The sequence below is a fragment of the Candidatus Sulfotelmatobacter sp. genome (genome assembly GCA_035504415.1).
Taxonomy (GTDB): domain Bacteria; phylum Vulcanimicrobiota; class Vulcanimicrobiia; order Vulcanimicrobiales; family Vulcanimicrobiaceae; genus Vulcanimicrobium.
This window is the reverse complement of record DATJRY010000016.1, coordinates 1-56500: the sequence shown is the minus strand read 5'-3', so window position 1 is coordinate 56500 and position 56500 is coordinate 1. Positions and strand designations below refer to the sequence as shown.

56 protein-coding genes (1 of these 56 cut by a window edge) are annotated in these 56500 nt (G+C 69.0%); 37 read left to right on the top strand and 19 right to left on the bottom strand.

The window, feature by feature from the left end; all coding sequences use genetic code 11:
• The 3 genes in view from VMD91_13570 to VMD91_13560 are tightly spaced (each overlapping or abutting the next) and all read left to right on the top strand, a layout consistent with a single transcriptional unit that may run on beyond the window.
• Positions 1 to 573: the 3' portion of a branched-chain amino acid ABC transporter permease gene (locus VMD91_13570; GenBank protein ID HTW85092.1), read on the top strand. Its footprint begins 666 nt before the window's first position; the window shows 573 of its 1239 coding nt (coding positions 667-1239); the start codon falls outside the window, past its left edge; the stop codon is at positions 571 to 573.
• Positions 570 to 1334, top strand: a complete 765-nt coding sequence (locus VMD91_13565) for an ABC transporter ATP-binding protein (protein ID HTW85091.1) — start codon at positions 570 to 572, stop codon at positions 1332 to 1334. Before VMD91_13570 ends, VMD91_13565 begins: the two co-directional genes overlap by 4 nt.
• Positions 1334 to 2029, top strand: a complete 696-nt coding sequence (locus VMD91_13560) for an ABC transporter ATP-binding protein (protein ID HTW85090.1) — start codon at positions 1334 to 1336, stop codon at positions 2027 to 2029. The genes VMD91_13565 and VMD91_13560 overlap by 1 nt, the downstream gene beginning before the upstream one ends.
• A 19-nt stretch (positions 2030 to 2048) precedes the next feature.
• Here VMD91_13560 and VMD91_13555 read toward each other — a convergent pair whose 3' ends face one another.
• Complete coding sequence (locus tag VMD91_13555) at positions 2049 to 3677, bottom strand: NHL repeat-containing protein (GenBank protein HTW85089.1); 1629 nt, start codon at positions 3675 to 3677, stop codon at positions 2049 to 2051.
• 445 nt (positions 3678 to 4122) lie between these two features.
• On the opposite strand from VMD91_13555, the gene VMD91_13550 reads away from it, so the two are divergent.
• Complete coding sequence (locus VMD91_13550) at positions 4123 to 4668, top strand: hypothetical protein (GenBank protein HTW85088.1); 546 nt, start codon at positions 4123 to 4125, stop codon at positions 4666 to 4668.
• 27 nt (positions 4669 to 4695) lie between these two features.
• On the opposite strand, the gene VMD91_13545 is transcribed toward VMD91_13550, so the two are convergent.
• Positions 4696 to 5178 carry a GNAT family N-acetyltransferase gene (locus VMD91_13545; GenBank protein ID HTW85087.1) on the bottom strand — a complete coding sequence of 161 codons (483 nt, stop codon included), beginning with the start codon at positions 5176 to 5178 and terminating at the stop codon, positions 4696 to 4698.
• 537 nt (positions 5179 to 5715) lie between these two features.
• Between VMD91_13545 and VMD91_13540 the strand changes: the two genes are divergently transcribed.
• Both VMD91_13540 and VMD91_13535 read left to right on the top strand, forming a co-directional pair.
• Positions 5716 to 8055, top strand: coding sequence for a phosphoketolase family protein (locus VMD91_13540; protein HTW85086.1), 2340 nt, complete (start codon positions 5716 to 5718; stop codon positions 8053 to 8055).
• Positions 8052 to 9167 carry a propionate/acetate kinase gene (locus VMD91_13535; protein HTW85085.1) on the top strand — a complete coding sequence of 372 codons (1116 nt, stop codon included), beginning with the start codon at positions 8052 to 8054 and terminating at the stop codon, positions 9165 to 9167. Before VMD91_13540 ends, VMD91_13535 begins: the two co-directional genes overlap by 4 nt.
• Before the next feature lie 13 nt (positions 9168 to 9180).
• Here the strand turns inward: VMD91_13535 and VMD91_13530 are convergent, their stop codons facing one another.
• From VMD91_13530 to katG, 4 genes are all read right to left on the bottom strand, one after another.
• Positions 9181 to 13476, bottom strand: coding sequence for a SpoIIE family protein phosphatase (locus VMD91_13530; GenBank protein ID HTW85084.1), 4296 nt, complete (start codon positions 13474 to 13476; stop codon positions 9181 to 9183).
• Positions 13477 to 13628: 152 nt separating this feature from the next.
• Positions 13629 to 14075: an ATP-binding protein gene (locus tag VMD91_13525; GenBank protein ID HTW85083.1), complete on the bottom strand. Its 447-nt coding sequence runs from the start codon at positions 14073 to 14075 to the stop codon at positions 13629 to 13631.
• 137 nt (positions 14076 to 14212) lie between these two features.
• A complete protein-coding gene (locus VMD91_13520; protein HTW85082.1) occupies positions 14213 to 14950 on the bottom strand; it encodes a Crp/Fnr family transcriptional regulator in 738 nt (245 codons plus the stop codon).
• A gap of 147 nt (positions 14951 to 15097) precedes the next feature.
• Complete coding sequence (katG, locus tag VMD91_13515; protein HTW85081.1) at positions 15098 to 17299, bottom strand: catalase/peroxidase HPI; 2202 nt, start codon at positions 17297 to 17299, stop codon at positions 15098 to 15100.
• Between the two features lie 109 nt (positions 17300 to 17408).
• Between katG and VMD91_13510 the strand changes: the two genes are divergently transcribed.
• The 4 genes from VMD91_13510 to VMD91_13495 all read left to right on the top strand — a co-directional run bounded on the left by VMD91_13510 (position 17409) and on the right by VMD91_13495 (position 22685).
• On the top strand, positions 17409 to 18365 hold the full coding sequence (locus VMD91_13510; protein ID HTW85080.1) for a LysR substrate-binding domain-containing protein: 957 nt from the start codon (positions 17409 to 17411) through the stop codon (positions 18363 to 18365).
• Between the two features lie 6 nt (positions 18366 to 18371).
• Positions 18372 to 18812 (top strand): VOC family protein, encoded by a 441-nt coding sequence (locus tag VMD91_13505; protein ID HTW85079.1) that lies wholly within the window; start codon positions 18372 to 18374, stop codon positions 18810 to 18812.
• Positions 18809 to 19099, top strand: a complete 291-nt coding sequence (locus VMD91_13500) for a hypothetical protein (protein HTW85078.1) — start codon at positions 18809 to 18811, stop codon at positions 19097 to 19099. The genes VMD91_13505 and VMD91_13500 overlap by 4 nt, the downstream gene beginning before the upstream one ends.
• A 94-nt stretch (positions 19100 to 19193) precedes the next feature.
• Positions 19194 to 22685, top strand: a complete 3492-nt coding sequence (locus VMD91_13495; GenBank protein ID HTW85077.1) for a DUF3856 domain-containing protein — start codon at positions 19194 to 19196, stop codon at positions 22683 to 22685.
• Positions 22686 to 22721: 36 nt separating this feature from the next.
• On the opposite strand, the gene VMD91_13490 is transcribed toward VMD91_13495, so the two are convergent.
• Positions 22722 to 23066 (bottom strand): VOC family protein, encoded by a 345-nt coding sequence (locus VMD91_13490; GenBank protein HTW85076.1) that lies wholly within the window; start codon positions 23064 to 23066, stop codon positions 22722 to 22724.
• Positions 23067 to 23125: 59 nt separating this feature from the next.
• On the opposite strand from VMD91_13490, the gene VMD91_13485 reads away from it, so the two are divergent.
• The 6 genes from VMD91_13485 (at position 23126) to VMD91_13460 (ending at position 28064) form a co-directional block, all read left to right on the top strand.
• Positions 23126 to 24034: a sigma-70 family RNA polymerase sigma factor gene (locus tag VMD91_13485; GenBank protein HTW85075.1), complete on the top strand. Its 909-nt coding sequence runs from the start codon at positions 23126 to 23128 to the stop codon at positions 24032 to 24034.
• A 218-nt stretch (positions 24035 to 24252) separates the two neighbouring features.
• Entirely contained in the window at positions 24253 to 25296 is a 1044-nt protein-coding gene (locus VMD91_13480; GenBank protein ID HTW85074.1) for an HD domain-containing phosphohydrolase, read from the top strand.
• Complete coding sequence (locus VMD91_13475; GenBank protein ID HTW85073.1) at positions 25293 to 25634, top strand: Hpt domain-containing protein; 342 nt, start codon at positions 25293 to 25295, stop codon at positions 25632 to 25634. The genes VMD91_13480 and VMD91_13475 overlap by 4 nt, the downstream gene beginning before the upstream one ends.
• Positions 25635 to 25702: 68 nt before the next feature.
• The gene (locus VMD91_13470) at positions 25703 to 26452 is read left to right on the top strand and encodes an alpha/beta hydrolase (protein HTW85072.1); all 750 of its coding nucleotides are present in this window, start codon (positions 25703 to 25705) and stop codon (positions 26450 to 26452) included.
• Positions 26449 to 27489 carry an aldehyde reductase gene (locus VMD91_13465; GenBank protein HTW85071.1) on the top strand — a complete coding sequence of 347 codons (1041 nt, stop codon included), beginning with the start codon at positions 26449 to 26451 and terminating at the stop codon, positions 27487 to 27489. Before VMD91_13470 ends, VMD91_13465 begins: the two co-directional genes overlap by 4 nt.
• A gap of 260 nt (positions 27490 to 27749) precedes the next feature.
• A complete protein-coding gene (locus tag VMD91_13460) occupies positions 27750 to 28064 on the top strand; it encodes a hypothetical protein (GenBank protein ID HTW85070.1) in 315 nt (104 codons plus the stop codon).
• A gap of 158 nt (positions 28065 to 28222) precedes the next feature.
• On the opposite strand, the gene VMD91_13455 is transcribed toward VMD91_13460, so the two are convergent.
• Entirely contained in the window at positions 28223 to 28390 is a 168-nt protein-coding gene (locus VMD91_13455) for a hypothetical protein (protein ID HTW85069.1), read from the bottom strand.
• 281 nt (positions 28391 to 28671) lie between these two features.
• Here VMD91_13455 and VMD91_13450 point away from each other — a divergent pair, with 281 nt between their 5' ends.
• Complete coding sequence (locus tag VMD91_13450) at positions 28672 to 29814, top strand: hypothetical protein (protein ID HTW85068.1); 1143 nt, start codon at positions 28672 to 28674, stop codon at positions 29812 to 29814.
• Between the two features lie 4 nt (positions 29815 to 29818).
• On the opposite strand, the gene VMD91_13445 is transcribed toward VMD91_13450, so the two are convergent.
• A complete protein-coding gene (locus tag VMD91_13445; protein ID HTW85067.1) occupies positions 29819 to 30229 on the bottom strand; it encodes a hypothetical protein in 411 nt (136 codons plus the stop codon).
• Between the two features lie 72 nt (positions 30230 to 30301).
• Here VMD91_13445 and VMD91_13440 point away from each other — a divergent pair, with 72 nt between their 5' ends.
• Positions 30302 to 30925, top strand: a complete 624-nt coding sequence (locus VMD91_13440) for a TetR/AcrR family transcriptional regulator (protein ID HTW85066.1) — start codon at positions 30302 to 30304, stop codon at positions 30923 to 30925.
• A gap of 3 nt (positions 30926 to 30928) precedes the next feature.
• On the opposite strand, the gene VMD91_13435 is transcribed toward VMD91_13440, so the two are convergent.
• From VMD91_13435 to VMD91_13425, 3 genes are read right to left on the bottom strand one after another with little or no spacing between them, the layout of a single operon-like run.
• Entirely contained in the window at positions 30929 to 31462 is a 534-nt protein-coding gene (locus VMD91_13435; GenBank protein HTW85065.1) for a hypothetical protein, read from the bottom strand.
• Between the two features lie 9 nt (positions 31463 to 31471).
• Complete coding sequence (zwf, locus tag VMD91_13430; protein HTW85064.1) at positions 31472 to 32935, bottom strand: glucose-6-phosphate dehydrogenase; 1464 nt, start codon at positions 32933 to 32935, stop codon at positions 31472 to 31474.
• Between the two features lie 28 nt (positions 32936 to 32963).
• Positions 32964 to 33254, bottom strand: coding sequence for a hypothetical protein (locus VMD91_13425; protein HTW85063.1), 291 nt, complete (start codon positions 33252 to 33254; stop codon positions 32964 to 32966).
• A 125-nt stretch (positions 33255 to 33379) separates the two neighbouring features.
• Between VMD91_13425 and VMD91_13420 the strand changes: the two genes are divergently transcribed.
• The 3 genes from VMD91_13420 to VMD91_13410 all read left to right on the top strand — a co-directional run bounded on the left by VMD91_13420 (position 33380) and on the right by VMD91_13410 (position 35989).
• Positions 33380 to 33694, top strand: a complete 315-nt coding sequence (locus VMD91_13420; protein HTW85062.1) for a hypothetical protein — start codon at positions 33380 to 33382, stop codon at positions 33692 to 33694.
• A gap of 63 nt (positions 33695 to 33757) precedes the next feature.
• The gene (locus VMD91_13415) at positions 33758 to 35431 is read left to right on the top strand and encodes an FAD-dependent oxidoreductase (protein HTW85061.1); all 1674 of its coding nucleotides are present in this window, start codon (positions 33758 to 33760) and stop codon (positions 35429 to 35431) included.
• Positions 35432 to 35578: 147 nt separating this feature from the next.
• Entirely contained in the window at positions 35579 to 35989 is a 411-nt protein-coding gene (locus VMD91_13410) for a hemerythrin domain-containing protein (GenBank protein ID HTW85060.1), read from the top strand.
• Here VMD91_13410 and VMD91_13405 read toward each other — a convergent pair.
• Together VMD91_13405 and VMD91_13400 are read right to left on the bottom strand one after the other, a co-directional pair.
• Positions 35976 to 36854, bottom strand: a complete 879-nt coding sequence (locus tag VMD91_13405; GenBank protein ID HTW85059.1) for a sigma factor-like helix-turn-helix DNA-binding protein — start codon at positions 36852 to 36854, stop codon at positions 35976 to 35978. The genes VMD91_13410 and VMD91_13405 overlap by 14 nt on opposite strands.
• Positions 36855 to 36933: 79 nt before the next feature.
• Positions 36934 to 38514, bottom strand: coding sequence for a fatty acyl-CoA synthetase (locus tag VMD91_13400; GenBank protein HTW85058.1), 1581 nt, complete (start codon positions 38512 to 38514; stop codon positions 36934 to 36936).
• 109 nt (positions 38515 to 38623) lie between these two features.
• Between VMD91_13400 and VMD91_13395 the strand changes: the two genes are divergently transcribed.
• Both VMD91_13395 and VMD91_13390 read left to right on the top strand, forming a co-directional pair.
• Positions 38624 to 39382 (top strand): substrate-binding domain-containing protein, encoded by a 759-nt coding sequence (locus tag VMD91_13395; protein HTW85057.1) that lies wholly within the window; start codon positions 38624 to 38626, stop codon positions 39380 to 39382.
• A 79-nt stretch (positions 39383 to 39461) separates the two neighbouring features.
• The gene (locus VMD91_13390) at positions 39462 to 40361 is read left to right on the top strand and encodes a hypothetical protein (GenBank protein HTW85056.1); all 900 of its coding nucleotides are present in this window, start codon (positions 39462 to 39464) and stop codon (positions 40359 to 40361) included.
• Between the two features lie 93 nt (positions 40362 to 40454).
• Here the strand turns inward: VMD91_13390 and VMD91_13385 are convergent, their stop codons facing one another.
• Positions 40455 to 41027, bottom strand: coding sequence for a fasciclin domain-containing protein (locus tag VMD91_13385; protein HTW85055.1), 573 nt, complete (start codon positions 41025 to 41027; stop codon positions 40455 to 40457).
• Between the two features lie 93 nt (positions 41028 to 41120).
• Between VMD91_13385 and VMD91_13380 the strand changes: the two genes are divergently transcribed.
• Positions 41121 to 41732, top strand: a complete 612-nt coding sequence (locus VMD91_13380; protein ID HTW85054.1) for a pyridoxamine 5'-phosphate oxidase family protein — start codon at positions 41121 to 41123, stop codon at positions 41730 to 41732.
• Between the two features lie 71 nt (positions 41733 to 41803).
• Positions 41804 to 43840: a M13 family metallopeptidase gene (locus tag VMD91_13375; protein ID HTW85053.1), complete on the top strand. Its 2037-nt coding sequence runs from the start codon at positions 41804 to 41806 to the stop codon at positions 43838 to 43840.
• 21 nt (positions 43841 to 43861) lie between these two features.
• Here the strand turns inward: VMD91_13375 and VMD91_13370 are convergent, their stop codons facing one another.
• Both VMD91_13370 and VMD91_13365 read right to left on the bottom strand, forming a co-directional pair.
• A complete protein-coding gene (locus VMD91_13370; GenBank protein ID HTW85052.1) occupies positions 43862 to 44080 on the bottom strand; it encodes a hypothetical protein in 219 nt (72 codons plus the stop codon).
• A 55-nt stretch (positions 44081 to 44135) separates the two neighbouring features.
• Positions 44136 to 44684 carry a hypothetical protein gene (locus VMD91_13365; GenBank protein HTW85051.1) on the bottom strand — a complete coding sequence of 183 codons (549 nt, stop codon included), beginning with the start codon at positions 44682 to 44684 and terminating at the stop codon, positions 44136 to 44138.
• A 56-nt stretch (positions 44685 to 44740) separates the two neighbouring features.
• Between VMD91_13365 and VMD91_13360 the strand changes: the two genes are divergently transcribed.
• The 3 genes from VMD91_13360 to VMD91_13350 all read left to right on the top strand — a co-directional run bounded on the left by VMD91_13360 (position 44741) and on the right by VMD91_13350 (position 46911).
• A complete protein-coding gene (locus tag VMD91_13360) occupies positions 44741 to 45544 on the top strand; it encodes an SDR family oxidoreductase (protein ID HTW85050.1) in 804 nt (267 codons plus the stop codon).
• Positions 45541 to 46380, top strand: coding sequence for an SDR family NAD(P)-dependent oxidoreductase (locus VMD91_13355; protein ID HTW85049.1), 840 nt, complete (start codon positions 45541 to 45543; stop codon positions 46378 to 46380). Before VMD91_13360 ends, VMD91_13355 begins: the two co-directional genes overlap by 4 nt.
• A gap of 117 nt (positions 46381 to 46497) precedes the next feature.
• The gene (locus tag VMD91_13350; GenBank protein ID HTW85048.1) at positions 46498 to 46911 is read left to right on the top strand and encodes a hemerythrin domain-containing protein; all 414 of its coding nucleotides are present in this window, start codon (positions 46498 to 46500) and stop codon (positions 46909 to 46911) included.
• On the opposite strand, the gene VMD91_13345 is transcribed toward VMD91_13350, so the two are convergent.
• Positions 46908 to 47744 (bottom strand): polyphosphate kinase 2 family protein, encoded by an 837-nt coding sequence (locus tag VMD91_13345; protein ID HTW85047.1) that lies wholly within the window; start codon positions 47742 to 47744, stop codon positions 46908 to 46910. The two genes, VMD91_13350 and VMD91_13345, sit on opposite strands and share 4 nt — an antisense overlap.
• Positions 47745 to 47986: 242 nt before the next feature.
• Here VMD91_13345 and rpsR point away from each other — a divergent pair, with 242 nt between their 5' ends.
• The 7 genes from rpsR to VMD91_13310 are packed head-to-tail and all read left to right on the top strand — an operon-like array spanning position 47987 to position 54091.
• On the top strand, positions 47987 to 48241 hold the full coding sequence (gene rpsR, locus VMD91_13340) for a 30S ribosomal protein S18 (protein ID HTW85046.1): 255 nt from the start codon (positions 47987 to 47989) through the stop codon (positions 48239 to 48241).
• 12 nt (positions 48242 to 48253) lie between these two features.
• Positions 48254 to 48703 (top strand): 50S ribosomal protein L9, encoded by a 450-nt coding sequence (gene rplI, locus VMD91_13335; protein ID HTW85045.1) that lies wholly within the window; start codon positions 48254 to 48256, stop codon positions 48701 to 48703.
• A 1-nt stretch (position 48704) separates the two neighbouring features.
• The gene (lonC, locus tag VMD91_13330; protein HTW85044.1) at positions 48705 to 50621 is read left to right on the top strand and encodes a Lon family ATP-dependent protease; all 1917 of its coding nucleotides are present in this window, start codon (positions 48705 to 48707) and stop codon (positions 50619 to 50621) included.
• Positions 50618 to 52498 carry a replicative DNA helicase gene (gene dnaB / locus VMD91_13325; GenBank protein ID HTW85043.1) on the top strand — a complete coding sequence of 627 codons (1881 nt, stop codon included), beginning with the start codon at positions 50618 to 50620 and terminating at the stop codon, positions 52496 to 52498. Before lonC ends, dnaB begins: the two co-directional genes overlap by 4 nt.
• 14 nt (positions 52499 to 52512) lie before the next feature.
• Positions 52513 to 52848: a VOC family protein gene (locus VMD91_13320; GenBank protein ID HTW85042.1), complete on the top strand. Its 336-nt coding sequence runs from the start codon at positions 52513 to 52515 to the stop codon at positions 52846 to 52848.
• A gap of 8 nt (positions 52849 to 52856) precedes the next feature.
• Positions 52857 to 53579 (top strand): gamma-glutamyl-gamma-aminobutyrate hydrolase family protein, encoded by a 723-nt coding sequence (locus VMD91_13315; protein HTW85041.1) that lies wholly within the window; start codon positions 52857 to 52859, stop codon positions 53577 to 53579.
• A 26-nt stretch (positions 53580 to 53605) separates the two neighbouring features.
• Positions 53606 to 54091 carry a hypothetical protein gene (locus VMD91_13310; GenBank protein HTW85040.1) on the top strand — a complete coding sequence of 162 codons (486 nt, stop codon included), beginning with the start codon at positions 53606 to 53608 and terminating at the stop codon, positions 54089 to 54091.
• Positions 54092 to 54109: 18 nt separating this feature from the next.
• Here the strand turns inward: VMD91_13310 and VMD91_13305 are convergent, their stop codons facing one another.
• Entirely contained in the window at positions 54110 to 54667 is a 558-nt protein-coding gene (locus VMD91_13305) for a gamma carbonic anhydrase family protein (GenBank protein ID HTW85039.1), read from the bottom strand.
• 36 nt (positions 54668 to 54703) lie between these two features.
• Between VMD91_13305 and VMD91_13300 the strand changes: the two genes are divergently transcribed.
• Together VMD91_13300 and VMD91_13295 are read left to right on the top strand one after the other, a co-directional pair.
• Positions 54704 to 54982: a hypothetical protein gene (locus tag VMD91_13300; protein HTW85038.1), complete on the top strand. Its 279-nt coding sequence runs from the start codon at positions 54704 to 54706 to the stop codon at positions 54980 to 54982.
• 206 nt (positions 54983 to 55188) lie between these two features.
• Entirely contained in the window at positions 55189 to 56496 is a 1308-nt protein-coding gene (locus VMD91_13295; protein ID HTW85037.1) for a homocysteine synthase, read from the top strand.
• The last annotated feature ends 4 nt before the right edge of the window (positions 56497 to 56500 follow it).

Here is a 56500-nt window from a genome sequence, read left to right as displayed (position 1 = left end):
GGCGCTCTCAGCGCCATCAACTTCGAGCTGATGACCTCCTCGCAGCTCGGGGTCACGCAGTCGGGCACGGTCATCTTGATGACGTACATCGGCGGCGTGGGGGAGTTCATCGGCCCGGTCCTCGGTGCCATCCTGTTCACGTATCTGCAGACGATGCTCAGCGGCATCACGGACGTCTGGCAGCTCTACGTCGGGTTGCTCTTCATCGGGATCGTGATCTTCGTGCCCGGCGGCCTCGCCGGGCTGCTGGCGCGCCAGCGACCGCTGCTGCGCGCGGGGCAGCTGCACCGCGTTCTGCCGTACTACCTGTTGGCGCTGTTGCCGGGCATCGTCGCGGTCGTCGGACTCAGCATGGTGATCGAGATGACCAACCACCTCACCGTCCATGCGGCGGACGGCCAGACGATGACGCTGGGCGGGGCCACCATCAACGCCGCCTCGCCGATCCCGTGGGTGCTCGCCGTGGTCTTGCTGGTTGGCGGCACGGTCGCGTTCTTGCGCGCGGCCCGGGCGAGCGGACGCGCGTACGGCGACGCGCTGGCAGCGGTGCCGGCGTCCACGGGCGTCGCGTGACGGCGCTTCTCGCACCGCCGGTACTGGAGCTGCGCGGGCTCACCAAGCGATTCGGTCGAACGGAGATCATTCGCGGCGTCGATCTCGCCGTGCCGGCGGGAGAGCGTCACGCGGTCATCGGCCCGAACGGCGCCGGCAAGTCGACGCTCTTCCATCTGATCAGCGGCCGCCTGCGGCCGAACGAGGGGGCCATCGAGCTGCGCGGTCAGGACATCTCCGGCATGGCGCCGCAGCTGATCAATCGCCGCGGCCTCGCGCGCAGCTTTCAGGTCACCAACATCTTCCCACACCTGACCGTGTGGGAGAACATACGCTGCGCGACGCTGTGGTCGATGGGCTACCGCTACCCGTTTTGGCGCAATATCGACCGGCTGGCGGACGTGCGTGCGCGGACCGAGCAGATCCTCACCGACATCAATCTACTCGATCGCGCCCAGGTGACCGCCGGCGTCCTCACCTACGGCGAGCAGCGTTCGCTCGACATCGGCCTGGCTATCGCGGGGAACGCCGACGTGTTGCTGCTCGACGAGCCGACGGCCGGCATGAGCCGCGCCGAGACCGATCACGTGGTCGCGCTGATCCGCCGCGTCAGCGAGGGGCGCACGCTGTTGATGATCGAGCACGATATGGGCATCGTCTTCGACCTCGCCGACCGCATTTCGGTACTGGTCTACGGCAAGATCATCGCGAGCGACACGCCGGAGCGCGTGAAAGCCAACCGCGAGGTGCAACAGGCCTATCTCGGGACGGAGATCGCGTGATGCTCGAGGTGCGCGACGTCCACGCCTATTACGGGAAGAGCCACATCCTGCAAGGCGTCGACTTCACCGTCGGCGAGCACGAGATCGTCAGCATCCTGGGGCGCAACGGCGTCGGCCGTTCGACGACCCTCAAGACCATCATGGGCGACCCGGTCCCGAGCGGTTCGATCGTCTTCAAGGGCCGCTCGATCGCCGGTCTGCGGTCCCATGAGATCGCACGCTTGGGGATCGGCTACGTCCCCGAAGAGCGCGCCATCTTCCCGGCGCTGACCGTGGCGCAGAACCTGCTGCTCGGCGTCAAGCCGGGCCAGAAGACGCGGCGCTGGGGCATCGAGGAGACGTGGCGGCTCTTCCCGCAACTGCGCGAACGCGCCGACGCGCCGGGTGGCGCGTTGTCCGGCGGCGAGCAGCAGATGCTGACGATCTGCCGCACGCTCATGGGTGATCCCGAGCTGATCATGATCGACGAGCCGACCGAGGGTCTCGCGCCGCAGATGGTCGAGCGGATCGCCGACCTGCTGCGCGAGGTCGCGCGGCGCGGGATCTCGATCGTCCTGGTCGAGCAGCGTCTGCTCATCGCGCTCGGCATCTCGCACCGCATCTACGTGATGGGCCACGGGCGCATGGTGTTCCACGGCACGCCGGCCGAGCTGACCGCGGCGGACGACGTCCGCCGCGAGTGGCTCGAGGTCTGAGGTTCCGCTCCCGCCTCGGCTACGGCAGGACGGCGACTCCTTGCGGCGGGCTCGACGTTTCGAACGATGCTCCGAGCTTCGTCGATGCCGTCCCGGTGTCGGTGAATGCCGCGACCGTCCCGTTACTTGAGCTCGCGACATATAGGACGCCGTTCGCGAGGTCGTACGTGATCGCGTCGGGATGGTTGAGGCCGCTGAAGCTGCCTGCGACGGTTTGGCGGTTCCCGTTCTGATCGTAGACCGTCACCGTGCCGTTGCTGAAGTTTGTGACGTACAGCCAGCCGGTCACCGTGTCGTACGCGATTCCGTCCGGCGAATCCAATCCGCTGAACGTTCCGCTCAGTGTCTGTTGGTTACCGTTCATGTCATAGGCCGTGACCGTGTTGCCCAAGACGTTCGTGACGTAGATGAAGCCGTTCGCCGGATCGTAGAGAAGACCGTGGGGCTCGTTCAGGCCGGCGAAGGTACCGCTGGGCGTCTGCTGATTGCCGTTGGCGTCGTAGACCGTGATCGTGCTGTTCCCTTCGTTCGCCACGTAGAGATAGCCGTTGGTCGGGTCGTAGACGATGCCTTCCGGCGTGCTCAGGTTCGGGAAGCTTCCGCTCAGCGTCTGCTTCGTGCCGTTCGCGGTGTAGACGGTGATGGTGCTGTTGGCGGCATTCGTCACGTAGATGAAGCCGTTGGCCGGGTCGAATACCGCCGCGCTCGGACCGCCCGTTCCGGTGAAGCCGCTGCTGACCTCCAGGGTGCCGAACGGGCTGAATCCTAGGACGGCGTCCACCTCCACCTCTTCCACGTAGATGACCGACGGCTGGCTGAAGACATGGGCTTGCATCGTGAGCGTCGAGGCTCCGCTTTGCGCACTCGGCGTAACGGTCGCGGTCAGCAGGGCGGCGCCGGCGTACGGTGCGGCGTTCGTCAGCAGAAAGCGATTCGGCGCGCTCGAGCCTGACGCGGTGACGGTGTACGACGTCGTGTCGCTGCTCGAGAGCGCGACGGTCGGCGCGCCGACGCCGAGCACGTAGTTGCCGTCGGCGTCGACGCCGAGCACGGTGACGTAGCCGTTGTCTCCCGTGGGCAGGGTAAAGCCGTTCACCGGATCGCCGGCGATCGTCGTCGGCGAGTCGGCGATGATGCGGACCGAGGTAGGGATCCCGCCGATCGTCAGCGTGATCGTGTTCGTCGTGCCGGCGACGATCGAGAACGGCACGTTCTGCGCGGCGGAGAGTTGGTTGCCCGCGCCGTTCGGCTGGTCGTAGGTGGTGAACGTCGCGTCGTAATCGCCGGGCCCGAGCGTGAGAGTGAGCGTGCACTGCGTGCTCGCGAGCGTGGAGCTGCAACCGCTCGACGTCGGCGTGAGGTTCGCCGTCTGCGGATAGCCGCTCACCGACGTCGACGAGCCTTGGTCGGTCACGTTGATCGTGATGCTCTGCGTCGCGGGAGAGATGTAACGCGGCCTGCGCGAGCTTCCTTGCGTGACGCCGGCCACCGCGCCGTCGATGACGAAGCGCGCCGTACCCGTCTTTTCCGTCGGCGTCGCAGCGTGCGTGGCGGGGCTGACCGCTCCGGAACCCCCGCAGCCGGCGGCACCGAACGCGAAGACCGCGACGAGGGGCGCGGTGGAAAGCGCGCGCCGGAAATGGGACATTGGTGTCAACGGCTCCGGGGGTGCGTCCGCGCAGGCAAGGAACCCCCGCTTCCTCAAAATACCCTGCAAGACGACGAGTGCGTCGTACCAGGTACTCCGGAGAAGCCGTTGGCTCCGCCTGCGGCGCCGACGCGCGGCGCGCCAAATGTGCGGCACGGGCCGTTCGAGGCGCCGCAGGCTGCGTACGGGTCGGCTCGAACGTCGAGGAGGTGTTGAGCAGGCGCCACCTCCTCACGAGCGACGCGCGCCTCGCAACCCGGCGGCGCGGCCGAGACCGTTACGGGAGGTAGCGATCGTGGTTCGTTTTCGATTGTGTCGAGCGCTGGTACCGATCCTTGCCGCCGTTGCGTTTCCGTGCGTCGCGCAAGCCGCCACCAGCGAAGGATTGCCGGCGAGAGGGCCCATCGCTCCGTACCTCATGCCCGATCGACGCGCTGAAATCGCTTTGGCGCGCAGCGCCGCTCCGCCGTCGATCGCCGCGAAGCCCGAGGTGCTGGTGCTCACCCCTCACGGCTTCGAGACGGCGGTGCGGGGAACGAACGGCTTCGTGTGCGTCGTCGAGCGTTCATGGACCGCGCCGTTCGACGATACGGAGTTCTGGAATCCCAAAGAGCGCGGGCCCGACTGCTACAATCCGCCCGCGGCGCGCACCGAAATACCGCAGCTCCGGGCGCAGGCGCGCTGGGCGTTGGCCGGCCTGAGTACGCGACAGATGCTCGAGCGAACGAGAGCGGCCCTGGCCGATCATCGCTTTGCACCGCCGGAGCCCGGTGCGTTCGGCTTCATGCTCTCGAAGCATGGATATCTCAACCACGCGCACGGGCCGTGGCATCCCCACGTGATGTTTTTCATTCCACGCGGTCAAGTCGCGAGCTGGGGGGCCGACGTGCCGAATTCGCCGGCCCTGTCCGTCGATCGCGGTCCATATCTCTCGACGCTGGTGATGGTACCGGTGCTCACGTGGTCCGACGGATCGCCCGCGCCGCGCTGACGCAGAGCGGCGCGAGGGCCTCGCGCGTCACTCCTTGATCATGCGCACGACGGCAAGCGTCTCACCGTTCGCGAGCGGCACCGCGACGCGGTCGACCGCCGTGTAGCCGCGGCGCTCGTAGAGACGGACGCCGGTCAACGTCGCCCCCATCTCGAACCGCCGAAAGCCCGCGGCGCGCGCCGCATCCTCGCAGCTTTCGAGCAGGAGGGTGCCCAGGCCGCGGCGCGCCCACTCCGGGTGGACGAAGAACGCCCGGATCTTCGCCGCATCGACGGCGGGGTCGAGCTGGTCGTCCTCGCGGCGCGTCCATCGGTCGCCCCCGAAGAGGGTCTTCCGTTTGCTCCAGCCGCCACAGGCCACGATCTCGCTCTTGCTCTCGGTTTCGACCACGAGATACGTCCCGTCGTCGATCAAGGTGGTGTCGACGCCGAAGACGGTCTCCAGCGCGCCCTCGATCTGCAGATCGGTATAGTCGTGGCTCTGCAGCTCGCGCACGGAGCGCTCGATCACGCCTGACAGCTGGGGGACGTCGGCGTACGTCGCCCGTCGGACGCGAACCGCGCACTCGGCGGAGCCCACGGACCGACGCGCCCGTTCGGAGTCCACCGCGCTATCGTAGCGGAAATTCCCGACGTTGACAAATGGTGAAAGCGTACCGTAGGTTCTCTCGTATGTCGAAGGTCGTCTACATCACCAACGCGTCGGTGGACGGTTACATCGAGGATGAAACCGGCGCCTTCGATTGGGTCAATCCCGACCAAATACATGCGTTCATCACGGACTTGGTGCGACCGATGGGAACCTATCTCACACTATCGCTTGCGCCTCGGCTGAACCGGTCGGGGCGTTCCGGCTGGTACTGCCCGAAGCCCCGCGCCGTCTGCCCACATCGAACATTTCGCTCCGGACCGAGGGAGGCGCGCTCTCCCTGCACCGGCGAGGACTCCGTGTCGGTGGCGAAAGCCGAGTTTCACGGCATGCGGTCCGGGCAAAATGAGCTCGGGCCGCCATAACGGCAAGATAAGGTTCGTCGAGAAGGATGGGAACGTGTCGACCGCCGCCGTTCGCGATTTCTCCCTCGTCGACGTAGACCGCTGGTTCCGCGCCACCCTCTACCTCGGCGCCGCCCAGCTCTACCTGCGCGACAACGCGCTCTTGCGCACGCCGTTGCGTCCGGAGCACGTCAAGCCGCGGCTCCTGGGCCATTGGGGGACGCAGCCGGGACTGGCGCTCGTTTCCGCGCAGGTCAACCGGCTCATCCGGGATCGCGGCGCGAAGATCTTGCTCGTCGTGGGACCCGCGCACGGCGCGCCGGCGATTCTCGCCAACACGTTCCTGGACGGCTCACTCGGCGAGACCGATGCACGCTACGCGCGCGACGGCGACGGTCTCGCGCATCTCGTGCGCGATTTCTCGTGGCCGCGCGGACTGGCCAGCCATCTCACGCCCAAGGTTCCGGGGATGATGCACGAGGGCGGCGAGCTCGGGTACGCCCTCATCCACGCGTTCGGTGCGGTGTTCGACGTCCCCGACCGCGTCGCGGTCTGCATCGTCGGCGACGGCGAAGCCGAGACGGGGCCGCTCGCCGCCGCGTGGCAATCGCCGAAATTCTTGCACCCGGCCGAATCGGGAGCGGTGCTCCCGGTGCTGCACCTCAACGGCTACAAGCTGGGCGGTCCGACGCTGTATGCGCGCGCGAGCGACGACGAGCTACGCGAACATTTCGCAGGCCTCGGTTGGCACGTAACGGTCGTCACGGTCGAGGACGAGTCTTCCGCGCACGAACGGCTCGCGCGCGCGTTCGACCAGGCCATGGACGAGATCGCGGCCATTCAGCGGCGGGCACGCGGCGGCGAGGATGCGTTGCCGGTGTGGCCGCTCATCGCGCTGCGCTCGCCCAAGGGGTGGACCGGTCCCGACCGCGTCGAGGGCGTGCAGATCGAGGGCACCGAGCATTCGCACCAGATACCGCTCGAGCATCCCGTCGACGATCCGGTTCAGCTCGCGGCGTTGGAAGCGTGGCTGCGGTCCTACAAACCCGAGGAGCTGTTCGACGCGTCCGGCGCGCCGAACAGGGAGACGATCGCCCTCGCGCCGCGCGCCGGGACCCGCATCGCCGACGAATACCTGCGCACGTTTCCCGTGCGCGCCCTCACCTTGCCCGCGCTCGAAGCGCACGCCGTGGACGTGCCCGCACCCGGTGCGGCGCAGAGCGAGCCGATGCGCGCGCTCGGGACATGGATGCGCGACGCCGTCGCGCCCAACGCCGCCGGCGCGAACCTGCGTTTCTTCTGTCCGGACGAGTTCGCGTCGAACCGGATGGATGCGGTCTACGAGGCGACGCCGCGCGCGTGGATGCTGCCGCGGGTGGCGACCGATACGAATCTCGCGCCGCACGGACGCGTGATCGAGATCCTCAGCGAGACCTGTTGCGAAGGTTGGCTCGAAGCCTACGTCCTGACCGGGCGGCACGGGCTCTTCGTGAGCTACGAGGCCTTCGTGCGCATCGCGACCTCGATGGCGAGCCTGCACGGCAAGTGGCTCAAGATGGCGCACGAGATCGCCTGGCGTCCGGACGTCCCGTCGCTCAACTACGTTCTCAGCTCGCACGTGTGGCGCCAGGACCAAGACGGCTATTCACATCAAGGGCCGGGCTTCATCGGCTCGCTGCTCGACGCCAAGCGGACGACCGTACGCATCTATCACGCCTGTGATGCGAACGTGCTGCTGGCCTGCGCACAGCGCGCGCTCGAATCGCGCAACAAGATCAACGTGATCGTCGCCGGCAAGCATCCGGCGCCGCAGTGGCTGACCATCGCGCAAGCGCGCGAACAGCTGGAGAGCGGCGCGCTGTCGTGGGCGTGGGCCAGCGACGACGCGCCGGACGTCGTGCTCGCCGCCGCGGGGGACGTCCCGACCGTCGAGACGCTGGCCGCCGCGATGCTGCTGCGCGAGCACGTGCCGGGCATCCGCGTGGCGGTCGTCAACGTCGTGGATTTACTGGTGCTCGACCACACCGCCCCGGGCACGCTCAGCGAAGCGGAGTTCAGCGCGCTGTTTCCGGCCGGCGTCCCGGTGATCATGGCCTATCACGGCTATCCGAGCGTCGTCCACGAGCTCTTGCACGGCCGCATCGATCCCGATCGCTTCCACGTACACGGCTACGAAGAAGAAGGCACGACCACGACGCCGTTCGACATGACCGTGCTCAACGAGATGAGCCGCTTCCACCTGGCGAGCGACGCGATTCGCCGGCTCGGCCGCGAGGACAACGCCGCGACGGCGCTGCTCCGCTTCTGCGACGAGCGGCTCGAAGCGCACGTGGCCTACATTCGCGAGCACGGGATCGACCTGCCGGAGGTACGGGACTGGACTTGGCGGCGATGAACGCGCTGGCGTTCAACGCCGGCGGCGGAAGCAATCGCGCGATCCTCTACGCGCTGCCGGCCGGGGACGTGCTGCCGCTCGAGCCGCCGACACCGCTGTGGAGCGGCGAGATCGAGGAGAACGACGCGCCGCTCGACCAACTGTTCGCGACTCTGCCCGACGTGCCGGTCGCGCTGGTCGCGCATCGCGTCGTTCACGGCGGCCTCGATCCCGCCCGCCCGCTCCAGGCACGCATCGACGCGAGCGTGCTCGACGCGATCCGGGCCGCCGTCCCGCTCGCGCCCGCGCACAACCGCCCGGCACTCGACGGGATCGCGTACGCACGGCAGCGCTTTCCGGGGGTCCCGCAGATCGCGGTCTTCGACGATGCGCTGGGACCGGATGCGCCCGAGCTCGCCCAGACCGTCACCGGCCCCCCGGAATGGCGCGCGCGTTTCGGCATCCGGCGCATCGGGTTCCACGGCATCAGTCACCGCGATGTGATCGAACGGGTGCTCGCGCTGCTCGGTCGTGCCGACGCGAAGATCGTCGCCGTGCACCTGGGCAGCGGGGCGTCCGCGATCGCGTTCGACGGCCGGCGGATCGTCGAGACGACGATGGGCATGACGCCGCTCGACGGTGCGATGATGGGGACGCGCGCCGGCGCCGTCGACCCCGGCGTGCTCTTCCACCTTCTGCGCAACGGCTACGACGCGGCGCGGTTGGAGGACGACGTCAGCCATCGTTCGGGGCTGGCCGGTATCAGCGGCCTCTCGCTCGACACGCGCATCCTGATCGACGCCGCGGCGAGGGGGAACGCTCGCGCGGCATTCGCGCTCGATCTCTACTACTACCGCATGGCGCAATGCATCGGCGAGCTGTTCGCAACCCTGAACGGTGCCGACGCGCTCTCGTTCACGGGCCCGATCGGCCAGCACATGCCGCCCGTGCGGATGGGCATCGTCGCTCGGCTCGGCTTCGCCGGCTTCGCGCTCGACGCGGAGCGCAACGACGCGATCGCCGAAGGCGAGCCGGTCGACGGACCGCTGCACGCCGCCGGCAGCCGGCCCGTCTTCTCGATCCGTACCCTCGAAGAATGGGCGATGCTGCGGCGCGCGATCGCGCTTCGCTGACCGCGGACCACGCTCACTCGGCGATCAGGCCGATCCGCTCCCCGAAGCCGTGGACGAGTGCGCTCGAATAGGTGTCGGCGGGAAGATCGACGAGCTGACGGCCTTGCATGCGAAGCACCGCGCACGCGTGACTTCCCCCACGCGGGCCTTTGGAGACGCGGAAGTCCTGGGTCAACGCCGACACGATGAACAAACCGCGTCCCGACTCGCTGAGCAGATCGGGCGGGAGGATGGCGATGTGCCGGAAGCCGGGCCCGCGATCGATCACGTGCAACACCGGATCGGGCCCGCTCCAGTCGACGATGACGTCGACCTCGCCGGCCGCGTACCGCACCGTGTTGCTGACCAGCTCACCGAAGACGACCTCCGCGATCGCGACGTCGTCGCGCGCGGCGCCGCGGTCGGCGAACGCATCGGCGAACGCTCGGCGCGCGGCGGTCACCGAGCGCGCGTCGTGCGTCTGCAGCGTCCAGCGCTGCAGCGCCTCGCGCCCGCGGCTGTCGCGGTCGGGCGTCGCGCGCACGCTCAGCACCAGAACGGCGACGTCGTCGCGCGCGGCGGCCCCGTTCATCATACGCTCGACGATGTGCTCGGCGGGCCGGGCGTTCGGCTCGGCTGTGACCGTGGCGAAGACCTCCCGCATCCGCTGTTCGCCGCTCAGCGGCGCGCGATCGGATTCGGTCAGGCCGTCCGTGTAGAGCAGCAGGCACGAGCCGGCGGGGAGATCGATCGTCGTGCTCCCCGAATGCGTCGAGTTCGATCGCAGGCCCAGCGGCAAGCCGGTTCCCGCGAGCGTGTCGATCCGCCCGTCGGGACGCCGCAGGAACGGCGGCGGCTGGCCGGCCGACGCGTACGTCAAGGTGCTGTTGATCGGGTCGAAGACGCCGACGAACGCCGTCACGAACTTGTCCGGGTGCTCGAGCCGCAGCGCGCGATCGGCGGCGTCGAGCATCAACGCGGGGTCGGCGTGCACCTGCGCGATGCCGCGGATGATCTGCCGCATGTTGCCCATGGTGACGGCGGCCTGCAGGCCGCTTCCGGCGACGTCACCGATGGAGATGACGACGCGGCCGTCGATCAAGCGCAGCGCGTCGTACCAATCGCCGCCGACCTGCGCTTCCTCGCGGCCCGGCGCGTAGAATGCGTCCAGCTCCAGGCCCGGCGTGCTCGGCAGCAGCGCCGGGAGCGACGCTTGCTGGAACGACTCGGCCGCGCGATGCTCGCGCTCGAAGAGCCGCGCTCGGTGGATCGCCAGGCCGGCGCGGCGGCCGAGTTCCTCGAGCATCGGGAGGTCGTCTTCCGTGTAACGGCGGGTCGGGGACGTGTAGACGACGGACAGGGCGCCGAGCGTCTCTCCCTCGGTGCGCAGCGGCACGACGACGGCCGAATGCACCCCGAGCTCGAGGTACGCGCGCACCTCGGCCGCGTCGCCGGCGACGTGCGCGACGATCTCCGGCGTTACGAGGCCAGACAGCTGCGAGGTGCCGGTCCGCACCGCGTGCGTCGGGCCGTGCTCGCTGTGCGGATTGAGATGGATGCGCCCGACGAACTCTTGGGCGATACGGTCCTTGCGCGCGTCGCCGTGCGCCATCGCCACCGTCTTGATGCGGTCGTCGTCGGTGCGCAGATCGATCTGGCACCAGTCGGCGATGGCCGGGATCGTGAACGACGCGACCGCGTTCAGCGTGGCGTCGAGATCGAGCGGCTGGGCCAATATCTCCGACGCGCGCAAGAGAAAGTCGCGCTCGCGCGCGGCCTGGTGCTGATCGTGGACGTCCGCGATCGTGCCGATCCAGCGGGCGCGCGCGCCCTGCACGCCCGGGTGCGGCAACGCGCGCGCGGTGAACCAGCGATAGGCGCCGTCGTGCCGCCGAAGCCGGAACTGGTCACCGAATTGCCGGCCGGAGCCCAGCGCGGTGCGCCAATTGCGGTCCCATCGCTCCGCATCGTCGGGATGGATGACGCTGGTCCAGCCCAGTTCCAGCGCCGACTCGGCCGGCAAGCCCGTGTAGGCCGTGTACTCGTCGCTTACGAAGAGCAGCTCCCCGTCCGCGTCGCTCTCGAAGACGATGTACGGCAGCGACGAGGCGAGCGTGCGAAAGCGCTCTTCGCTCGCCCGCAGGTCGCGCGTCGCCTGCGCGCGGAGCGACGCCGCGTTGATCTGCGCGTACACGCGCGCGAGCAGCTCCTCGGCCGAGAACGGCTTGACGATGTAATCGTCCGCGCCTTCCAGCAGACCCTCGAGCGCGGCTTCTTCGCCGGCGCGGGCCGACAGCAAGATGAACGGCGTGGCCGCGAGCCGCTCGTCCGCGCGCACGGCCGCCAGGAGCTCGAACCCGTCCATCTCCGGCATCATGACGTCGCTGACGATGAGGTCGAAGGGTTCGCTGCGCGCCGAAGCCAGCGCCTCGCGCCCGTTCTTGACCGCGGTGACGGCGTACCGCCCGGACAAGATGCTGCCCACGTACTCCCGTAGATCGGCGTTGTCGTCGGCGAGCAGCACGCGAGCCGCGTCGCGTCCGACCGTCGTCGTCGCGGCCGGCTCGGTCGTACTCGACCGCACCACGGTGGCCTCGACGTCGGCCAAGTATTGCTCGACCGCGCTGGCATACGTCGCGTCGCGCGAGACGATCTGGGCGGCGTCCAGGTGGGCGCTGCCCAGCGGAATGCACACCCGAAACGTCGTCCCCGCTCCGAGGGTGCTCTCGGCGTCGACGCTGCCGCCGTGCAGCGTCGCCAAGTCGTGGACCAAGGCGAGGCCGATACCCGTTCCCTCGTGGGTGCGCGACCGCGTTCCGCGGACGCGATGAAAACGCTCGAACAGCTGCGGCAGCTCGGTCGGGGCGATACCCACGCCGGTATCGCTGACCCGAAGTTCGGCCATGGTTCCCGACCGCCGGAGCGAGACCGCGATGCCGCCCTCGAAGGTGAACTTCAGCGCGTTCGAGAGCAGGTTGAGCAGAATGCGTTCCCACATCGAGCCGTCGACGAAGACCGGCTCGTCGAGCTCGGCTTCGACGGTGAAGCGCAGGCCGGCGCTCTCGATGGCCGAGCGGAAGCTGCTGGCCACGTCACGGGTGAACGCGGCCAGATCCGTCGGTGCGAACGCGGCGTCGTTCCGTCCGGCTTCAAGACGCGAGAACTCGAGCAGCGTGTTCACGAGCTTGAGGAGACGCAAGGCGTTCCGCCGAGCCGTCTGCGCGAGCGACCGCTGACGGTCGTCTTCCGTTCGCGCCAGGTCCGCCAGCGGTCCGAGCATCAGCGTGAGCGGCGTGCGGAACTCGTGGCTGACGTTCGAGAAGAAGGCCGTCTTGGCGCGATCCATCTCCGCCAGCATGTCGATGTGCTGCTTCTCTTCTTCGGCCGCGCGCGCGTTTTGAATCGCGGTGCCGATGTTCGACGCGACGAGGTCGAAGAAGGCGCGATACTCTTCGTCGAGCGGTCGCGTCGGATTGACCGCCGCGACCAGCGCGCCGAGCGGCCGCGCCTCCGCCCGCCCGGCCATGGGAAGGACGACCGCGTCGACGATGGGTTGCCCGGCTTCGCCGAGCACGTCGACGTCGACGTCGCGCAGCGACACCGTCTCCGCGCGCCCCGTTCGGATGACGCCGTCGATCGCACGCCCGACGGCGTCCGACGCCGTGCCGTCGAGGAAGAACGAACGGCCGGCCAGGACCTCGCCGTGTTCCGCCGCGCCGACGACCTGTTCCAAGGTGCAGCGCTCTCCCTCGACGAGGTACAGCAGCGCGAACGGGGCATCGTCGCCGTTCTTGGCCAAGGTCGCGGCCGCCGACGCGCACGCCGCGCTCGTCGACTTCTGCGTCAGGACGTTTGCGACCAGCTCCGAAAGCGTCCGCGAGCGGCGGGCACCAACCACTTTCGCCGTCACGTCGTTCGAGGGACAGAACAGACCGGCGACCGCCCCGGACTCGTCGCGAATCGGGCTGTAGGAAAACGAGTAGAACGTCTCTTCGAGGAAGTCGCCGCGGTTCATCAACAGGCGCACGTCATCGACGAAGCTGGCCTCGCCGTGACGGAAGACCTTGTCGGCCAGCGGTCCGCAGACGTCCCAGATCTCGGCCCACACCTCCTCGGCCGGCCGTCCCAGCGCCCACGGGTGCTTGGCAAGCCCGAGCACGTGCAGGTACGCGTCGTTGTAGAGGAACGACATCTCGCGCCCCCAGCCGATCCACATCGGGTGACGCGAGTTCAAGATGAGGCTGACGGCGGTCTTCAGACTGGGAGGCCAGGCTTCGAGCGGGCCGAGCGGGTGGTCAGCCCAGGTGAACCGCGCGATGTGCGCCGCCATCTCCCCTTCTGACTGCAAAAAGGAGCGCGTGGCCTCGGAAGCTCGCGTCGGCGCGTCGCTGCGGTGGTCGGTCATCTCGCTTCGGCCTTGGTACCCGCGAAGCGCTCAGGCCAAGCGCAGCCTCCCTTGCTCCAGAGCCGTCGCCCCGCCGGTCACGCAGCGTCCGAGGACCGGCACACCGGTAAGACCACGCTGACGTAGGCCCCCCCACGGACGTGGTTGCCGAACGCCATCTTCACGGCCAACGCCTTCACCAGGGCCAGACCCCGACCGCTCTCGGCGGTCGGGGTGTCGAGCGTCGTCGCCGGCGCGGCACGAAAGCCGCTGCCCTCGTCAAGGACGTACAGGATCGGGCGCCGGCCGCGCCAGTCCATCGAGAGCAGCGCGCGCCCCGGTGCGTGCCGCGCGACGTTGCTCAGGAGCTCGCCGACGATCAGCTCCGCCGAGGAGAGGTCGGACTCGTTGCCGGCGTGATGGCGCAAGTACTCGCGCACCGCGACGCGCGCCGGCGTCGTCGTCGTCGGGTCGGAAATGTCGAGCACCCACTCCCACTGCGAAGCGCTGCGATCCGGTTCGGGAAGGTCCCGCCGATCAGCCATGCCTGTCCCAGCCGCGCCATTGGGTGTCCGCACTCGAGGGGAGGCAGGAACGGCAGCGCCTCGACTTCGGTACGATTCCGTACCCTGCTTCTCGGGCCCTCACCCGCTCCGGGGGCGTTTGCCGGTAACGATTCAGTTCAGCGACCCCGGCCACGGATGTCGTATCCCATCAGCCGGCGCAGCTCGGCGTTCACGACGGCGTAGCATTCGCACGCGGCCGCCTCGAGCGCGGGCCGGTCGAGCACGAGAATGTGTCCACGGCGAAAGGCGATCAGGCCGGCCTTCCCGAGCAAGCCGGCCGCAACCGTGACGCTCGCGCGCCGCACGCCGAGCATCTGCGCCGAGTACTCGTGGGTCAGCCCCAGCTCGTCGCTCACGACGCGGTCGGTCGCCATCAGGATCCAGCGCGCGAAGCGCTCTTCGATCGGGTGCAGGCTGTTGCACGCAACGAACTGGGTGGCGGCGTTGAAGGAGTACTCGGCGTACGCGAACGCGCGCTCGCGCAAGTCGCGGTCCACCCGCATGCGATCGATGAAGAGCTGCGCGCTCATGCAATACGCCGAATCCTCGATCTGCACCACGGTGACGTGCGGGCTCATGCGGCTGCCGTAAGCGATGGAGAGTGCGCTCATCCCCTCGTGGCCGGCCAGGCCCACCTCGATGCCGCCGCCGTCCTTGAGCCGTGCGACGGTCGAGATCAGGCTGCGAATCGGAAAGTGGATCTCCTCGATGAGTGTCCCGGCTTGGGCCAGAATCTGCCCTTGACGGAGCGAGGAGCGAACCAGCGTCGGCGTGAGCGTCTCGCGCGTCGCGAGCGAGAGCGAGTCCAAGAAAAGGTTGCCCGTCGTCGCCGGCAGGCTTGCGGCATGCGTCATGCCAGGGCCGATCTGCCGGCGCAAAAGAAACGCCGAGCCCGGCAACTATAGCATAGACGGGTCGTGAACCGTCACCTCGAGTGGTCGATGAGCGCAAAGAAGCCCCCGGCGCAGCCGGAGGCTTCTGCGTATGCGGTCGCTCGCCGGTCAGCGGACGTCGAAGCGATCGGCGTTCATGACTTTCGCCCACGCCGCGGCGAAGTCGCGGACGAACTTCTCCTTCGCATCGGAAGCGCCGTAGACTTCGGCGATCGCGCGCAGCTGCGAGTTCGAGCCGAAGATCAGATCGACGCGCGTGCCCGTCCACCTCAGCTGACCAGTCTTGCGGTCTTTGCCTTCGAAGCGTTCGGCGGCCTCCGAGGTCTTGGTCCAGGTCGTGCCCATGTCGAGCAGGTTGACGAAGAAGTCGTTGGTCAGCTTGCCCGGCGTCGCCGTGAAGACGCCGTCCTTCGAGCCGGCGGTGTTCGCGCCGAGCACGCGCAACCCACCGACGAGCACCGTCATCTCCGGTGCGGTCAGCGTCAGCTGCTGCGCTTTGTCCACCAGCAGCTCCTCGGCGGTCACGTTGAGCGGCGCCGCTTTGAGGTAGTTCCGGAAACCGTCGGCGTACGGCTCGAGCACGCCGAACGACGCGACGTCGGTCTGCGCTTGCGAAGCGTCGCCGCGGCCGGACGTGAACGGCACGCTCACCGTGACGCCGGCGTCCTTCGCCGCCTTCTCGACCGCCGCGTTGCCGCCCAGCACGATGAGGTCGGCGAGCGAAACCTGCTTGCCGGCGTCTTTCTGGATCTGCTCGAGCGCGCTCAGCGTCTTGGCCAGTTGGGCGGGCTGGTTGACCTCCCAGTTCTTTTGCGGCTCCAGACGCACGCGCGCGCCGTTCGCGCCGCCGCGCATGTCGGAGCCGCGGAACGTCGAGGCCGACGCCCACGCCGCGGACACCAAGTCACTCACGCTCAGGCCCGACGCGAGGACCTTCTCCTTGAGCGCCCCAACGTCCGCGTCGGAGAGCGGGGTGCCTTTGGGAATCGGATCTTGCCAGATCAGATCTTCCGTGGGAACGAGCGGGCCGAGGTAACGCGCGCGCGGTCCCATGTCGCGATGCGTGAGCTTGTACCACGCGCGCGCGAAGGCGTCGGCGAACTCCTGTGGGTTCTCGTAGAAGCGGCGCGAGATCTTCTCGTACGACGGATCGGTGCGCAGCGCCAAGTCGCTGGTGAGCATCATCGGCGCGTGCTTCTTGGAACCGTCGTGCGCGTCGGGGACGGTGCCGACGCCGCCGTTGTTCTTGGGCTTCCACTGCTTGGCACCGGCCGGGCTCGCGGTCAGCTCCCACTCATAGCTGAACAGGTTCTGGAAGAAGCTGTTGTCCCACGTGATGGGGCTCGCCGTCCACGCGCCCTCGAGGCCGCTGGTGATCGTCGCGTCGCCGTTGCCGGACTTGTAGCGGTTGGCCCAGCCCAGGCCCTGCGCTTCGATCGGCGCGCCTTCGGGCTCGGGGCCGACGTACTGGTCGGGCGGCGCGGCGCCGTGCACCTTCCCGAACGTGTGGCCGCCGGCGATCAGGGCGACCGTCTCTTCGTCGTCCATCGCCATGCGCGCGAACGTCTCGCGGATGTCGCGCGCCGAACCGGCCGGGTCGCCGTTCCCGTCGGGGCCTTCCGGGTTCACGTAGATGAGGCCCATCTGTACCGCGCCGAACGGGCGCGCGAGGTCACGATCGCCGCTATAGCGCTTGTCGCCCAGCCATTCGCGCTCGGCCCCCCAATTGACGTCCTCTTCCGGCTCGAACACGTCGGGTCGGCCGAAGGCGAAGCCGTACGGTTTGAGTCCCATCGACTCGAGCGCGCAATGCCCCGCGAAGACGATGAGGTCGGCCCACGAGATCTTGCTGCCGTATTTCTGCTTGATGGGCCACAGCAGGCGGCGCGCCTTGTCGAGGTTCGCGTTGTCCGGCCAACTGTTGAGCGGCGCGAAACGCTGCTGACCGCGGCCCGCGCCGCCGCGTCCGTCGAACGTGCGATACGTGCCGGCCGCGTGCCAGGCCATGCGGATGAAGAACGGGCCGTAGTGGCCGTAGTCGGCCGGCCACCACTCCTGCGAGTTCGTCATCGCCGCCATCATGTCGGCCTTGAGCGCGTTGACGTCGAGCTTCGCAAAGTCGTCGGCGTACTCGTAGTCGGCGCCCATCGGGTCGCCGCCCGGATGATTCGGGTGCAGAACATGCAGGTTCAGCATGTTCGGCCACCAGTCTTGATTGGTCATCATGCCGGCGTCCAAATGGGTACCGGCCGGTCTGCCGTGCGGCACCGGGCACTGAGCGCCGTTCTTCTCGAGTTCCGCGTCTCGCATTCGTTGCATCTCCGATCGTCGTTACTACCGACACGGTAGCACTTCAGGATGGGGATGTGAAATCGATTTTTTTGGAGGTTTTCTGAGGTAGCACCGATTAGTCTGGGCCATGCGGCAACCCGTCCTGGCCAATCTGTCGCTCCGCGACCTGGAATACGCGATCGCGGTCGCGCGGGAGCGCCATTTCGGGCGCGCCGCCGAGGCCTGCGGGGTGAGTCAGTCGGCCCTGAGCGAGCAGGTCCGCAAGCTCGAGGCGACTCTCGGCCTCCCGCTCTTCGAACGGACCAAGCGCCGCGTGGCGCCGACCGTCCGCGGGCTGGCGATCCTGCGGCAGGCCGAGGCTCTGCTCGGCGACGCCCGCCGGCTCCTCGACGACGCGCATCGCAGCGCCGAGCCGCTGTCCGGCGAGCTGCGGCTGGGCGTGATCGCGACCCTGGGCCCGTATTACATGCCGTTCGTCATCGCGCTCTGCCGGCGCCATTTCCCGCACCTCGACTTACGGCTGCGCGAGGCGACGACCGGCGAGCTGCTCGCCGCGCTGCGCCGCGGCGATTTGGACGCGACGCTGCTGGCGCTTCCGGTCGGCGCGGACGACCTGATCGCCGAGCCGCTGTTCTTCGAGCCGTTTCGGCTGGCATGCCGCAGCGATCACGACCTGGCGCGGCGCGCGCGCGTCGACCTGCGCGAGCTCGACCGCGGGCCGCTGCTGTTGATGGAAGACGGCCACTGCCTGCGCGATCAGACGCTCTCGCTGTGCGACCCCGCGCGGCTGCCGGCGCAGAGCCGGTACGCGAGCTCGCTCGAGATGTTGCGGCACATGATCGCGGCCGGCGAAGGGATCTCGCTGCTGCCGCTGCTCGCGACCGCCGAGCACACGACGATGGATGGGATGATCGCCTATCGCGAGCTCGACAGCGAGCGCGCGGGACGCATGATCGCGCTGGTTTGGCGCACGACGGAGACGCGCAGCGCCGATCTGCGAGAGATCGCGGCCGCTTTGCGCGAAGTCCTCCCCCGTGGGGTGCTGGCACTCCGCGCGGCGTCCGGTGCACCGGGAGGAGGTTGATCGCCCATGCGACCTGCGCGCGCGACCATCAGCGCGACGACCGACTTCGTCGTCACGGCGACGATCATCGTCGCCGACATCGCCCGCTCGACCGAATTCTATCACAAGGTGTTCGACGCGGCCGTGCTCTCGAAGGGAGAGCCCACGCTGCTGCGCTTCGGGAACACCTGGCTGATGATCGCCCGCGGCGGCGGGCCGACCGACGACAAACCGACGGTCGTCGCCTCGCCGCCGCGCCAGCCCGACGTCCTGAGCGGGTTCCTCAACCTGCGCGTCAAGAACGTCGCGCACTGCCACGCGCTGTGGAAGTCGCGCGGCGCGCACTTCCTCACCGAGCCGAAAGTGCACGACGGAGAGATCCGCTGCTACATCCGCGACCCGGACGGCTACTTGATCGAAGTCGGCCAGGATACCGACGGCGATACGCCGCTGGAGGCGTACCGGTGAGCGGGCTCGGCACGGAAACGTACGCGGAGCGCTTTGCTCGAATCGTCACCCACTACTGGCGACACGCCGCATTTCTCGACGACGAGCAACTCATCCGGGACGCCGGCTCGCTGACCGGGATTCCCGGCAGGCTGATCCACGGACGTTACGACGTCAGCAGCCCGGCGGAAACCGCGTGGAGGTTGCACCGCGCGTGGCCGGCGAGCGAACTGCAGATCGTCGCCGACGCCGCTCACGCGGACGCCGCGCTGATGAAGCACGTCGTCGCGGCCTGCAATCGTCGCTGAGCGTGGCGCCTCGGCGCGCGGCAGGAGACGGCGGGCGAGCGACCCAAGCAAATCCTGCGTGCCGCGCTCTTCCGCGGCGGCGCAGGGTGGGCGATTGAAGGCTGCGATCGAGTTGTACGGCATGGATGCCGACGTCAAGGATGAAACGGCCGCGCTGGCGGACGCGACCGGGCCGGCGCGCTGCGAGGCACTCGCGCGGCTCGCCTGGTACTTGCGGCAACGCGACAGCCGGACCGCACGGCAGTACGCGGACGAAGCGGAAGCTCTGCTCGACCAGATCTCATCGCCGGCTGACGCGCTGTTGCGCGCGCGGATCCAGCTGGTGCGCGCGGAGACCCTCGCGCTGTTCTCGATGCCGGACCAGGCGGCCGCGCTGGTCGCGCCGGCGTTCGAGGCCTTCCGCTCGAGCGGCGACCTCGTCGGCCAAGGTGATGCCTGTCTGGTCCGCGCGTTGGCCGCGCAGGCACGCGGTGACACCGGGGACGTGATCGCGTCGCTGGAACGCGCCGTCGGCTACTTCGCCGACGCGAGCGACGAGCTGCGTTTCCAAGTCGCGCGGGCATGGAGCATCTTCAATCGAGCCGTTCAGGACCGCTCGCGCATTCGCGGAGAGCTGACCGCGGCGCTGGCGTCGGCGAGGCCGCATCCCGCGGTCGACGCGATGTTGACGGCGGCCCGCGGCGTCGTCGAGTCGGGCGACGGGGAACTGGCGCGTTCGGCCGCGTCGCACGTCGAAGCGTCGCAAGCCGCGCGAGTGGCCGGCATGAACCGGCACGCGATCGTGTCGCTGGTGAACGCGGCGGGATGGCTGCACGAACTGGGCGACTACGACGCCGCCGGCGCGCTCATCGAAGAAGCGCTCGGCATCGCGCGAGCGCTCGAGTGGCCGGCGGTGACCGGCTTGTGCCTGCAGCGCCTGGGCGATCTGATGCGCCTGGTGGGCCAGTACGAGCGCAGCGCGGAGATCCTCGGGGAGGCGATCGCGAGCTTCGAGGCGGTTCCCGGCGGATCGAACAAAGGCATGGCGCACGCCGCGCTCGGCGAGACGCTGATGGGTCTGGGCAAGTTCGACGAAGCGCTGGCGTCGCTCGACACGGCGTGCGAGTTGTTCGAGCGAGGCGGTCACGCCGAGGGACTCGTCGCGGCGAGCGCGGTGCAGGCGCGCGTGCTCTCGCGCGCGGGACGGCCGCAAGAGGCGCTCGAGCGCATTCGGGCCGCGCAGCGGGTCGCCGAAGTCGGTAACGTGGGGACGCAGCGGGTGCAGCTGACGTACGCGCTCGCCGACGTCCACCGCCGCCACGACCTCGCGCCGCCGGCCGGCGCCACCGAGCCCAACGCGCACCTCCACTATCTCGAGGAGGCGTTGCGGGTCGGCTCGACGATCGCCCGGTGGACCGCGCCGCCCAACATGCTCATCGAGGTCTCCGAAGCATGGGAGGCCGCCGGCGAGCCGCAACGCGCGCTCGATTACGTTCGGCGGGCGGTCGCGGCGCAGAAGAGCGAGAGCGCGCAACGGGCCGCCGCGCGCGCGATGACGCTGAAGAGCCGTCACGAGGCCGCGAGCTCGCGGCTCGAAGCGGAGCGCGAACGCGAGCTGCAGCAGCTCCTGCGACGGACCAACGCCGAGCTGGTCGAATCGCAGCGCGCGCTCAATCAATACCGGCTGCTCTCCGAGGTGACGCGCGACATCATCCTGTTCCTCGACGCGGACTCGCTCACGATCGTCACGGCGAATGCCGCGGCGGCCGAGGCGTACGGATACACCCTCGAGGAGCTCGTGGGGATGCCGCTCGGCCGAATCCAGGCCGGCGCCGACGCACCGTGGGACGAGGCGGCGCTGCGCCACGGGATGCTGATCGAGCAAGAGCACCGGCGACGCAGCGGCGAGCTGTTTCCGGTCGAGATGCTGGTGCGGCTCACCGACATCGACGGGCGCCGCACGGCCGTCGCCACGGTGCGCGACGTCACCGAGCGCGTGAGTGCGCGCCTCGAGCTCTCGCACGCCTTGGAGCAGGCGATCGAAGCATCGCGCCTCAAGAGTGATTTCGTCGCCACCATCAGCCACGAGATCCGCACGCCGATGAACGGCATCATCGGGATGAGCGAACTCTTGCTGCGCACGCCGCTCGAGCCGCATCAGGTCGACTACGCGACGACGGTGAAGGAGTCGGCCCAGTCGCTCTTGTCGATCATCAACGACATCCTCGACTTCTCCAAGATGGAAGCCGGGAAGTTCACCTTGGAGCCGTACGATTTCGAGCCGGCGGTGGTGGTGAACGGCGTGGTCGCGCTGCTCGCGCACCAAGCCGAGGCCAAGGGGATCGCGCTCGAGGCCCAGGTGTCGGGCCGCATCCCGAAAGTGCTGCGCGGCGACGGCGGCCGCATCCGCCAGATCCTGCTCAATCTCGCCGGCAACGCGGTGAAGTTCACCGCTGCCGGCGAGGTGCAGATCATGGCGACGCTGGTCGCCGCCGAGGGCGAGCGCGTCGTGCTCGAGTTCGCGATCGAGGACACGGGGATCGGCATCCAGCCGGACGTGCTCGACCGTTTGTTCCAGCCGTTCGTGCAGGCCGACGGCAGCACGACCCGGACGTTCGGGGGGACGGGGCTGGGGCTCTCGATCTCGCGCCGTCTCGCCGAGCTGATGGGGGGGACGATCGGCGCGACGAGCATGCCCGGTGCGGGCTCCGTGTTTCGGTTCACCGTTCCGCTGGAGTACGCGGTCGAGGAAGTCGCGGCGCCGCGTCCGCAGGACGCGTTGGTCAAGCTGCAGCTGCTCGTGGTCGACGACGATCCGGCCGTTGGCCGGATGCTTCGCCGGTACGCCGGCTCGTGGGGCATGGACGTCCTCGTCGCACCGGACGGCGACGCGGCGCTGGCGGCGCTGCGCGATCGCGCCGCCGCCGGTCGACCGATCGACTTGGCGATCATCGACTACGTGATGCCCAAGTGCAACGGCATCGAGCTGGGCCGCGAGATACGCGCGGACTCCAGTCTCGGCCAGCCGGCCTTGATCTTGCTGACGGCGTTTCACTCCGCGGCGCGCGACCTGGCCGCGCGCGAATCCGGCTTCGACGCGTATTTGACCAAGCCGTGTCCGCCGTCCACGCTCTACGACGCGCTGGCTGAAGCCGCCGGCGAACGCTTCACGTCCGCCGTCAAAGCGCCGCCGGCCTCCGAGCCCGCGGCGCCGCGTCCGGCGCGCATCCTGCTCGCCGAGGATCAGCTCGTCAATCAGAAAGTCGCCTTGCTGCAGCTGGCGGAGCTGGGCTATGCCGCCGACGTCGCGCACAACGGTCGCGAAGCGGCCGACGCCGTCGCGCGCGAGCCGTACGACGTGGTCCTGATGGACCTGCACATGCCCGAGATGGACGGCATTGCCGCCGCCCGTTCGATTCGCGCGCGCGAAGCCGCGAGCGGCGCGCGCGTGACCATCGTCGCGCTCACCGCCAACGCCCTCGAGCAAGACCGCCGCGCGTGCCTCGAGGCCGGAATGGACGACTATCTCGTCAAGCCGCTCCAGCTGGACGCGCTCAAAGCGACGCTCGAGCGGTGGCTTCCCGCGGATCGGCGGCGCGCGGGGTGACCCCGCGTGCCCGCCGGTCTCCGCGGCGACGCGCGGTCAGCTCTTCGGCATCTGTCGCAGCCCCACGATCGCGCCGTTGGGTTCTTTGACGCTCGCGACCAGCAAGCCGTAGCCGACGTCCGTGACCGGTTGCACGGGCGTGCCGCCGGCTGCGACGAGCGCGTCGATGCTCGCCGCGATGTCGCTCACCGTCCAGTACGGGAGCGCGACCGGGTCGCGTTCGTCGGCGTTGGGGACGAGCCCGATTTCCATCTCGCCGCCCTTGTAGCCGACGTACTGCGGGCTGTCGACGTAGGGGTCGCTGCCGATGAGCTCCCGAAAGAATCGTTTGGCCGCAGCCATGTCCGCTGCCGGGTAGATGATGAGGGAGACGTCTTGCAAGTTTCCTTACTCCTTCTAGTGCTGTGACGGATCGAGAGCGGGAAAACGTGACCGGCGGCGTGAGAGGAGCGTCCTCGGCGGGTGCGGACCGGCTCGCGGAGCGGTTCGAAGCGGCGAAGCCCCGCTTGCAGCGGCTCGCGCTGCGAATCCTGGGCTCGGCAGCCGAAGCCGACGATGCGCTGCAAGAGACCTGGCTGCGCATCAGCCGAGCGGACGTCGAGCACGTCGAGCATTTCGACGGTTGGCTCACCACCGTTGCCGCGCGCGTCTGCTTCGACGCGCTGAAGTGGCGCGAGAGCCGGCACGAAGAGCTGACGCCGGACGATCCGCGTCACGAGCTCGCGACGATCGCGCCCGGCGAACGTCCCGAAGAGGACGCGATCCTGGCCGACTCGATCGGCGTGGCCATGCGCGTTCTGCTCGACGCGCTGCCGCCGCCGGAACGCGTCGCGTTCGTGCTGCACGACATGTTCGACGTTCCGTTCGATCAGGTCGGCGCGATCCTCGGGAAGACGAGCGAGGCGGCGCGGCAGCTCGCGAGTCGCGCGCGCCGCCGCGTGCGCGGCGCGTCGACCGATCGCGACGCCGTCACGCAGCGGCACGACGAGCTCGTGCGCGCGTTCCTGGCGGCCTCGCGGATGGGAAACTTCACGGCGTTGCTGGCGCTGCTCGATCCGGCGGCGTCGTTGCGCGTGGACGCCGGGGTGCTCGCGATGGGCGGCGCCGGATATTGGCAGAACGAGCGTTTGCTCGACGGCGTCGAGGGCGCGCAGACCGTCGCACGGATGTTCACCGGGCGCGCCCGCGGTGCGCAACCGGCCCTCATCGACGGTCGCCCCGGCGCGGTGTGGGTGCACGAGGGAGCGGTTCTCGTGGCCTTCCACTTCCGCATAGCGGGCGATCGGATCGCGGCGATCGAGCTCGTCGCGGACGTCGAGGCGCTCGCACGAGCGGTCATCGAGCGGTAGCGATCCTGGCAATTCGCTGAGAGCGATTCCGGCTCAGGGGCCGCTCGACGTCGTTGTCGAGATGGTTAAGATTTCATGCACGCCGGGCGCAATGCTTCGTTTGCAAGGAGTGCGGCGGGCAGGCGACCGAACGCGGACCAAAAGGGTGGTAGCCCGGGGTGTGCGCGGTAGCCGTCGGATCACGTAACTCGCGCTCGTCGCCCCGCCGGAGGAAGACGTTGCTCGTAGTAGTCGTTGACGACAACCCGACCAATTCACACGTCTATCTGTCGCTCATCGCGCAGATTCCCGGTACCGAGGCGCGCTCGTTCATCAGATCCGCCGAAGCGTTCGCGTGGTGCTTGAAGACCGAGCCCGATCTGTTGATCCTCGACTATCGGATGCCGACGCCCAACGGCCTGGAGTTCATCAAGGACTACCGCGGCGCGCGACCCTACGCCGAGACGCCGATCATCATGATCACCGGCGAGAAAGATCGCGACGTGCGTCACCGTGCGCTGCAGCTCGGCGCGAGCGACTTCCTCAACAAACCCGCCGATCCGGTCGAGTTCATCGCGCGCGCGACGAATCTGCTCGCGCTGCGGCGCAGCCGCAAGTCGCTCGCCGACCGCGCCGTGCACTTGGCGGATGAGGTCGCCAAGGCCACCCGCGAGATCGCCGAGCGCGAAGAGGAGACGATCAACCGGCTGATGCGCGCGGCCGAGTTCCGCGACAACGAGACCGGCAAGCACATCGTGCGCATGGGGCACTACGCCGCGTTGGTCGGCGCGAAGCTCGGGATGGGCGCTGCCGATCAGCGCGCGCTGCTGTTGGCGACGCCGATGCACGACATCGGGAAGGTCGCCACGCCGGACCGCGTGCTGCTCAAGGAGGGGCCGCTCACCCCAGAGGAGTGGGTCATCATGCGCGCGCACACGACGGCCGGCTACGAGATGCTCAGCGGCAGCTCGTCGCGGATCTTGCGGCTGGCGGCCGACATCGCGCTGCGGCACCACGAGAAGTGGGACGGCTCGGGCTATCCCGACGGTCTGAGCGGCGAGGACATCCCGGTCTCGGCGCGCATCGCGGCCGCGTGCGACGTCTTCGACGCGCTCGTGTCGCGCCGTCCCTACAAGGAACCTTGGCCGGTGGCCGACGCCTTCGCCGAGATCGAGAAGCTGGCCGGGAAGCATTTCGATCCGCGGGTCGCGGCGGCGTTCTTGGCGATCAAGCCGGAGGTCGTTCAGATCGTGCACCGGTACGCCGACGAAGCGGCGGCGTGAACGACGACCAGGTTCTGGACGAGAGCCGTTTGCGGGCGCTCTCGGGCGGCAGCGCGTCGGTCGAGACGATGCTGCTGGACTCGCTCGTCGACGAGGCGGCGGACCTACTCGAGCGCCTCGAGGCCGCGGCCGTGGTCAAGGACCGCGGCACGCTGCGCGAAGCCGCGCACGCGCTCAAGGGGATCGCCGGCAACGTCGGCGCGGCGCAGCTCGAACGGCGTGCCCGCGCGCTCGAGGATGCGCTGCGCGTCGATGCGCCCACGGTGACCGCGGAGCTGGTCGCGATCGTCGAAGCGCTGGCGGCAATCCGCCTCGTGCGGGACCGGCGTACGACCTGAAGGAGTCGAGGGCCCGCGCGGCGCGCGCGGCGAGGAACGCGTCGCCGCTGAGGCGTAGACGCGGCGCGATGAACGGATACGATCGCTTCGGCGAGGGACCGGTGCACGTGCTCGCGCTCCACGGCTGGTTCGGCGACGAGCGGACGTTTCGGCCGCTCGAGGTCGCGACCGCACTCGACCGTTTCACCTACGTGACGATGGCGTTCCGCGGCTACGGTGCCTCGCGCGATCTCACCGGAACGTACACGATCGAAGAGATCGCCGCCGACGCGCTCGCGCTCGCCGACGCGCTGGGCTGGGGACGCTTCCACCTGCTCGGACACTCGATGGGCGGGAAGGCTGCGCAGCTGCTGGCGGCGCTCGCACCGGAGCGGGTCGAGAAGATCGTCGCGCTGGCGCCGGTGCCCGCCGGCGCGACGCAGTTCGACGCGGGCAGCCGCGCGCTCTTCGAGGGCGCGACCACGCAGCTCGACAACCGCCGGCGGATCATCGCGCTCTCGACGGGGAATCGCCTCACCTCGGCCTGGGTCGATCGCGTCGCGCGCGGATCGCTGCGCGCGAACGACGAGGCGTTCGCGGCATACTTCCGCTCGTGGGCGAACATCGATCTCTCGGCCCGCGTCGCCGGCAGCACGACGCCGGTGAAGGTCGTGATCGGACGCTACGATCTCTCGATCACCGAGCGGCTGATGGCGAACACGATCCTCAAGTGGTTCCAGAACCACGAGATCGTGGTCATGGACAACGCGGGGCACTACCCCATGGACGAGACGCCGATCGCGACCGCGACGGCGATCGAAGCGTTCTTGACCGCATGAGCACCGTCTTGGTCACCGGCGGCTCCGGGTTCATCGGGAGTCACACCATCCTGCAGCTGCTGGCCGCGGGTCATCAGGTGCGCACGACCGTGCGCAACCTCTCGCGCGAGCCCGAGGTGCGCACGCTGCTGCGCGGGGCCGGCACCGAGCCCGGCGAGCGGTTGACGTTCGCGCAGGCCGATCTCGAGCACGACGCCGGCTGGTCCGCGGCGGTCGCCGGGATGGAGTACGTCCTGCACATCGCCTCACCGTTCCCGGCCACGATTCCGAAGGACGAGAACGAGTTGATCGTGCCGGCGCGCGAAGGCGCGCTGCGCGTCCTGCGCGCCGCACGCGACGCCGGGGTGAAGCGGGTCGTGCTGACCTCGTCGTTCGCGGCGATCGGGTACGGGCATCCGGCGCAGCGTGCGCCGTTCGACGAGACGAGTTGGACCAACGTCGAGGGCGCGGGCGTCACCGCCTACGTGAAATCGAAAACCCTTGCCGAACGCGCGGCGTGGGACTTCGTCGCGTCCGACGGCGGATCGCTCGAGCTGTCCGTCGTCAACCCCGTCGGCGTCTTCGGCCCGGTCCTGGGCAAGGACTACGCGACCTCGATCCTGCTCGTGCAGCGGCTGATGGACGGCGCGCTGCCGGGCTGCCCGCGGTTGAGCTTCGGCGCCGTCGACGTGCGTGACGTCGCCGACCTCCACCTGCGCGCGATGACGCACCCCGCGGCGAACGGCCAGCGGTTTCTGGCGTGCGCCGGCGACTTCATGACGATCGTTCAGATGGCGCGCGTGCTCAAAGAGCGGCTCGGTGCCGCGGCGCGGCGCGTTCCGGTCCGCGAACTTCCCGACTGGCTGATTCGCGTGGTCGCGTTGTTCGATCCGCAGGCACGTCAGATCGTGCCGGAACTGGGCAAACCGAAGAACGCGACCAGTGCGAAGGCGCAAGAGCTCTTGAGCTGGTCGCCGCGCTCGCGCGAAGACGCGTTGGTCGCCACCGCGCAGAGCCTGCTGCGCCTCGGCTTGCTGAAAGAAAAGGCGGCCGCGTAGTACGGACGTACCGCTTTCAGCAATCGCGTCCTCGGTCGATCGATCCCCACGACGAAATGCAACGACGCGCGTACGCGCGTATGCCAGGCGTTCCATCCGGCTCGGCGAACGCTTTGCAAACGCACGCTTCATCGCTCAGAATCGCGACGCGCGATTCAAACAACAAGGGGGTTCGCGAACTCGTGAAGAGACTTTTCATTGCCGCAGCGGCTTGCGCCGCCGCACTCGTTCCCTTGTCGGCGAACGCCGTTACGACGTCCATGGCGCCGTTGAAGGTCGTCTCCTGCCAAGTCGGCTACTTGTCCTCGTCGTCCGCCGGCTTGCAGTCCGGCCTTACGAACGGCGTCACGATCACCGTCATGAACGCGTCGAACAAGCCGATCACGTCGTTCTCGGGCGGCGGGATGTACGACACGACGCCGGTCATGGACACGGTCAACCACACCGTCGCTCCGGGCGCGTCGTACACGTTCACCAAGCACTACAAACCGTTCGTCTACAACGGCTCCGGCGCCAACTGCTTCGTTTCGAGCGTCACCTTCGGCGACGGCTCGACCTGGTCGGCGCCGCACTAGGTCTCCCGCTTCGACCGGTCTCGCAAAGAGAGCCGCGGACGGTGCCGCGGCTCTCTTTCGTGTCTTGGGCCGAACGCCGAGGGTTCGGTCGGCGCGTTCGTCTCGCCGATCGCCGGTCACGCACGTCCACCGCCGCCGATCAGGCGACGCTGGACGCGCTACTCGGGCTTCGGGTGTGAGGCGACGCGGTACTCGTCGTCCGGCCGGCGGTAGCCCACGTACGCGAGGATGGTCGCGATCGCACGCCGTTCGCGCGCGTCGCCGCTCGACCGGCCCGATGCGCGCTCGCGCCGTGCATTCTCAACCGATGGTGTGACCGTGTTCATGCTCGACTCTCCCGAACGCCGATAGCACGCTCGTTCGCCGCCGCGGCCGAGCCTCCGTCGCCGATCGCCCGGACCGCGGTCACACCGCGCCCCAGGGACGCCGTGGCGCCGTCCGCGACGACGGTCTGTCCGTGCCTCAAATCGGCCGGTCGGATGGTATACCTCGGCGACGGAGGAGCCTGGCTTTACCGGGGCTTAATATCGTCGCTATTCCAGCTTAACGTCCACACGATGTAGTGACGGTTGGTGCCAAAAGCCCCCGCTTTTTTCGAGGAGGTCGGATGTACTCGCGTCTTGGAGCGGCCGCGTTGCTGCTCGCCCTGGTGACCGGATGTTCCGGCAGTGGCAGTGGTTCCGCTGCCCTGAACGCCCAGCCGCACGACGTAGCCCCACAGGCGGTCGCTCAGGCGACCAGCAACGTCGTCGCGAACCCCGGCTTCGAGACCGGGTCGCTCTCGTCGTGGACCTCGTGCGGCAGCGTCAACGAAGACTCCGTCGCGACGGCGCAGGTGCACAGCGGCTCGTACAGCGCGCTGATCGGTTCGACCGCCAAGCCCGAGGTCGACGGAACCACCGGGCTGTGCCAAACCGTCACCGTCCCGACCGGCGCGACGCTGACGTTCTGGGTCTACGAGGGCACCGACGACTCGGCGACCTACGTCGACCAAGAAGCCGACGTGCTGAGCACGAGCGGCTCGCAGCTCACGCAGCTGTACTCGGAAGCGAAGTCGACCGGTGGGTGGGTCGAGAAGTCGTTCAGCCTGAGCTCGTACGCCGGTCAGACCGTGCAGCTCTACTTCGGCGTTAAAGGCAACGGCTATTCGAAGGACTACGTCTACGAGTATCTCGACGACGTCTCGCTGACCGGAACCGGCACGTCGTCGCCGACCGCGACGCCGACGCCGACCGCGGTGCCCACCGCGACGCCGACCGGCGGCCCGACGCCGACGCCGACGCCGAAGCCGACCGCGACGCCCACCGCGACACCGACGCCGGTTGCGACCGCGACGCCGTTCGCCTGCAACAACACGCAGTTCGCGACGTACCAGAGCGAGTTCGCGAACGGCACGATCAGCGCCGATCAGCTGGTGGACGTCTGCGGTGCGGTCACCCAGGTGCTGGCGGAAAAGACGACCAGCAGCGGCACCCACGGCTACTTCTACGTGGAGATGCCGTCGGGCTATCAGATCGAGATCGTCTCGAATCTCGACGCGATGGCCGAAGCCTCGACCGACGATCCGCCCTCGACGTGGCCGTGGGTCGCGGTCGGCGACTACGTCTACGTGCAGGGCCGCTACTACTACGACAGCTCGAGCAGTCAGGGCATCGACTGGACCGAGGACGACACCGACAGCTCGTGGTCGCACGTCGGGTGGGTCGCGGTTTGCAACTCGGCGGGCGCGAGCTGCCAGAAATACTGGTAGTCCGCTAGTCGGTGATGCCGGCCGCGCGACGGGTGCGCGCGGCCGGCGCAACGGAGAGACGAGTCGCGAGCGGGTCGCCCAGGTCGGCGTTCTCGTCGAGGAACTGCTGTAAGCGGGCCCGCGCGCCGGTGGCGAGGGCGGCCGCATCCCGGCCGGCGTGCGCCGCGGTCTGGTCGAGCAGATCTCGGACCGCACGATGGACGCGGCACCACGAGGCGGCGCGCAACGGCGGCACGGCGCTCAGAGCGTCCCATAGCCAGTAGCCGACGCTCTCGGCGCCGGTGCCGCCGCCGAGCATGGCGACCAGCGCGGCGTCGGCCGCCATCCGGCGGTGGAAGTAGAGCGCGTCGGCGTCGAGGGCCGGACCCGCCGCGAACGGCTCGGGGGCGTGGCATTCGGGTTGATAGGCGAGCATATCCTCATGTATAATACTTGAGGATATGCTCAAATTCAAGTCCCTTTGCGCCGATGCGCTAGGCTAGAGGAGATGAAGACGGAACCCCCCGCCGCGCGAACCGCGCTGCTCCCGCAGCGGCAGCACGGCAAGCGACGCGTTGCCTCACTGCTGGCGGCGGCGGCCGCGGTGTTCGAAGAGCGGGGGTTCGAAGCGGCGACGATGGCCGAGGTGGCGGCGCGCGCCGACGCCCCGATCGGCTCGCTCTACCGGTTCTTCCCCAACAAGGAAGCGCTGGGGGATGCGTTGCTGCAGCGCTACGCCGAGCGGATGGCGCAGGCGTTCGCCAACCTCGACGCCGCCGAACGCAAGTCGCTGGCCGCCTTCAGCGACGGATTGCTCGAGGTCATGGCCGATCTGCACGGCGAGAAGCTGGCGATTCTCCCCCTGCTCGACACCTACGCCAGCGCGCCCTCGCGGCGCGCCGAGCTGTACGGCTCGATCCTGCGGCTGATCGTCGACGTCCTGCGCCGCCGCAAGCCGCAGCTCTCACCCGGCGCGGCGGCCGACATGGCGGTGGTGCTGGTGCAGAACATGAAGTCGATGAAGAGCTTGCGCACCGAAACCGACGGAACGGACAACGCCGGCGCGATCGCGGAGCTGCAGGCGATGACTCGCCTCTACCTGGCCAGCAAGCTCGGTGAACCCGGCGGCTGAACGTCAGCCTTCGCCTTGGTTTTGCCCGTCGTCTTTCACGAAGTCGATGGCGATGTAGGTGACCACGTCCCACGCGTTGTGAATGCCGACGAAGATCAGCAGCAACGAGCTGGCGCCGAGTGTGAAGAGGGCTTGGCGCGCCGCCAGCGGTAAGGCGGCCGCGCCGGCGACGATCGCGAGGCTGGCCAGCATCGGCAGCGTCCAGTACCAGATCACGTCTTCGGCGTCGGGTTGGTACGTTTGGAGCCGCCGCGAGCGCATGAGGATGCGCAGCGAGTAGCCGGTACCGAACGCGCCGCTCAGCACGAGCAGGATCGCGGGCGTGACGAGCGCGTGCCACGGCGCGGCCAGCACCGCCGCGACGAAGAGCGCCTTGCAGAAGAACACGATCGTCGGCGTGCTGAACGTCGAGAGCCCTTCGCGCGTCGTCTGCGCGTGCGAGACGAGCGTGATGACCACGAACATCAGACCCGTCAGCGCGGCGGCCGACGAGCCGATGATGACGTAGAAGTTCGACCACTCGCTCAGAATCTGCATCGGCCCGCGTCAGCTCCCCATGTTGTTCGGGTCGCGCCATGCGCGTTCGAACGGCAGCCGCCAGGCGTGTGGCGCGACCAGCTGGTGAATCGACTTCGGCCCCCACGAGCCCGGGTCGTAGAGGCGGACCGGCGGCGGCGCCTCGAGCAGCGGCGTCGACACTTCCCACAGGCGTTCGATCCCCTCGGCGGTGGTGAACAGCGTGTGATCGCCGCGCATCGCATCGAGGATCAGCCGCTCGTAGGCCTCGAGCACGTCGCTGATCAGCGCCGTGTCGCGCATGGCGAACTGCAGACTCAGCTTGTCCAGCCGCATTCCGGGGCCGGGCCGCTTGCCGTAGAACGAGAGCGACATCTTCGAGGCGTCGGCCAAATCGAAGGTCAGGTGATCGGGGCCTTGCGAGCCGACGCCCGAGCCGACCGGGAACATCGTCTTGGGCGGCTCGCGAAAGGCGATCGAGATGATGCGCTGGCCCTCGGCGAGCCGCTTGCCGGTGCGCAAGAAGAACGGCACGCCGGCCCAGCGCCAGTTGTCGATGCTGCACTTGAGCGCGACGAACGTCTCGACGTCGGACTCGGGATCGACCCCCTCTTCGTGGCGATAGCCGACGTACTGCCCGCGCACGACGTCGCGCGGGTCGAGCGGCACCATGCTGCGGAAGACCTTGTTCTTCTCTTCGCCGATCGGCCCCGGCTCGAGTGAGGTCGGCGGCTCCATCGCCATGAAGCCGAGGATCTGGAACAAGTGCGTGACGACCATGTCGCGGAACGCGCCGGTCGACTCGTAGAACGCGGCGCGCTTGTCCAAGCCCAGCGTCTCGGGGACGTCGATCTGCACGTGATCGATGAAGTTGCGGTTCCAGATCGGCTCGAACAGACCGTTGGCGAAGCGGAAGGCCAGGATGTTCTGCGCCGGCTCCTTGCCCAGGAAATGATCGATGCGGAAGATCTGCTGCTCGTCGAAGACCTCGTGCAGCTTCGCGTTCAGCGCGACCGCGCTGGCGAGATCGGTGCCGAACGGCTTCTCCATGATCACGCGCGAGCGCGCCACCAGGTCGGCGGCGCCGAGCATCTGCACCGCCGCCAGCGCCGCGTTCGGCGGCACGCTCAAGTAGTGCAGCCGGTGGGCCTCGCCGCCCAGGCGCGCTTCGGCGCGCTCGACCGCGTCGTGCAGCGCTTGCGCGCCGGCCGAGAGCGGCACGTAGTCGAGGTTGTCCGAGAAGATCTTCCAGTCGCCGTCGGTGACCGGATGGGTCGCGAACTGGTCGAGCGCGGCGCGCGCCAGCGCGCGGAAGCCCTCGACGTCGAGCTCGTCGAGCGAAACGCCGACGATGCGGCAGCCGGGCACGAACCCCATGCTGCACAGCCGGAAGAGTCCCGGCAGCAGCTTGCGCCGCGCGAGATCGCCGGTCGCGCCGAACAAGACGACGACCTGCGAGTGTTTCGGACCGACGCCCGGAGGTATCTTGCGCACGAGACCTTTCCGAAGGTGAAGGCTTGGATCATCGCGTCGCCGCACCCGACGAACCCGCCCACGCGTAGTCGGCGTCGACTTGCGGATGGTGCGCGTTCACGTCGGCGTCATGCGCCATGCCTGGGCAGCGTGCCGGGACCGCTTCGTCCGGCTGCGGCCAATTACCCGCGGCCTTGCAGGTGATGTACGCGCAGCCGAGCCGGTAGAAATGGCGCGGATGTAGTTCGGATCGTACGCCGTCAGCCCGCGGCCGCGCATCAAGCGCTCCGGGGCGCGCGGGCATCTCGGCGGACGGCTTGCGCACGATGAACGGCCGCACGGGTCCGGCTGCGCGTCAGCCGTGAAGACTGCCAACGCGACGTTCGCGAGGCGCGCTTCGTTGCGGACGATATGACGGCTCGGTTTTTCTTCCTCGCAACGGCGCTGTGGGCCGGAGGCGCCGCCGTGGCGTCCGCCCAGTCGCTGCCATCGATTCCGCCGCAAGTGCAGAACAATCCCTGGGTGCAGAGCCTCATCCAGGCGGCCGGTGGGTTGCTTCAAACGACCGACGGCAACACGGCGCACGGGCGCGTGACCTATTTCCACCGCTTCGACTTGCAGCTCGAGACCGCGCCGAACGTCTACCGCACGGTTCACCTGCACCAGGGCACCGTCATCGATCCGCGCGGGACGACGCTGACCCCCGGAATGCTCGTCGACGTGCGCGGCGTCGCGCAACCCGATCACTCGCTCGACGCGGACGCGATCGTCGCGCACTGAGACGCGCCGCGGGCCCGCGACGGGCTTGCAAGCGGCCCCGGCCCGGCGCAGAATCAGACGACCATGATCACGGTCCAGGACGTCCGCCGGATCCCGCTGTTCGCGGGCTTGCCCGACCCCGCCGCCTCGCGGGTGGCGGCCAACGCCGCCGACATCCGCTTGCGGGCCAACGAGTATTTCGTCGGCGAAGGTGAGACGCCGGCGTTCTACGTCGTGCTCGACGGCCGCATGGAGATCCTCAAGCGCTACGGTTCCACGGTGGTGCAGCTGGCCGAGCGCGGACCGGGCGAGTACGTCGGCGAGACGCCGATCCTGCTCGGGACGTCGTTCTTCGTCAGTGCGCGCACGCTGGAGCCGACGCGCCTGCTGCGGCTCGAGGCGCAAGACTTCCGCTGGCTGCTGCGCGTCGTCGACGGCGTCCGCGAGCAGATCCTCGAGGTGGTCTCGCAGCGCACGCAGGGCGTGAGCGAGGAGACGTCGGCGGCGCCGGCGCCGCCGATCGTGCTGGGCAGCCGCTACGACGAGCGCTGTCACGACGTGCGCGATTTTCTGGCGCGCAATCGGATCGCATTCGAGTGGTTCGACCCGGCCGACGGTGCGTGCACGCGCTACGGCGACATCCCGCGCGACCAGTTGCCGATGCTGATCCTGCCCGACGGCACCAAGCTCAGCTGTCCCTCGCCGCGTCAAATGGCGCAAGCGCTCGGCCTGCAAACCGATCCGGACCATGCCGAGTACGACGTCACGATCGTCGGCGGCGGTCCGGCCGGTCTGGCGGCGGCGGTCTACGGTGCGTCGGAAGGGCTGCGCACGCTGCTGATCGAGAACTTCGCGACCGGCGGACAAGCCGGCACCTCGTCGCGCATCGAGAACTATCTCGGCTTCCCGTCCGGCCTCTCCGGCGACGACTTGGCCGACCGTGCGCGCACGCAGGCGGAGCGGCTGGGCGCCGAGATCATCGTCGCGCGGGCCGCGCAGCGCATCCTGCCCGGCTCCCCGCTCCACACCATCGAGCTGGACGGTGACGTCAGCGTGCAGTCACACGCGGTCGTCCTGGCAACGGGGGTCTCCTATCGCAAGCTGCAGGTCCCCGACATCGATCGCTTCTTGGGGACCGGCGTGTTCTACGGTGCCGCGCGCAGCGAGGCCAGCACGACGACCGGACGCGACGTCGTCCTGGTCGGCGGGGGGAACTCGGCGGGACAGGCCGCGATGTTCTTCTCGGGCTACGCGCGCAAGGTGACGGTGCTCATCCGCGGCGCCTCGCTCAACGCCTCGATGTCGCACTACCTGATCGAAGAGCTCGCGACGCGCGACAACATCGAGATCCGCACCTTCGGCGAGATCGTCGCCGTCTACGGCCGCGAGCACCTCGAAGGGATCGACGTGCGCGATCCGCGCGACGGCTCGGTCGAGCACTGGGCCGTCGACGCGGTCTTCGTCTTCATCGGCGCCGACGCGTACACCGACTGGCTGCCGACCGAGGTCATCCGCGACGAACGCGGCTACGTCTGCACCGGCCGCGACGTGCGCGACCTGCTCGAGTCCGAGCATCGCGACTGGCCCAACGTGCGCGACCCGTTCCTGCTCGAGAGCAGCGTACCGGGCATCTTCGCCGCGGGCGACGTTCGTCACGGTTCGGTCAAGCGCGTGGCAGCGGGGGTCGGCGAGGGCAGCATGACGATCGCGTTCGTGCACCAGTACCTGGCGTCGCTGCCGCAAGCGGCGCCCGTGTAGACGAGTGTAAAGTTCGCGTGTCGGCCTCTTCGCTGAAAGTTGACGGAGGGGCTACGTAATCGAGCGCCTCTCCTGCCGTTACTTGGAGGAAGTGGGAGACCACTCGGCCGGTTGGACCGGCCCATCGCTCCACGAGGGAGAACGCTCATGGGTTTCAATGCGACGCACATGTATCGCGGACAACACGAACGGCTGCGGCACCACGCGGAGATGATGCTGCACGCGACGACGGAGTCGGCGCACACCCTGCTGCTGGCGCGTCTGGCCGGCTCGCTGAAGATGCACCTCAAGGGCGAGGACGAGTCGCTCTACCCGCACCTGCTCACCCACGGTTCGGCCGAAGTGCGCATCAAGGCCGCCCAGTTCCAGATGAGCATGAGCGAGTTCAGCGAGCGTTTCGACCGGTTCTATCAGCGCTGGACCAAGGAAGGTTCCATCGCGTCGGATCCTGCCGGCTACCAGGCCGAGCTGCGCGTCATCATCGACTCGCTGGTGCGGCGCATGGATCTCGAGGACAACGAGCTCTACGCGCTGGCCGATCGCCTCAACGCCGCCTGACCGGCAGCGCCGCGGGTAGCTCGAACCACGCGAACACGCGCGGCGGGAAGCTGACCACCTCGACGACCCGGTCGCGCGCGACGCGCAGGACGTCGAGCCCGTGCGCCGTGTACTCGACCGCGTTGCCGCGCCGGACGTAATTGGCGAGCGCGGGTTGCCGGTTCGCATCGGTCGGCACGCGCACCCACTCGCCGATGCCGTTCGCGCGCACCGAGTCGGCTTCGCGGCGCAGCATGATCCAGCGGTCCACGGTCGCGCGTTCGTCGTCCGTCGTGCGATCGGGCAACGTCTCGCCCCCGTTGCGCCGGTCGCGTAAGGCGGCACGCGCGCGCTGGAGCGCGCTGTTGACGGCGGTGACGGTCATTCCCAGTGTCGCCGCCGTGTCGGCCGCGCTCCAGCCGTGGATGCTGCGCAGCACGAGCACCGCGCGTTGCCGCAGCGTGAGCAGCTGCAGCGTGCCCAGGAAGGTCAGATCGATCGTGGAGCGGGCGATGCCCGCGGCGTCGGGGAGCGCGCGCTCGACCGCGTCGAGCAGCCGGTCCGGGTAGGGCTGCAGCCAGAGCATGTCCGCGATGCTCGCGCCGCTCCCCGTGCGCCGGTCGTTGGCGCGCAGGAAGTCCAACGCCGCTTCGGTGGCGATGCCGTAGAGGCGGCGCTGGAGCGCGGCGCGCTCGCGGGCGTAGTCGCGCTCGCGCTGCATCCGGACCAGCGTCTCGCCGACCACGGCTTCCGCGTCGGCGAACGACCCGAGCAAGCGGTAACCGTACACGTGCAGCTCGCCACGATACCGCGCCAGCGCGGCGTTGAAGGCATCGGCGGCCCGCAGCGGCGGGCGGCTCGGGCTGACCTGCAGGATCGAGTGCATGGCGGTCCCTCGAGAACGGCATTGGGGGTGTCGAGGGACAGCGTAGCGGACGGATCGTCGCCGTTCCGTCGCGGCGGCGTCAGTCGGCCGCCTCGGCGTACGTCCGGCGCAGCTCCCGCTTGAGCAGCTTGCCGGCGGTGTTGCGCGGCAAGGCATCCGCGAAGAAGACGCGCTTGGGGACCTTGAAGGGCGCCAAGGTCGCTCGCGCGTGCTCGATCAGCTCGTCCGCGGTGGCCTGGGTCTGGGGCCGCAGGACGACGATCGCCGTGACCGCCTCGATCCACTTCGGGTCGGGCAGCGCGATGACGGCGACCTCGTAGACGGCCGGGTGCGTGAAGAGGGCCTCCTCGACCTCGCGCCCGGAGACGACCACGCCGCCGGTGTTGATGATGTCCTTGACCCGGTCGACGATGTAGAGAAAGCCCTCCTCGTCGCGCCAGGCGACGTCGCCCGAGTGGAACCAGCCGCCGGCGAAGGCGGCTTGCGTTTCGTCGGGCTTGTTCCAGTAGCGCAGCAGCAACTGCGGCGAGCGGTGGACGATCTCGCCGTTGACGCGCGGCGGCACGTCGCGCATCTCCTCGTCGACGACGCGCGTCTCGACGTTGAGCACCGGCCGCCCGCACGACGCCGGCCGCTCGTCGTGCTCCTCCGGGCGCAAGACCGTCGCCAGCGGACCGATCTCGCTTTGCCCGTACATGTTGTACACGCGCGCTTCGGGCAGCCGCGCGCGCAGCTCGTGCAGCACCGGGACCGGCATGATCGAGGCGCCGTACCAGATCTTGCGCATGCTGCTCAGGTCGCGGCGGTCGAAATCGGGATGGCGCAGCAGCGAGATCCAAACCGTCGGCGGCGCGAAGAAGCCGCTGATGCGATGCTCTTCGATCAGCCGCAGCACGAGCGCCGGTTCGGGCGCTTCGATCAGCATCGTGCTGGCACCCAGCAGCAGATGCGGCATCAAGAAGACGTGCATCTCGCCGGAGTGGTAGAGCGGCAGCGCGTGCAGCGAACGGTCCGCTTCGGCGATGTCGGCGTTCGCGATGCAGCTGGCGTATTGCGCGAGGAACGCATCGTGCGTGAGGGCCGCGCCCTTGGGTTCCGCGGTCGTGCCCGAGGTGTAGAGGATCTGCGCGATGCGCTCGTCGTTGTGGATCTCGATCGGAGCGGCGTCGGCGCCGGCGTCGAGGACGACGCCGACGACGTCGAAACCGGCCCCCGGGCCCGCGAAGTGCCCGCGCAGCGGCAACGCGGCGGCATCGGCGCTGGCCAGGACGTTCGCGGCCAACGCGAGGTCGTGCACGATCCCGCGTGCGCCGGACTGCCGGACGATGTAGCCCAGCTCGTCGGGCCGCAGCGCGTAGTTGATCGGTACGTGGATGACGCCGGCGCGGGTGCAGGCCAGCCAGGTGAACAGATAGCCGTCGGAGTTGCGGCCGTAGGCGGCGAGCCGGTCTCCCGGCTCCAGTCCGAGCGCCAGCAGCCGCCGCGCGAGGCGGTTCACCGCCTGGTCGAGCGCGGCGTACGTCCAACTGCGCTCGCCGAAACGCAGCGCCACCCGGTCGGGCGTGCGCAGCGCGGCGCGCCGAATCGCGGCCCCGATGCTGGTGGCGCGTATCTCGGCGCCGATGGCGCCGGAGCCGACGCCCATGCTCGAAACGGCCATGCTGCTCTCCTCTCCGCGACGCGACGCTCGTCGTGCCGACGCTCCGCCTCTTTCTCGTGCTTCTCGTGGCGTGTGCCCTGCTCGCCGCGGCCGTGGTAGGCTGGGGAGGATGCGTTCTCTCCGCTCGACGATCGCGCCGCTCGTCCTCGGGCTCGCGGCCGTGCTCCTGCCCTCGGCCGCCGGCGCGGCGACGATCACCGTGCTCAGCTCGTTCGGCATGTCCGAAGTGATCAACGCGCTCGCGCCCGCCTACCAGAAGCAGACCGGCAACACGCTGGTCGTGTACTACGACGTGGGAAATCTGCTGCTGCGGCGGATCGCCGGCGGCGAGCCGTTCGACGTCGCGATCCTGCCCGGCGACGCGATGGACCGCGCGGTCGCCGGCGTCGAGGTCGACGGCCCGACGCGCGTCGTGCTGGCGCGCTCGGGCATCGGCCTGGCCTACAAAGCCGGTACGCCGGCACCCGACGTGCACGACGTCGACGCCTTCCGGCGCACGATCTTGGCGGCCCGTTCGGTCGCCTATACGACCGCGGGCGCGAGCGGACTCTACTTCATCTCGCTGTGCGAGCGGCTCGGCATCGCCGATCAGGTCAAGGCGAAGGCGACGGTGCTGCAAGGCGGACGCACCGCGGAGCTGGTCGCGAGCGGCCGCGCCGCGTTGGCGGCGCAACAGATGAGCGAGCTGCTTCCGGTCGCGGGCGTGGCGGTCGTGCCGTTCCCGCCGGCGTTGCAGCACGACACGCCGTTCGTCGGAGCGCTCGCGGCCGGAAGCACCAAGCGCGCCGCCGGCGCGTCGCTGCTGCGTTTTCTCGCCGACCCAGCGAACGCGGCGACGATCCGCGCCAAAGGGATGGAGCCGGGCTAGCGATATCCGTAGCCGGCCAAGGTCGCGAGCGCGCCGAAAGCAAATGGCCGCTCGCATGTGGCGTCGCGTTGCGTTACTCGTGTTCGTCCCGGCGCTCGCGGCCGTGCCGCTGGACGCGCTCGCGCAGACCTCGCCGCCGACGGCGGCACCGGGGATCGTCCCCGAACCGCTCGCGACGCCGACGCCTCCGCCGATCGGCTACACCGTGCACGGTCACCTCGTGGTGACGGGCCAACCCGGCGGGCCGCCGATGCGCTTGCGGGTGGCCCTGGAGCGACGCGGTCGTGAGGTGCGGCTCGACTTCGCCGGTGAACCCGGCGCGACGGGCGCCGCGCCCGTGCCGGGCACGGCGGTTCACAGTGCGGTGCTCGTGGTCGATCCGCTGACGCACCGTGCGGTCGTGTGGAGCGCGGAGTCGAAGCGATATCACGCGCAACGCACCCCGAGCACCCCGAACACCCCGGGCGCACTGCACGGCTCGCCGCTGGCGATGTTCGAGACGTTCGGGTTCTCGTTCCACCTGACCGGCCGTTCGAGCGTGCACGGGATCCCGACCGATGACATCAGCTTCGACTTCGACGCGCAGCTGCGTGGGCTCGGTCTGGCCGTGCACGTCGGCGGCAAGCTGCAGTTGGCGCAGAACTCGTATCTCGTCCCGCTGGGCGCGGAGCTCGACTTGGGCCATCCGGCGGGCACGACCAAGCCCATGCAGATTCCCAACGGGCCGCTGATTCCGGCCCTGCCGATCCCGGCGATGACCGCGCGCGCCGTCTTCGTCGCCGACGACGTCTCGTACGAGGTGCCGCCGGAATCGGACTTCGCCCCGCCGGACGGCTACCAGAGCGTTACCTCGCTCTTGCCCGTGATGATGCCGTCCTTGCCGGCCGTACCGGCGCCGCCGTTTCCGTACGCGGCACCCGTGCCGCCGATGCCGACGTTCCCCGCCCCGCCGCCGACACCCAGGCCGCCCGCGCGCTAGCTCGCGACCGCCGAGGGCGCTTCGGACCGATAGGGAAATCGGGCCGATGCGCGCAGCGGTGGGTCGTCGGTATCCCGTGACGCGGCGGCGCGTTTAGGGGATGAGGACGCCGTTCACGACGTGGATGATGCCGTTCGACTGGTAGACGTTGGGGATCGTGACGATCGCCGTGCCGCCGCCCTTGCCGCTGAGCGCGATATCCTGGCCGCTCATCGTCGCGGTGATCGGCTCACCTTCGAGCGTCATCAGCTCGGCCTTGCCGTCGCCGGCCTTGATCTTCGCGGCGATGTCGGCGGCAGTGACGCGGCCGGCGAGCACGTGATAGGTGAGCACTTTCTTGAGCAGCGCCGGATCCGAGGTGACCTTGTCGACCGTCGCCTTCGGCAGCTTCGCGAACGCTTCGTTGGTCGGCGCGATGACGGTGAACGGGCCCGGACCCTCGAGCGTGTCGACCAGGCCGGCCTTCTTGACCAGCGCGACCAGGGTCGTGTGATCCTTCGAGTTGACGGCGTTCTGCACGATGTTCTTCGAGGCGTACATCGGCGCGCCGCCGACCATCGGGTCGTGCATCGAGCTCATCGAGCCCGACATCGAAGATTGTGCCATGGCCGGCGCCGCGACGCCCAGCAGAAGCGTCGCCGCGAGCGCGGTGATGCGGTTGATCATGAGGTGAATGACTCCTTCGGTGGTGTGAATCCGTCGAGCAGAACGGCCCCGAGACGCGAATGGATTGCCCCGCTTTCACCGAAGCGGCGAAAGATGTCGATCGTGACGGACATCGCGGTGCTCGAGCGCCTCTACGGCACGCCTGCCGAGGCGTCGATCGTCAAGGAAGTCGATCGCGTGACGCCGGCGTACCGCGCGCTGATCGAAGCTTCACCGTTCGCGGTGCTCGCCACCAGCGGTCCCGAAGGGCTCGACTGCTCGCCGCGCGGCGACCGTCCGGGTTTCGTGCGCGTGCGGGACGAGACGACGCTGCTGCTGCCCGACCGCCGCGGCAACAACCGCGTCGACTCGCTGCGCAACATCGTGCGCGATCCGCGCGTCGCGCTCTTGTTCTTGCTGCCCGGCTCGGGAACGACGCTGCGCGTCAACGGCCGCGCGCAGGTCAGCATCGACCCGGCACTGCTGGCGTCGTTCGCCGTCGCGGAGCGAGCACCGCGTTCGGTCGTCGTCGTGCTCGTCGAGGCCGTGTACTTCCAGTGCGCACGCGCGATCGTGCGTTCGGAGCTGTGGAATCCCGACCGCTACGCCGATCCGGCGGCGTTGCCCAGTCCGGGTGCGATCTTGGCCGAGCTCAGCACCGGTCGCGTCGGCGGCGAAGCGTACGACCGCGACTGGCCGGTTCGGGCGCGCGAAACGCTCTGGTAAACCGCCGACCGCAAAGGGGCAAATGTCCGGTCCGCGGAACGGCCGAGAACTATTTCCTTCGGAGGTTCTCGATGCGGCTGTTTCCCGCGGCCTTGCGCCTCGCCGGCGCCGTCGCACTCTTCGCCGGGCTGGCGATCGCGAGCACTCACCAGCACGCGCGAGCCGACGACGCGCTGCCCGAGCCGTTCGATCCCTCCGCGCTCGATCGCACCGCCAACGTCTGCACGCATTTCTTCGACTTCGCGACCGGCGGGTATCGCAAAGCCCACCCCATCCCGGCCGCGTACTCCGAGTACGGCTACATCGAGGCGTTGGTCGATCAAACCCGCGAGGTCGTGCGCGCGACGCTCGAACGCGCGCAGAAGAATCCCGGGCCGGCCGGCAGCGTCTCGCAGCAGATCGGCACGCTCTACGGCAGCTGCATGGACGCGGTGGCGATCGAGCGGCTCGGGCTGCGTCCGCTCGCGCCGGAGCTGGCGCGCATCGACGCGCTGCGCTCGCGCGCCGCGTTGACGGCGGAGATCGCGCACCTGCACCTGATCGGGGTCGACGCCGGTTTCTCGCTCTCGCCGACGCAGGATTTCAAGAACAGCAGCTCGGTCATCGCCGAGATCGATCAGAGCGGCATCGGGTTGCCCGAGCGCGACTACTACCTGCGCACCGACGAGGCGTCGCGCGCGCTACGCGCGCAGTACGTCGTGCACGTGCGCCGCATGCTGGCGCTGGCGGGGGATGCGTCCGCGGCGGCCGACGCGACCGCGGTCATGGCCTTCGAGACGCGGTTGGCGAGCGGGTCGCTGCCGATCGCCGACCTGCGCGACCCGGCCGCCGTCTATCATCCGCTGCGCGCGCCCGCGGTGGCGACGCTGCTCCCGCACTTCGCCTTCGTGCCGTACCTGCGGGCGACCGACGTGCCGATCGGCGGGATCATCAACGTCGCCGAGCCGCGCTTCTTGCGCGCCTTCGACCAGCAGCTGGCGGCGGCGCCGCTGGCCACCTGGCGCGCGTACTTGCGCTGGCGTCTGCTCGACGCCTACGCGACGACGTTGCCCAAGCGCTTCGACGACGAGAACTTCGCCTTCCGGGGCCGCATCCTGAACGGCACGACCGCGCAGCTGCCGCGCTGGAAGCGCTGCGTCGAGGTCGCGAACACGTACCTGGGCATGGCGGTCGGGCAAGCCTACGTCGCGGCCGCGTTCTCGCCGGCGGCCAAGCAGCGCGCGCTCGACATGACGCTGCGCATCAAGCGCGCCTACCGCGCCGAGCTGGCGGCGCTGACCTGGATGACGCCGCCGACGAAGCGGTACGCGCTGGCCAAGCTCGATGCGATGGGACTCAAGGTCGGCTATCCCGACCGCTGGCGCAGCTACCGCGGCTACGTCGTCACGCCCGGCACGTATCTGGTCGACGTCGAGGCCGGCCGGGTCTTCGATCACGGCTACCAGGTGCACAAGATCGGCCGCCCGCTCGATCGCAGCGAGTGGGACATGACGCCGCAGACCGTCAACGCCTACGACGACATCCAGCGCAACGAGATCGTGCTGCCGGCGGCGCAGCTGCAGCGACCGTTCTTCGACCCGGCGGCCGACGACGCGGCCAACCTCGGCGCGACCGGAGCCGGCACGGTCGGTCACGAGATGACGCACGGCTTCGACGACGAGGGCCACAAGTTCGACCTGCACGGCAACGTGCGCAACTGGTGGACGCCGAAAGACCTGGCCAACTTCGATACCCGCGCCGACTGCGTGATCCGCCAGTTCGATCGCACCGTCGCGATCGGCGACGTGCACTACCAAGGAAAGCTCGTCGCCGGCGAAGCGATCGCGGACCTCGGCGGTACCGTCATCGGCTATCGCGCGCTGGAAGATTCGCTCGGCACCGGTGCGCGCGAAAAGGTGGACGGCTTCACGCCCGAGCAGCGCTACTTCTTGGCGTTCGCGCAGTCGTGGGCGGAGAGCGTGCGGCCCGAGGCGGCGCGCACGCAGGCGCTGACCGATCCGCACCCGCTCCCGAAGGATCGCGTCGAGCAGACCGTCGCCAACGTGCCCGAGTGGTACACCGCCTTCGACTGTCCCAAACCGCCCAAACCCGTCTGCACGGTGTGGTGAGCGGGGTCGGCGCGCGCGTCGTCAGCCGGGGACGACGACGTGCTTGACCTCCGCCATGTAGCGCTCGGCGGCCGCCGCGGCGTCGTCGGGGCTGCTGCCGTGCTGGCGCGCCCAGATGTATGCCGCGTAAAAGTCCGACCACTCGTGCTTGGGCGCGACGCGCTCGAACGCGGCGTGATGGTCTTCGGTTTCGCGCAGCAGTTGGGCGAGCGCGTCGACGTCGGCGACCCGCGGCATCATGACGGCAACCTATCACCTCACGGAAGAAGCGAGCGAGGGAGTGAGAGTTCCGGCGTCAGCGGCGGCGCGTCCGCACGTCGCGGTAGAGCATGACGCCGAAGATCGCCAGCAGCAGGCCGGCCAGCACCGCGTACACGCCGAAGACGTAGAGCACGCCGACGATCGCGAGATCGACCCAGTCGAACACGATCAGCCCGAAGATGACCGACCCCAGGCCGAGCAGCGCCACGCCCCAGGCCAGCAGCGGCAGCTGCGGGACCAGCACGGCGGCCAGGATCTCGAGCACGCCGGTGCCGATCGCCCACGCCGCGATGATGATCAGCACCGCCGGCGACCCGGGCGCCCAGGCGAAGACCATCCCGGCCGCGATCGCGCCCAGGAAGCCGTCGCCCGCGAACAGGGCGCGCGAGCGCCACATGGCGTGGGGTGCGGCGACGGCGAGCGCCAGCGAGAGCGCGGCGTCGGCCGCGAGGTAGCTGCCCAGCACGCTGCGCCCGAAGGCAGCGGAGAACTCGAGGGCCGCGATCCCGGCCAGGACGGTGATCGCGCCCCGCAGGACGAGCAGAAGCCAACGCCGGTGGTGATCGCGCGGGGCGTCGAGCATGGGCGTCTCTTCCGGGCAGGCAGGTCGACCTCCCCGGCGCTGACAACGAGGAGGGCGTGTCGCTGATAGATCGCGTCGCCATCGTCGCAGGCGCGTCGGGCGGGATCGGCGCCGCCACCGTCCGCGCGTTCCTCGCCGCGGGCATGCGCGTCGTCTTGGCCGCGCCGGACGACGAGCTGCTGGCGGCGCTGGCCGCCGAGCTCGTGCCGTACGGCGACTGGGTGCGGGTCGTCCCCACCGACATCACCCGCCGCGAACAGATCGACGCCCTGGTGGACGCGACGCTGGCCGCCTTCGGGCGGATCGACGTGCTGGCGAACATCGCCGGGGTCAGCGCCGGGCCCTCGCTGGCCGAAGCGACCGACGCCGAGATCGAGCGCGTGCTGGCGGTGAACCTGCTGGGCGCGGCGCGCACGATGCACGCGGTGCTGCCGGCGATGCGCGCACAGCGCAGCGGCGCGATCATCAACGTCGGCTCGATCGCCGGCGAGATCGCGATCATGGGCATCTACTCGGGCTCGAAGTTCGGTTTGCGCGGGCTGACCGACTCGGTGCGGCGCGAGCTGCGCAGCGAGGGGATCGGCGTCACCCTGATCGAGCCCGGCTTCGTCGATACGCCGATGAACGTCGGGATGACGAAACTCCCCAGTCCCGACATCGTCGCGCGCGCGATCGTGCGGGCCGTCCGCCGGCCGCGCCGGCGCGTGATCGTACCGCGCCGGTACCTGCTTGCGCTGTTGTTCTTCAAGCTCTCGCCGCACTTCACCGATTTGGTGTTCGGCGACGCGCGCGTGCAGCGGCGGCTCAACCAGCCGATTCGCGAGGCGCGTGCCGCGGCACAGGCGGCCGCAGAGAGATGAGCGAGCGCGCGGTCCTGGTCACCGGGGCGTCGACGGGCATCGGTCTGGCGACCGTCGAGGAGCTGGTTCGCCGCGGCTTCGTCGCGTACGCGGTCGTGCGCGGACAAGTCGACGCGCACCGCTTGGGCGCGCTCGACGAGCGGATCCGTCCGCTGGTCTTCGACGTCACCGATCGCGCGGCGATCGCGGCGGCGGCGGACCAGGTGCGGACGGCGGCCCTGCCGTTGTACGGTGTGGTCAACAACGCCGGCGTCGCGCTGGGCGGACCGCTCGAGTACCTGCCGCTCGACACGCTGCGCCGTCAGCTCGAGATCAACGTCATCGGCGCGATGGCGGTGACGCAGGCGTTCCTGCCGTTCTTGCGCGAGACGCACGGGAGGCTGGTGTTCGTCGGCTCGATCTCCGGCCGGCTCGCGGTCCCGTTCGTCGGCCCGTACAGCGCATCGAAGTTCGCGCTGCGCGCGCTGAGCGACGCGTTGCGGCTCGAGCTGCGCGCCGCCGGCGTCCAGGTCTCGCTGATCGAACCGGGCTCGGTGAAGACGCCGATCTGGGAGAAGGCGCGCGCGTCGCGCCAAGCGGTGCTCGACGCGCTGCCGCCGCTCGCGATCGCGCACTACGGGCCGCAGCTCGAGAACCTGTTCGCGTCGACCGCGGAGCAAGAGCGAACCGGGATGCCGGTCGAGCGCGTCAGCGCCGCCATCCTGCGCGCGTTGACCGATCGCAAGCCGCGCGCGAAGTATTTGGTCGGCGGGTCGGCCCGCGCCGGCAGCGTCATCGCCATCTTGCCGGACCCGCTTCGCGAGCGGGCGGTGCGCGCCGCCGTCAAGCTGGACTAGCTTTACGATAACGTGGCCGTCAGCGAACGATAACCTGGCCAAGCATGCCTTGCCGGGCGAATGTACGCTTGCTAGAGTGGATGCCGAGGGTGACGAGAAGCGCAAGCGAGGACAGTGATGTACACCCTTCTGTACCGGCAACAACACGCGATGATCCGCCGTCAAGTCAAAGAGCTGACCGACGGCATGTACGGTGAAAAAGGCGCTTCGGAGCTGCGTATCTCGCTCTCGCGCTTGGCCTCGACGGTGGCGATCCACTTCACGACCGCGCAGAGCTCGCTGTACCCGCGGCTGACCGCGCACGCCGACGCGTCGATGCGCGCGACCGCGGTCCGGTACCGCGACACGCTGGATTCGATCTCGCGCGGCTTCACCTCGTTCTTCGAGACCTGGAAGGTCTACGGCGCGATCGAGCGCGACCGCGAACGCTTCGCCAGCGAGACGCGCGACGTGCTCGAGGCGCTGATCCAGCGCATCGACGCGGAGGACAACGACCTCTACCCGCGCGTCGACGCCCTGCCCGCGGCCTAGTCCGCCTTCTGCGCCGCCGCGTGAAAGCGGCGGCGAATCTCGTCCAGATCGACGGTCGGCGCGGGAAAGCGCGGATCCATCTCGTCGAGCGTTTCCACCAGGATGCGTCCGACGACGAGGTCGCGGTACCACTTGTGGTTGGCCGGCACGAGGTACCAGGGTGCGGACTCGGTGCTGCAGTGCTCGAAGGCGTCCTCGTACGCCTCCATGTAGTCGTCCCAGTACTCGCGCTCGGCGTAGTCGGCCTCGCTGATCTTCCATTGCTTCTGCGGATCGTCCAGCCGAGCGCCGAAGCGCGCCAGCTGTTCCTCACGGCTGATGTGCAGAAAGAACTTCAGCACGACGGTGCCGCTTTGCACGAGCGTCTTCTCGAACTCGTTGATGCGCTCGTACCGCTTGGACCAGACTTTCTTCGGGACGAGATCGTGGACGCGCTCGACCAGGACCGCCTCGTAATACGAGCGGTTGAAGATCCCGATCTCGCCGTGAGCGGGCGTGACCCGGTGCTCGCGCCAGAGAAAGTCGTGCGCCTTCTCCTCGGCGGTCGGCACCTTGAAGGCGTGAACGAACACGCCTTCCGGGTTCGTCGAGCGGAAGACGTGGCCGACGGTACCGTCCTTGCCGCCCGCGTCCATCGCCTGGAGGACGATGAGCACCGCGCGCCGCTGCTCCGCCCACAGCCGTGCCTGCAGCTTGGCGAGGCGATCGGCGTCGGCAGCCGCCACGTGACGCGCCGCCGCCTCGTCCGCGTGCTTGCCGGTGTCGGCCGGATCGAGGTGCTTGATCTTGACGCGCTCGCCCGGCTCGACCCGGTACTTCTTGCGGTAGTCCATCGAACTCGCTGTTCGCCAAGGCGGGCGGCCGTCCAGCCGGCGGCCCGCCGCCGCGGGCACCGACCGGCGCGTCCCCCCTAGCCGTGCGACCCGGGGTGCTGTATAGTAGGACGGTTCCCGTCGACCCCGTCCCTTGGATCGGGCCGCGGCGGGTCGTGGCTCTCTCACCAGGGTCACGTATGTAGGGCCGGGCACCATCCCGGCCGTTTTCCACCTACATCACCAACGAGGTCAATCACCACATGCCTGCTCCCAAAGGCAAGCGTGCGGCCGCGAAGAAAGATCGCCGGCCCAAGCGCAAAGTCTGCACGTTCTGCATGGAGCGCGTCGACGCGCTCGACTACAAAGACACCACGCGCCTGCGCAAGTACATCAGCGAGCGCGGCAAGATCCTCCCGCGCCGCATCTCGGGCAATTGCGCTTCGCATCAGCGAGCGCTGACGACCGCCGTCAAGCGCGCGCGCATCATCGCACTGCTGCCGTTCGTGGTCCAGTAGGAGTCGCGTCACGTGAAGGTCATTCTCACCAGCGACGTCAAGTCGGTGGGCGCCCGCGGGGCGGTGCTCGACGTCAAGGACGGTTACGCGAACAACTACCTGCTGCCGCAGCGGCTCGCCGTGCCGGCGACGCCGGGCGCGATCAAGCAGCTCGAGCAGCAGCAGAACGCCAAGAAGCGCAAGCAGGCTGAAGAAGTCGCCAACGCGCAGGAAGTCGCCACGCAGCTGGAAGGCATGACGTTGCGCGTCGCGGCGAAGGCCGGCGGCAACGGTCGTTTGTTCGGCACGGTCACGAACGCCAACGTGGCCGATGCGATCCACGAGCAGCTCGGCGTCACCATCGATCGTCACAAGATCGAGATGAAGGACGGCATCAAGGCGCTCGGGACGTATCCGGTGGAGATCCGTCTGGGCAACAACGTCGTCGCCAAGTCTGCGATCCAGGTCGTCGCGCTGAAGTAGCGTGCGCCGCAGCGCGGACGAGAAGGTGCGCCGCGAGATCGCGGCGCTCTACGGCGTCCTCACCGAGGCGCTGGGGACCGAGAAGGTCGTCATGCGCGCCGGGAAGCTCGGCACCCTCAAGGAGATGCGCTCGGCGGCGATCCCCGATCGCCTGCTGGCGCTCCAGCGCCTGGTCTTCGAAGACCCGACCCTCGACGTGCGTCCCGCCAAGGCGCAGTACAAGCACGTCATCGCGCAGATCGAGGACAAGCTCGCCGATCTGGTCGCGCAGCGCACGGTCGGCGATCAGCTCGAGGCGCGCATCAACCTCAAGATGGTCGAACGCCATCAGGAGTACCTCAAGGAGCTGCGGCTGGAGGCCTTGCGCGAGGAGGCCGGTCCCGAGACGCCGGCCACCGAGCAACGCCTGGCGGACCTGCAGCGGCTCGAGGGCCGCAAACTGGCCCGGGCCGCGCTGGACGTGCTGCGGCCGACGCGGCTGGCCGAGGTCGTCGGCCAGGAGGCCGCGGTCAAGGCGCTGCTGGCCAAGCTGGCCTCGCCGTATCCGCAGCACGTCATCCTCTACGGCCCGCCCGGCGTCGGCAAGACGACCGTGGCGCGGCTGGCGCTCGAGCTGGCCAAGGCGCGCCCGCACGCCCCCTTCGCCGCCGACGCGCCGTTCGTCGAAGCGGCCGGGACGACGCTGCGCTGGGACCACCGCGAGACGACGAACCCGCTGCTGGGGAGTGTCCACGACCCGATCTACCAGGGTGCCCGGCGCGATTTCGCGGACGGCGGCGTCCCCGAGCCGAAGCTGGGCCTGGTGACGAAAGCGCACGGCGGCGTGCTGTTCATCGACGAGATCGGCGAGATGGACCCCGCCATGCAGACGCGCCTGCTTAAGGTCCTCGAGGACAAGCGCGTCACCTTCGAGTCGTCCTACTACGACGAGCACGATCCGAACGTGCCGGCCTACGTGCGCAAGCTCTTCCGCGACGGCGCACCGGCCGACTTCGTGCTGATCGGCGCAACCACGCGCGATCCGGAGGCGATCGACGCCGCGATTCGCTCGCGCTGCGCCGCCGTCTACTTCGAGCCGCTGACCGGCACGCAGGTGGCGCGCATCGTGCGCGAGGCCGCGCACCGCTTGGGCGCGCGCGTGGTACAACGCGTGCCGGCGCTGATCGCGTCGTACACGATCGAAGGCCGCAAGGCGGTGCAGATTCTGGCCGACGCCTACGGGCACGCGCTCGAGCGCGCGATCGACGGCCGCGGCGCGGTCGTGCGCGAGCAAGACGTGCTCGAAGTCGTACAGGCCGGCCGCATCGTGCAGCACACGACGACGCGCGCGCGCCGGGCCAAGGAGATCGGCAAAGCCCACGGGCTGGGCGTGCTGCAGTACGTCGGCTCGATCATCGAGATCGAGGCGGCCGCCTTCCCCGCGCGCGAGGCGCACAAGGGGACGGTGCGCTTCAACGACACCGCCGGCTCGATGGCGCGCGACGCGGTCTTCAACGCGGCCTCGGTCGTGCGCGCGGTCGCCGGGATCGATCCGGCCGACTGGGACCTGCACGTCAACGTGGTCGGCGGCGGCAACATCGACGGTCCCTCGGCGGGGCTCGCGTTCTTCCTCGCGCTCTACAGCGCGCTGACCAAGACGAAGCTGCCGCAGGACGTCGCCGTCACCGGCGAGGTGTCGCTGGCGGGCAGCGTGCGCGCCGTCGGCGGCGTGGTCGAGAAGCTCTACGCCGCGCGCCAAGCGGGGATGCGCGCGATGATCCTGCCCAAGGAGAACGCGCGCGACCTGGAAGCCGCGCCCGAGGGGATCGAGATCGTTCCGGTGGCCGACGTGTTCGCCGCGCTGGCCGCGCTCGGCGTGCGCGTGCCGGCGCCGCCGGCCGCGGTGCGCGCGCGACCGCGCGCGAGGCGGACCCGATGAACGTCGCCCCGATCTCCAGCGCGATCGATCGCATCCCGCCCAACAACCTCGAGGCGGAGATGGCGCTGCTCGGCTCCATCCTGGTCGACAAGGAGATGATGGCGGCGGTCAGCGAGATCGTCCAGCCGTCGGACTTCTACGCCTCGCTGCACGAGTCGATCTATCTCGCGCTGTACGCGCTCTACGAGCGCGGCGAACCGCTCGATAAGGTCGCGCTGGCCGAAGAGCTGCGCGGGCGCGGGATGCTCGACAAGGTCGGCGGTCTCGCGTATCTGGGCTCGCTGATGGACACCGTGCCGACGGCCGCGTCGGCCGAGTACTACGCGCGCATCGTGCGCGAGAAATCGGCGTTGCGCTCGCTGATCCACGCCGGCACGCAGATCACCAGCCTGGGTTACGAGTCCGAGCACGACGTGCCGGCGGCGATCGATCAGGCCGAGCAGACCGTCTACGAAGTCGGCAACCGCAGCGCGCACAATCAGTTCGCCTCGGTGCCCTCGCTGCTGCTGGGCGTGTTCCAATCGCTCGAGCAGCGTCACGAACAGAAGGGCGACCGCACCGGCGTCACCAGCGGCTTCCGCGACATCGACGATTACACCGCGGGCTGGCAGCCCGGAAACCTGGTGATCCTGGCCGCGCGTCCCGCGATGGGCAAGACCTCGCTGGCGCTCAACATGGCGGTCGCGGCCGCCAAGGACGAGCGCAAGCCGGTCGCCGTGTTCTCGCTCGAGATGACGAAGCAGGAGCTGGTCGAGCGGCTGCTCTCGTCCGAGGCGAAGCTCGACGCCTCCAAGCTGCGCCGCGGCGCGATCGCCGACCGCGATTGGGAGAAGATCGGCAACGCGATGGGCGTGCTGCACGAGCTGCCGATCTATCTCGACGACGCCGGTTCGGTGACCGTTACCGAGATCCGCAGCCGCCTGCGCCGCCTCAAGAGCGCGCACGGCCTCTCGGTCGTGTTCATCGACTACCTGCAGCTGGTGCGCCCCGCGATGCTGGCCAAACAGGTCAACCGCAACGAAGAGCTCTCGGAGATCTGCCGCACGCTCAAGGCGACGGCCAAGGACCTCGAGATCCCGATCGTGGCCCTCGCCCAGCTCAACCGCGCCGTCGAAACCCGCGCCGACAAACGCCCCATGCTCTCAGATTTGCGCGACTGCTTGGCCGGCGACGCTCTCGTGATCAACGCCGAGACGGGCGAACGGATTCCGATCGCCGAGATCGTGGAACGAGATTTACGGTTCGACGTCTGGGCAGTCGACGAACGAACATTGCGTCTCCAAACGCGACCAATTGAACACGCGTGGCGAGTAAACGAGCAGAAGGTTTTTCGCGTTGTCACGCGCGGTGGTCGAACGATTCGATGCACTGCGGGACACAAATTTCTGACGTTTGACGGCTGGCAGCGGCTCGATCGTCTTACGTACGGGTCGTCGATCGCTGTTCCGGCTCATTATCCGTCGCCGGTCATCTTGGGGGCTTCCGTGCAAAGGGGAGCCGCTGGTTACGCCCCGCCCATGGCTTCCGTCGATCCGGAAGCGTTGCGGTTGGGAGACGTCCTGTGGGAGCCCATTGTCTCGATCGAGGCGGAAGGGGTCGAGCCGGTCTACGACCTGACGGTCGGGGACCTCCACAACTTCTGCGTCGACGACGTGGTCACGCACAACTCGGGCGCGATCGAGCAGGAGGCGGACATCGTGACCTTCCTGTACCGGGACGTCTACTACAACAAGGAGACCTCCCCGGAGCCCGATGCGACTGAATTGATCATCGCAAAGCACCGAAATGGAAAGGTGGGGACCGTCAAATTGCGGTTCCAGCCGGAACATACGCTCTTCGTGCCGTACGGAGACGAGTCGCACTACAGTGGCCCCTAGGAGTGAGTGACAACATGCACGCGACGACCGGGATCGTCCCGGCGCAACTGACGCTGGGCGTCGCCGATCTCGACGCGACCGAGCGGTTCTACCGTGACGTCATCGGTATCGAGCCGAGCCGCCTGGGGGACGCCGTCCGGATCGCCTTCGGCGAGTTCACCATCGTCTTCGAGCACGCGCCACCCACCGAGCGGGCCAAAATGGAGCTGGGGCTGCGGGTCGCCGACATGGCCGCCTTGGACGCGATCGCCGCCCGTGCCGGCACGGCGATCTACGATCGCGACGGGGGTGGACGCGCGCTGTTCGTGATGGATCCCGACCACTACACGATCGAGATCTTCGCCCGCTAGCGACGGCGATGGCCACCGCGCGGGTCGTGGTCACCGCCTCCGTCGACGAGGACGTCGCGGAATACCTGGACGCACTGCGCGAGACGGGCGTCGAGCCGGTGCGGATCGACGGGCGCGCGGCGACGGTCTCGCTGGACCGCTTCGACGGCCTGCTGGTCGCTGGCGGCGTCGACGTCGATCCGGCCGCCTATCAGGCGTCACCGTCGGATTTGATCGGTGAGACCGATCCCGAGCGCGACGTGCTCGAGGTCGCGCTGATCCAAGCCGCGCGCGAGCGCGCGCTGCCGACGCTGTGCATCTGCCGCGGCTTGCAGATCGCCAACGTCGCCTTCGGCGGCACGCTGATCGCCGACGTGCCCCACGCGCTCGGCAAGCGCGCGACGATACGTCATCGCGCACGCTGCGCCGACGGCCGCAGCGAACGCGGTCTGATCGAGGAGCACGTCGTGCGCATCCTGCCCGACAGTCTGCTCGCGCGCGTCGTCGGGACCACCGATTTGGTCACCGGCGCGCGGCATCACCAGGCCGTCGACCGTTGCGCGCGCGAGCTCGCCGTCGTCGGCCGCACCGACGACGGCATCGTCGAGGCGCTCGAACCGCGCTTCGCCTCGCCGTTCTGGCTGGCGGTGCAGTGGCATCCCGAGTCGACCCGGAGCCTCGACGGCGGCGCCAGCGGCGCGATCTTCGCCGCCTTCGCGGCGGCCGCGGCCGCGCAGGCCTTTGTACGCTGAGCGACGCAAACGGGCGAATGCTCTCCGTGCGACGACGCCTCTCGCTGCTGCTCGGCGCGCTGCTCGCGCTCGCGACGATCTGTCCGGCCGCGGCCGCGTCGGGACCGCGCGCGGTCGTGGCGGCGTTCTACGCCGCCGAACTCCAACCGGGGACGAACAGGAACCTCTACGCGCAGTACCTCGATCCCGCCACGTACGCGCTCTACGCACGCGCCCAGGCGCACAACCGCGAGCCGCACGGCTTGGTGCTCGACTACGACCCGGCGTCAGGGACGCAGGTCGGCTTCTTTCACGCGACCGTCGGCGCCGCCACGATCGCCGGCGCCGCCGCGCGCGTCCCGGTCGAGCTGGCGGTCGGGCTGCGCTCGACCAGCACGCTCGCGCGCTCGCTGACGGTCGTCCTGCACCACCATGCCACCGGCTGGCGCATCTACGATTGGATCTATCACGAGCCCCGGCGCGGCGATTGGTCGTTCCGCACCCAGCTCATCCGCGCGCTGAACGCGCGGTAAAAGCGCACGCCGGCGCGGTCAGGCTTCGACGTGGGACTCGGCGATCTCGTGCATCTCGGGATCGCCGATGCCGTGCTGCAAGTACGAGCGCGAAAGGTGCACGTATTCCGGTCCCGCGATCTCGATCCAGCGCACCGCTTCGCCTTCGAGTTTCTTTTTCACGGTGGCGGGCGCGCCGGCCGCGACGACGCGATCCGGGATCTCGGCGCCGGCCGCGACCACCGAGCCGGCGCCGATCAGGCTCTGTTCGCCGACGGTCGCGTGGTTGAGGATGACCGCGTTCGAGCCGATCAGCGCGCCGCGCTTGATGCGACAATCTTCGAGGATCGCGCAGTGGCCGACGGTGACGTCGTCTTCGATGACCGTCTCACAGTGCTCGCTGACGTGGACCACCGAGTTGTCCTGGACGTTGGCGCGCGCGCCGATGCGGATCGGCCCGTTGTCCCCGCGGATGACCGTGCCGAACCAAATCGACGCTTCCTCGCCGATCTCGACGTCGCCGATCAGCACGGCCGTGGGTGCGACGAAGGCCGAGGCCGCCACCTTGGGGCGCTTTCCGCGGTACTCGATGATCATGAAGCCCGACTCTCCCCGTCCCGCAGGCGAATCCCTTTGAGCGAACACCGGCACCGGACCCCGCTGCGGGGGACCAAAGTCGTTCCGCGCCCGAAACCCGACCAGGCTGATTATACGGCGATCAATTACCGGTATGCGGGCCAGGTCGGCCACATCCACGAGGTGGTCGAGATCGGCGGGCGCGAGCTGGCCAAGGTGGGCTTCGACGACCGCAAGATCGTCTATTACTTCCTGGACGACCTCGAGCGCGAAGAGGCGGCCCCCAAGCGGACCTTCCACGATCTGCCCGACCCCGAGGCCGACCCCGGCGCTTGACGGAGCGGCGCGGTTTCTGTTAGCGTCCTGCCCATGATCGCCCACAGCCGGGAGATGATGTCGATGTGTGCCGCCTCGCGAGGACCGGTGTAGTTCGTCGACGCCCACGCGGCTGACCACTCTGCACCGGCCCTCGCCTCTCGGCGGGGGCCGGCTTGCTTTCCGACCCCACTCCGCGCTCCACGCATTCGTGAAGGAGACCCACGATGAGCAGCACCCTTGACCCCGCCGCGCAACGCGGTTTCGACACCGTCGCCCTGCACGGCAGCCAGGGCGGCCATGACGGCGATCCGACGACGCACGCGCGGGCCGTCCCGATCTACCAGACCACGTCGTACACGTTCGACGACACCGCGCACGCCGCGCGCCTGTTCGCGCTGCAAGAGTTCGGCAACATCTACACGCGCATCATGAACCCGACCACCGACGTGCTCGAGCAGCGCGTGGCCGCGCTCGAAGGCGGCGTCGGCGCGTTGGGTCTGGCCAGCGGTCAGGCCGCGGTCATCTACAGCATCCTCAACATCGCGCGCGCCGGCGATCACGTGGTCAGCGCGGCCTCGCTCTACGGCGGGACCTACAACGCGTTCGTGCACACGCTCCCGCGCTTCGGGATCGAGGTCTCGCTGGTCGACGCGAGCGATCCGGCGGCGGTCGCGGCCGCGATTCGGCCGAACACCAAGGCCGTCTTCGCCGAGACGATCGGCAACCCGAAGGTCGACGTGCTCGACGTGCGCGCGATCGCCGACGTCGCGCACGCGGCGAAGATCCCGCTGCTGGTCGACAACACCCTGGCGACCCCGTATCTGCTGCGCCCGATCGAGCACGGCGCCGACATCGTCATCCATTCGGCGACCAAGTTCATCGGCGGCCACGGCACGACCATCGGCGGCGTCCTCGTCGACGGGGGCACCTTCGACTGGGCCGGCTCGGGCCGCTTCCCCGATTTCACCGACCCCGATCCGTCGTATCACGGGGTGAAGTACGTCGACGCCTTCGGGCCGGCCGCGTACATCCTCAAGGCGCGCGTGCAGCTGCTGCGCGACGTCGGCGCGGCGCTCTCGCCGTTCAACGCCTTCCTGCTGATCCAGGGCCTCGAGACGCTGGCGCTGCGGATCGAGCGGCACAGCGCCAACGCGCTGCGCGTCGCGGAATTCCTGGCCGGGCACCCGAAGGTACGTTGGGTGCGGTATCCGGGGCTGCCGGGCGATCCGGCCTACGCCAAGGCGCAAACCTACCTGCCCAAGGGCGCGGGCGCGATCGTGACCTTCGGCGTCGCCGGCGGTGCCGCGGCGGCGCAGGCGCTGATCGACCGGCTGCAGCTCTTCTCGCTGCTGGCCAACGTCGGCGACGCGAAGTCGCTGGTCATCCATCCGGCATCGACGACGCACCAGCAACTCTCGCCCGAAGAGCAGAAGCTCAGCGGCATCACGCCCAACACGGTGCGGCTGTCGGTCGGCATCGAGTCGATCGCCGACATCATCGCCGATCTCGAGCAGGCGCTCGCGGCGGTTTGATGGT

Coding starts and splice junctions, on each gene's coding strand:
- VMD91_13560 (HTW85090.1), top strand. CDS start 1,334: ATGCTCGAGGTGCGCGACGTCCACGCCTATTACGGGAAGAGCCACATC.
- VMD91_13555 (HTW85089.1), bottom strand. CDS start 3,677: ATGTCCCATTTCCGGCGCGCGCTTTCCACCGCGCCCCTCGTCGCGGTC.
- VMD91_13535 (HTW85085.1), top strand. CDS start 8,052: ATGAACGCGCTGGCGTTCAACGCCGGCGGCGGAAGCAATCGCGCGATC.
- VMD91_13530 (HTW85084.1), bottom strand. CDS start 13,476: ATGGCGGCGCACATCGCGCGGTTCACCTGGGCTGACCACCCGCTCGGC.
- VMD91_13525 (HTW85083.1), bottom strand. CDS start 14,075: ATGGCTGATCGGCGGGACCTTCCCGAACCGGATCGCAGCGCTTCGCAG.
- VMD91_13520 (HTW85082.1), bottom strand. CDS start 14,950: ATGACGCATGCCGCAAGCCTGCCGGCGACGACGGGCAACCTTTTCTTG.
- katG (HTW85081.1), bottom strand. CDS start 17,299: ATGCGAGACGCGGAACTCGAGAAGAACGGCGCTCAGTGCCCGGTGCCG.
- VMD91_13510 (HTW85080.1), top strand. CDS start 17,409: ATGCGGCAACCCGTCCTGGCCAATCTGTCGCTCCGCGACCTGGAATAC.
- VMD91_13505 (HTW85079.1), top strand. CDS start 18,372: ATGCGACCTGCGCGCGCGACCATCAGCGCGACGACCGACTTCGTCGTC.
- VMD91_13470 (HTW85072.1), top strand. CDS start 25,703: ATGAACGGATACGATCGCTTCGGCGAGGGACCGGTGCACGTGCTCGCG.
- VMD91_13465 (HTW85071.1), top strand. CDS start 26,449: ATGAGCACCGTCTTGGTCACCGGCGGCTCCGGGTTCATCGGGAGTCAC.
- VMD91_13460 (HTW85070.1), top strand. CDS start 27,750: ATGGCGCCGTTGAAGGTCGTCTCCTGCCAAGTCGGCTACTTGTCCTCG.
- VMD91_13455 (HTW85069.1), bottom strand. CDS start 28,390: ATGAACACGGTCACACCATCGGTTGAGAATGCACGGCGCGAGCGCGCA.
- VMD91_13450 (HTW85068.1), top strand. CDS start 28,672: ATGTACTCGCGTCTTGGAGCGGCCGCGTTGCTGCTCGCCCTGGTGACC.
- VMD91_13445 (HTW85067.1), bottom strand. CDS start 30,229: ATGCTCGCCTATCAACCCGAATGCCACGCCCCCGAGCCGTTCGCGGCG.
- VMD91_13440 (HTW85066.1), top strand. CDS start 30,302: ATGAAGACGGAACCCCCCGCCGCGCGAACCGCGCTGCTCCCGCAGCGG.
- VMD91_13435 (HTW85065.1), bottom strand. CDS start 31,462: ATGCAGATTCTGAGCGAGTGGTCGAACTTCTACGTCATCATCGGCTCG.
- VMD91_13415 (HTW85061.1), top strand. CDS start 33,758: ATGATCACGGTCCAGGACGTCCGCCGGATCCCGCTGTTCGCGGGCTTG.
- VMD91_13410 (HTW85060.1), top strand. CDS start 35,579: ATGGGTTTCAATGCGACGCACATGTATCGCGGACAACACGAACGGCTG.
- VMD91_13405 (HTW85059.1), bottom strand. CDS start 36,854: ATGCACTCGATCCTGCAGGTCAGCCCGAGCCGCCCGCCGCTGCGGGCC.
- VMD91_13400 (HTW85058.1), bottom strand. CDS start 38,514: ATGGCCGTTTCGAGCATGGGCGTCGGCTCCGGCGCCATCGGCGCCGAG.
- VMD91_13395 (HTW85057.1), top strand. CDS start 38,624: ATGCGTTCTCTCCGCTCGACGATCGCGCCGCTCGTCCTCGGGCTCGCG.
- VMD91_13385 (HTW85055.1), bottom strand. CDS start 41,027: ATGATCAACCGCATCACCGCGCTCGCGGCGACGCTTCTGCTGGGCGTC.
- VMD91_13380 (HTW85054.1), top strand. CDS start 41,121: ATGTCGATCGTGACGGACATCGCGGTGCTCGAGCGCCTCTACGGCACG.
- VMD91_13375 (HTW85053.1), top strand. CDS start 41,804: ATGCGGCTGTTTCCCGCGGCCTTGCGCCTCGCCGGCGCCGTCGCACTC.
- VMD91_13370 (HTW85052.1), bottom strand. CDS start 44,080: ATGATGCCGCGGGTCGCCGACGTCGACGCGCTCGCCCAACTGCTGCGC.
- VMD91_13365 (HTW85051.1), bottom strand. CDS start 44,684: ATGCTCGACGCCCCGCGCGATCACCACCGGCGTTGGCTTCTGCTCGTC.
- VMD91_13355 (HTW85049.1), top strand. CDS start 45,541: ATGAGCGAGCGCGCGGTCCTGGTCACCGGGGCGTCGACGGGCATCGGT.
- VMD91_13350 (HTW85048.1), top strand. CDS start 46,498: ATGTACACCCTTCTGTACCGGCAACAACACGCGATGATCCGCCGTCAA.
- VMD91_13345 (HTW85047.1), bottom strand. CDS start 47,744: ATGGACTACCGCAAGAAGTACCGGGTCGAGCCGGGCGAGCGCGTCAAG.
- rpsR (HTW85046.1), top strand. CDS start 47,987: ATGCCTGCTCCCAAAGGCAAGCGTGCGGCCGCGAAGAAAGATCGCCGG.
- dnaB (HTW85043.1), top strand. CDS start 50,618: ATGAACGTCGCCCCGATCTCCAGCGCGATCGATCGCATCCCGCCCAAC.
- VMD91_13320 (HTW85042.1), top strand. CDS start 52,513: ATGCACGCGACGACCGGGATCGTCCCGGCGCAACTGACGCTGGGCGTC.
- VMD91_13315 (HTW85041.1), top strand. CDS start 52,857: ATGGCCACCGCGCGGGTCGTGGTCACCGCCTCCGTCGACGAGGACGTC.
- VMD91_13305 (HTW85039.1), bottom strand. CDS start 54,667: ATGATCATCGAGTACCGCGGAAAGCGCCCCAAGGTGGCGGCCTCGGCC.
- VMD91_13295 (HTW85037.1), top strand. CDS start 55,189: ATGAGCAGCACCCTTGACCCCGCCGCGCAACGCGGTTTCGACACCGTC.